Below are 56,585 nucleotides of genomic sequence, written 5' to 3'. Positions count from 1 at the left end.
GCTTGTCCAGTTCAGCCTTGGCTTCTTCTTCAGTGCCGTTTTCCAGCTGCGCGAATTCGAAGCGGCGTTCACCGTTGAGTTTGTACTTGATGACGTATTTGGTCGTTTGGGCCACGGTCATGCATTCCTTTCTGGTTGGACGGTGTGTCTCAGCTGAGTTTGCTGCTGGAGCGACGGATGATCTTGATCGAGTGAGTCAGCGTCGGCTTGCGGGTCACGCTGATCGCGCGGCGGTTGACGGTGTCGATGGTGATGTTCCAGAAACCGGTGCTCGGCGCGGTGATGCGGGCCGGGAAGGTGTCGAAGGCGCCGCCGTGGTAGGTGTGACGGCCGCCATTCTTGAAGCTGCGGAAGTTGGCGTCGTTCATCAGACGGATGTTGCACATTTGCGAGCATTGGATGACGACGATGTCGTCTTCGTTGAGGTGTTCGCGCTGGTGAATGAATTTCATGGGCGCCTCCAGAAGGGCTTTTTCTACAAAATCAAAACGATAGCTTGTAATTGTGCGCAGTTTATCAGCCCGCACGGGTTATTATCTGGCCGTCGGGCGCTGGTTTGACAATTTTGAACAGATATTCGCAATCGGATGCGGGTTAAATACAGAAGGCCCCGGAGAAAAACGGCATCTGTGCTGTCGGACGGTCTTTAACGGAGGTTTTGTATGAAGTGGGGTGTGGTGTGTCTGCCGTTGATTCTGGCTGTGGGTGGTTGTGCGAGTGTTTCCGAAATCAATGAAACGTTGCCGACCATGAGCGTGATCTCCGGCAAGAAACCCCATGAATATGCCCAATGCCTGGCCGACAAGCTGGCAAACAGCCGTGGCGCGCTGCAAATGCAGCCGCACAAGGACGGGGTTCGGGTCATCGTGCCGGGGAAATTGTCCACTGGTGCAGCGGCGGTATTTGATATTGAAGACCGCTCCGGCGGCAGCAGCATCAAACTGCACGAGCGCATGTCGAATGTGCCGGTGCGTCCGCGTGACGTGCAAACCGCCGCCAATGCGTGCATTTCCGGCTGATAGACTATTAGTCATCAGCACCGATGCCGTCGCAGTCATGCTGTGACGGCATTTTCATTTCTGGAGTTGCGATGAAGCGAGAGCAAGTACGGGAGCGCCACGTAGAGGGCCTGATCTCTGCCACCCACGTCATCCAGAACCCGGCAAATTCGGGGGAGTGGATCGTGTTTTTCAAGAAGAGCGCCGGCCGCAGTTACTTTCTGGTCGACGATAACGACGAAGTCGAATCCTTCAGCCGCCTCGACGATCTGATCGAAGTCGTGCGCGGATTGGGAATCAAATTCGCCGAAATTCATATGTAGGGTCTATTTGCAGACCACCACAACGCTGCGGTTCTTGTAGTTGCCGACATCGACGCCCAGGGTTTTCTCGCTTTCCTTGGGTTGAGGCGTGCCATCGGTACCAACAATGCGATAACCGGTGCCCGCGCAGGACGCATCGGCTTTTTCATAACAGGTCGCCCAGGAATTGGCTTCGCCGGAGCAATCGATCGACAACCCCTGTTCACCGTTGTTCAGGTAAGTGGGTTGGGAGGTGGCGCAACCGGCCAGTGCCAATACCGCAATCAGGGGCAGCCATTTTTTCAGGGTCATGTTCGTGGTCTTCAGCGAGGGGGACTAGACGCTCTGACAGCGCCGGTGTGAAAAGGTTATAGCGTTTGGCCACTTGTTTGTAAGTGCGCACAAAAAAGCCCTGCTCAAGGGCAGGGCTCAGGCGTATCGCAACTGATCAGTCTTGATCTTTGCCACGGCGTTTCGCCGATGCCGGCGTGTCCGTGAACACGGAAGCTACATCAGTCGCCATTTGTTCGCTGTCGAAAGGCCCGGCGATGTGTTCGCCATTGGTGGTGGTCAGCGTCCACTTGCCGTCTTTCTTGTCGATCACATACCCGTTGACGATTTTTACCGCAGCCATCTATCTGTCTCGTTCGCTGGTTCAAAGGCGCCATGATACCGGCAAATGCTCCCATCGGGGGGCGATGAGCGTATGGTGATTCAGTTTGTCGGCCGCTTTGAGCTACGCTGATCTGGCCGTGCCGGAATGTCGATGGAACTATCGGCGAGAATATTTCTCTATCTTGGCATCGGTTAGCCAGTGCGGGGCATTGTAAGGTGCACGCCGCCTGATTAGACTGCGCCGAAACTCGTACACACAGCCCTTTCAAGGACTTATATGATCAAGAAATGCTTGTTTCCAGCAGCCGGTTACGGTACTCGCTTCCTGCCAGCGACTAAAGCCATGCCTAAAGAAATGCTGCCGGTGGTAAACAAGCCACTGATCCAGTACGGCGTTGAAGAAGCTCTGGACGCTGGCTTGACGGAAATCTCCATCGTCACCGGTCGTGGCAAGCGTGCTCTGGAAGACCACTTCGACATCAGCTACGAGCTGGAAAACCAGATCAAGGGCACCGACAAAGAAAAATACCTGGTCGGTATCCGCAAACTGCTCGACGAGTGCTCGTTCTCCTATACCCGTCAGACCGAAATGAAAGGCCTGGGCCACGCGATCCTGACCGGTCGCCCGCTGATCGGTGACGAACCGTTCGCCGTAGTCCTGGCGGACGACCTGTGCGTCAACCTCGAAGGCGACGGCGTACTGACCCAGATGGTCAAGCTGTACAAGCAGTTCCGCTGCTCGATCATCGCCATCCAGGAAGTCGACCCGCAAGAAACCAGCAAGTACGGCGTTATTGCCGGCGAGATGATCCGCGACGACATCTACCGCGTGCACAGCATGGTCGAGAAGCCAAAGCCGGAAGATGCACCGTCGAACCTGGCGATCATTGGTCGCTACATCCTGACCCCGGACATCTTCGACCTGATCGAACAGACCGAGCCAGGCAAGGGCGGCGAAATCCAGATCACCGACGCCCTGATGAAACAAGCCCAGAACGGCTGCGTCATGGCCTACAAGTTCAAAGGCAAGCGTTTCGACTGCGGTGGCGCTGAAGGCTACATCGAAGCGACCAACTTCTGCTTCGAGAACTTCTACAAGACTGGCAAGGCTTACTAAGAGCGTTTGATCGGTCTGTAAGAAAAACCCGCTTCGGCGGGTTTTTTCATTTTGCGCCCCCATATGATTGGCAGTGCTTGCCCAATGGGCGGCTGCAGGTATGCTGATCCCCTGCCGAGGAGATAGAAATGGCCTACGATTTTGACCTTTATGTGATTGGTGCCGGTTCCGGCGGTGTCCGCGCTGCGCGTTTTGCCGCGGGTTTCGGTGCGAAAGTGGCGGTGGCGGAGAGCCGTTATCTGGGCGGGACCTGCGTTAACGTCGGCTGTGTGCCGAAAAAGTTGCTGGTGTACGGGGCGCATTTCGCCGAAGACTTTGAGCAGGCGTCCGGTTTTGGCTGGAGCCTGGGCGAAGCGAACTTCGATTGGGCGACACTGATCGCCAACAAGGATCGCGAGATCAATCGCCTCAACGGCATTTATCGCAATTTGCTGGTCAACAGCGGCGTGACCTTGCACGAGGCGCACGCGAAGATCGTTGGCCCGCATGAAGTTGAAGTGAACGGCCAGCGTTTCACGGCGAAAAACATTCTGATCGCCACCGGTGGCTGGCCGCAGATTCCGGAGATTCCGGGGCGCGAACACGCGATCGGTTCCAATGAGGCGTTCTTCCTCAAGGAGCTGCCAAAGCGTGTGCTGGTGGTGGGTGGCGGTTACATCGCGGTCGAGTTTGCCGGAATTTTCCACGGCCTCGGCGCGAACACCACGCTGCTGTATCGCGGCGATCTGTTCCTGCGCGGTTTTGACGGTTCGGTGCGCAAGCATTTGCAGGAAGAGCTGACCAAGCGTGGTCTGGATCTGCAATTCAATGCCGACATCGCGCGCATCGACAAGCAGGCTGACGGCAGTTTGAAAGCCACGCTCAAGGATGGTCGTGTGCTGGAAGCGGATTGCGTGTTCTACGCCACGGGCCGGCGTCCGATGCTCGACAATCTGGGTCTGGAAAACACCGATGTGCAGCTCACCGACAAAGGCTTCATCAAAGTTGATGAGCAGTACCAGACCAGCGAGCCATCGATTCTGGCGCTGGGCGATGTCATCGGTCGTGTACAACTGACACCGGTGGCGTTGGCCGAAGGCATGGCGGTGGCGCGGCGTCTGTTCAAGCCGGAGCAATACCGTCCAGTGGATTACAAGATGATCCCGACGGCGGTGTTCAGCCTGCCGAACATCGGCACGGTTGGTTTGACTGAAGAGGAGGCGCGCGAGGCTGGCCACGATGTGGTGATCTTCGAAAGCCGTTTCCGGCCGATGAAGCTGACGCTGACCGAGTGTCAGGAAAAGACCCTGATGAAGCTGGTGGTCGACGGCAAGACCGATAAAGTGCTCGGTTGCCACATGGTCGGCCCGGACGCTGGCGAGATCGTTCAGGGTTTGGCGATTGCCTTGAAGGCTGGCGCGACCAAGCGCGACTTCGACGACACGATCGGGGTGCACCCGACGGCCGCCGAAGAGTTCGTGACCATGCGTACGCCGGTCGGCGCTTAAGCGTCTTTCGGTTTGGCTGAATCTGGCGCTGTCGCAACGGCAGCCGCCAGACGCTGACTTTCTTCCAGGCTTGCTTGAGCCTTGGTCAATTCCTTTTCCAGTGACTGGTTGAGCGACGTCTGTTCCTCGACGTTCTGTTTGAGTGCCTGGCTTTCCAGCGTCGCGACGCGCAGACGTTCCTGGAGGAGGGTGCGTTCGCTGTCGACGCGGGTTGCTTGTTCCAGCAATTGATCCTGACGCTGATTGCTCTGCTTGAGCTGATCCTGCAGCAGGCTCAGTTCGCGTTGGGTGCCACGGTTTTCCGTGAGCAGACGTTCGTTGTCGCGGTGCAGTTGCGTGATCTCGTCCTGGCGGACCAACGCACTTTGCTGCGCCTGACGCAGTTCGGCCTGAATCTGCTGCACCTGTGCTTCATGGCGGCTTTGTTCCTGCTCGCGCTGCTCCTTGGTGGCGTTGCGGTAGTGCTCCAGTGCGTCACGAGCGTGCAGGTGTTTCTCTTCCAGCGAGCGGATCTGCTCGTCCTTGTCCTGCAAGCGCAATTCAAAGTCGGCCAAAGCCTGATTCAGCCCGGCGTTGCGGGTCTGCTCGGTCTGCAGCATCGAGCGCGTGTTGTTCAGTGCCTCGGATTCACGCGCTAGTGCTGCGCCTTGAATGTCGTGCTCGTGTTCGAGCTTTTCCAGTGCCTGACGCGCCTCTTTCAGCTCCGACTCCAGCGCTTCGCGCTGTTCCTCGAACTGCTCGCGAGCTTGTTCAATAGGCTCTTGCGCCTGTTCTTTCAGGCGCTGAGCGAGGCGAGAGACGAGGGCGGTCAACTCGTCATCGATGGGCTCAGCCGAGGCTTCTATGGGCTGAGCGCCGTCATCCAGCTCTTTCAGGTAGCGATGGATCGTGGTTTTCGAGCCGGTGTTGCCCATTTCAATGCGTACTGCATCGATGCTCGGGTGTTCGCCACGGGCGAGGATCGCTGTGCGCGCAATCTGCACCAGTGCTTTGGTAATGCCGCCACGGGCCATGTCAACTCCTACGGTTACGTACTGTGGTACATGCCACTAAAGTACGCAGTGTACCATCTCAAAAATAAAGATAAACCTTTGATGATATAGACGCGGGATATACTGGTATTACCCAGTGTCAGACGGCAAAATGCGTCTGCACATCCCTGCATCAGTAAGCCAGCGAGAAAACAGCCCATGAGCGATCTGGATCGCTACCTGCAAGCCGCCACCCGCGACAACACCCGCCGTAGCTATCGCGCGGCCATCGAGCATTTCGAAGTGAAGTGGGGCGGGTTCTTGCCGGCGACGGCCGATAGCGTTGCGCGGTATCTGGTGGCGCATGCCGAACAGCTGTCGATCAATACGCTGAAGCTGCGTTTGTCGGCACTGGCGCAATGGCACAACAGCCAAGGGTTTGCCGACCCGACCAAGGCGCCGGTGGTGCGCCAGGTTTTCAAAGGCATTCGCGCCTTGCACCCGGCGCAGGAGAAACAGGCCGAGCCGCTGCAGTTGCAGGATTTGCAGCGCGTCATCGACTGGCTGGAGCAAGAGGCACAAATCGCAAAAGAGCAGCAGAACCACCCGTCACTGCTCAAGGCTCACCGCGATCGCGCCCTGATTTTGCTGGGGTTCTGGCGTGGCTTTCGCAGCGATGAGCTGTGTCGCCTGCAGATCGAACACGTGCAGGCGCACGCTGGCAAAGGCATCACCCTATATCTACCGCGCAGCAAGGGTGATCGTGAGAACCTCGGACAGACCTATCAGGCGCCTGCACTGCTGAAGTTGTGCCCGGTGCAGGCCTATATCGACTGGATCACCGAAGCGGCGCTGGTGCGTGGCCCGGTTTTTCGCAGCATCGACCGCTGGGGCAATCTGAACGAGGAGGGGCTGCACGCCAACAGCATCATTCCTCTGCTGCGCCAGGCCTTGCAGCGTGCGGGTATTGCTGCTGAAAACTACACCAGCCATTCCCTGCGTCGCGGTTTCGCCACCTGGGCGCATCGAAGTGGCTGGGATCTGAAATCATTGATGAGTTACGTTGGCTGGAAGGATATGAAGTCGGCCATGCGCTATGTTGAAGTCAGCCCGTTTCAAGGAATGGCTCGGATTACGGATAAGCCGGCTTCGTCGTAGAGATCGTTTTCTTCTATTAATACAGTCAGCTAATAGCGAAAACAAATCAGCAGCATCAGGTTTGCCAATGAGCCATCCGTCGAGTGAGTGGGTAGGATTCACCCATCAACTTCATAACCCCTGACGGAGAGTCATCGATGCCTATCATCAACAGCCAAGTAAAACCGTTCAAAGCTACCGCGTTCAAAAACGGCGACTTCGTTCAAGTCTCGGACGCTGACCTGAAAGGCAAATGGTCGGTCGTGTTCTTCTACCCAGCCGACTTCACCTTCGTTTGCCCGACCGAGCTGGAAGACCTCGCTGACAACTACGCTGCTTTCCAGAAACTGGGCGTAGAAATCTATAGCGTTTCCACCGACACCCACTTTGCCCACGCTGCCTGGCACAACACTTCGCCAGCCATCGGCAAAATCGAATACACCATGATCGGTGACCCGACCCACGTCATCTCGCGCAACTTCGACGTGCTGATCGAAGAAGCAGGTCTGGCTGACCGTGGCACCTTCGTGATCAACCCTGAAGGCCAGATCAAAATCGTTGAACTGAACGATGGCGGCGTTGGCCGTGACGCTTCCGAGCTGCTGCGCAAGATCAAGGCTGCTCAGTACGTTGCTGCTCACCCAGGCGAAGTTTGCCCGGCCAAGTGGAAAGAAGGCGAGGCCACTCTGGCGCCGTCCCTGGACCTGGTCGGCAAGATCTAAGTCTGTGACACGCAACGCAGGGCGGTACGCCGCACCTTCTTAAGTACGCTGCACCGCCCCATAAAAATGCCCGGGCGAGATTCGCTCGGGCTTTTTTTCGCCTCAAATAAAGGAAATCGCCCGTATGTTGGACGCCAATCTTAAAGCCCAGTTGAAATCGTACCTGGAACGGGTCACCCAGCCGATCGAGATCGTAGCCTCCCTCGACGACGGTGCGAAATCCCGTGAAATGCTGGAACTGCTGAAAGACGTTGCCAGTCTTTCGAGCCAAATTACGTTGATCGACAGCGGTGACGATGCACGCAAGCCATCGTTCTCGATCAATCGCCCGGGCGCCGACATCAGTCTGCGTTTTGCTGGTATCCCGATGGGCCACGAGTTCACTTCGCTGGTGCTGGCCCTGCTGCAAGTCGGCGGCCACCCATCGAAGGCCAGTGTTGAAGTGATCGAGCAGATCCGCTCGCTCAAAGGTCAGTTCAGCTTCGAGACTTACTTCTCGCTGTCCTGCCAGAACTGCCCGGACGTGGTCCAGGCGCTGAACCTGATGGCCGTGCTCAACCCGAACATCCGCCACGTCGCCATCGACGGCGCGCTGTTCCAGGACGAAGTCAACGATCGCAAGATCATGGCGGTGCCGAGCATCTACCTCAACGGGGAAAACTTCGGTCAGGGCCGCATGGGCCTGGAAGAGATCCTCGCCAAGCTCGACACCGGCGCGATTGAGCGTCAGGCCGAGAAAATCAGTGCCAAGGAAGCCTTCGACGTGCTGGTTGTCGGCGGTGGCCCGGCCGGTGCTTCGGCAGCGATTTACGCTGCGCGTAAAGGCATCCGCACCGGTGTTGCGGCTGAGCGCTTCGGCGGTCAGGTCCTCGACACCATGGCCATCGAGAACTTCATTTCCGTACAGGAAACCGAAGGGTCGAAACTGGCCACGGCGCTGGAAGAACACGTCAAACAGTACGACGTCGACATCATGAACCTGCAGCGTGCCGACAAGCTGATCCCGGGCAAAAACGGCGAGTTGCACGAAGTCCGTTTCGCCAGCGGCGCGACCCTCAAAGCCAAGAGCGTGATTCTGGCGACCGGCGCGCGCTGGCGTGAAATGAACGTGCCGGGCGAGCAGGAATACCGCAACAAAGGCGTGGCGTACTGCCCGCACTGCGACGGTCCTCTGTTCAAAGGCAAGCGTGTCGCCGTGATCGGTGGCGGTAACTCCGGTGTGGAAGCCGCCATCGACCTGGCCGGTATCGTGTCACACGTGACCCTGCTGGAATTCGATGTACAACTGCGCGCCGACGCCGTATTGCAGCGCAAACTGCACAGCCTGCCGAACGTCACCGTGATCACCAGTGCGCAAACTACGGAAGTCACCGGTAATGGCGAGAAGGTCAACGGTCTGCGTTACAAGGATCGCAACACTGATGAGTTGCGCACTGTCGAGCTGGAAGGGATCTTTGTGCAGATCGGTTTGCTGCCAAACACCGACTGGCTCAAGGGCACCATCGAGCTGTCGCCCCGTGGCGAGATCATCGTCGACAACCGGGGTGAAACGTCGATCCCGGGCATCTTCGCTGCTGGCGACGTAACGACTGTGCCGTACAAGCAGATCGTGATTGCGGTGGGTGAGGGCGCCAAGGCTTCGCTGAGTGCGTTTGATCACCTGATCCGTACTTCGGCGCCGGCGTAAGCGTCAGGCCAGAAATAAAAAACCCGTGAGCGATCACGGGTTTTTTATGCGTGTGAAACGCTGCCCCTCACCCCAGCCCTCTCCCGAAGGAGAGGGAGCCGACCGAGGTGTCCGAAGTGGGGTGTCGATCTGTAAGAGCTAATCGATTATGGATTCAGCGCCATTCGTTCAAGTCGGCGTACTTCTCCAATATCCCCCAATCAGTTCCCTCTCCCTCCGGGAGAGGGTTAGGGTGAGGGGCTTTTCAGCTTTTACAGCGGCGCAGGCTGAATGATCTCGACCCAGTAACCGTCCGGATCCTTGATAAACGCCAGGCTCTTCATGCGGCCATCGGTCAGGCGCTTCTGGAAGTCGCAACCCAGCTCTTCGAAGCGTGCACAGGCCGCGACGATATCTGGTACCGAAATGCAGATATGACCAAAACCACGCGGATCGGTATTGCCGTTGTGGTAGGCGAAATCCGCGTCGTTTTCAGTGCCGTGGTTATGAGTCAACTCAAGGATGCCTGGAATCGACTTCATCCACTCGGTGCGAGCCGCTGCGTCAGCCGGAATCTGCGCTTTATCGACCAGTGCGAGAAAGTACAGGCTGAACTCGGCTTCCGGGAAGTCACGCTTCTCGACCAGCGAGAACCCTAGCACGCGGGTGTAGAAATCCAGGGATTTAGTGATGTCCTTGACGCGCAGCATGGTGTGGTTGAAGACGAAGTTTCGGGTTGCGCTGTCTGGCGTGGCGGTGACGCCGGGGAAAGTGTTGAGTTCGTGCAGGCTCATGGGCCCTCCAATAACTATGGGCGAGTGAATGGACGCAATGATACGCATGCCTGCCAGCATCGCCAAATGAAAGGGCAGGCTTGCCCTGCGTGCGAGCGAGCCTCAGACTTTACGGCTCAATCTGCGAGTGCGTCCGGCAATGATCCGACTGTTCAAATCCCTGTTTGTTGTTTCTGCTTTGTCGCTTGTGGCGGTCTGCGCGGTTGCGGATGAACCGAGCATTACCTGGCCGGCCGGTTGGAAAGTCGAGGCGCTGCCAGAGGCGACTGCGCAGGTTTCCCGTCAGCGTGCCGTCAAGAATGACGCCGATGGCAATCAGGTGATGGTCATGGAGTTGACCATGACTCATGTCGAGGCGGGGCACCAGGTCAATTTGCAGGGGGTGCTGCTGGAGATGCGCAAGTCGATCCAGAAGGACTTCTTCCAGGGCGGCTATCAGAGTGTCTGCAACAAAGTGCATCCGGCCACGCTGGGTACTTTATCGGCATTGGAAACCACTTGCACGATCACTGAAAACGGTCGACATGTGTTGTCGCAAACCTTGGTGGCGGCGGTCGACGCGGACAAGGCTTATGTTCTTTCCTACGCCGGACAGGCGGAGGTTTATAAGGCAAGCGCAGACGAGATAGTGGCGGTGAGAAACAGCTTGAAACTTTAAGTCGCTGTACTCTTCACACACGCGTTAGATACCCGAATGGATTAAGCACAAAGTTTAACATTTGCCCTTGTCGCAACATTGCGCAGCAAAATGTTTAGCCATCTGGCTCATCAACGTTACAGAAAATTCGCAACTTGTTCGATGAAAATCATTTCATTTGTTAGATATTGTCAATAAAAAAGCCCTGCGTTATGCAGGGCTTTGTTTTTGGCGTGAGATTAACCGCGCAACCAGGAATCAACGGTGGCTGCACCGTACTGTTCCTTCCAGGCTTTCAGGCCACGGTGGTTGCCGCCTTTGGTTTCGATGAGTTCACCAGTGTGCGGGTTCTGGTAAACCTTGACCACGCGAGCGCGGCGGGTTTTAGGTGCTGCAGTGGCCTGCAGGCCGGATTTTGCCGGGTTCGGATCGAGAATGGCGATGATGTCTTTCAGGCCTTTGCCGTAGTGTTTCATCAGCCCCTGGAGCTTTTCTTCGAATTCGATTTCTTTCTTGAGCCCGGCATCGTTCTTCAGCGATTCCAGCTGCTTGAGCTGTTCCTGAAGGGCCTTTTCAGCTGCACGAAATTCAGCGAGTCTGGACAATATCTTTACTCCAATAGTGTGTTCGGCTGATACCAACCGCAAACAAAGCTATAAGCCAAGAGCCTTGAAGCGACTCGGTGATAAATGGCTCACCTGCCAATCTGCTCAGGTTGAAAAAATTGTAGTAGTTAATGCGCCAAGAGTAAATCCTGATGTTGTCTTCATGTAACAACAGCGGTCTTTTGTATCAATTTGGTGCGCCTGGTCGGTACGTTCGTCTTAAACCGGCTTAGTTAATCGTGAGTTAATGCGCTGATGAAATCCGCGGCCGGCATCGGTTTGCCGAACAGGTAGCCTTGCAGGAAGTTGACGTTATGTGCGGTCAGATAATCGGCTTGCGCCTGCGTCTCGACACCTTCGGCAACAATACCCAAATCAAGCTTGGCCGACAGTTCGATAATGGTATCGAGAATGTGGCGGGACAGTGCATCGATGCCGATCATCGCGACGAAGCTCTGATCGATCTTGAGGAAGTCCACATTGAATTTGCGCAAGTAACCGAGGCTCGAGTGGCCGGTACCGAAGTCATCAATCGCGATCTTCACGCCCAGCCCGTGCAATTGCTCGAACAGTTGGCGGGTGATGTCGGTGGGTTCGATCAGTTCGCGCTCGGTCAGCTCCAGCACCAGGTTGATGCTGTCGGGGGCGAACGCGGCGAGAAACGTTTGACAATCTTCTACCAGTTCCAGGTCCTTGCAATGGCTCGCCGTAATATTGATGCCGATATGAAACGGTGCGGTGAACGTTGCTGACAGCGGCCCCAACAGCGCCGCGGTCTGTTGCATCAGGGCGCGGGTCATCGGCACGATCAGGCCAGAATGCTCGGCGAACGGAATAAACAGATCGGGGCGCACCAGCCCTTCTTTGGGGTGCCTCCAGCGCATCAACACTTCAGCCCCCGACCATTTCTTGCTGTCACCGTGCACCACGGGCTGGAAATACGGAATGAACTCGCCGGCTTCCAACGCTCGGAGCATCTCGTGGCTCGGTGAAGTAGAGCGCTTTTGCAAGACGTGGCCAATGGCACCCGAGACCACGCCAAAAAAGATCAACAGACTGAACAGCGGCGGATATTCATCGGCCATGTAGCGCCAGATTTCACCTTCGGGAAAACCTGCAGAGACCCTGAACGCATAACGCGAAGAGTCCAGCGTGTGTTGCGCTATAGGCAACGCAGGCAGGGCGCTAGTGTGTACTTTGCCATCGGCCGACAGCCAGTTATCGCCGACTTGCAGCACCAGCAACATGTGTCGACCGATCAGACGCAACATATTGCTTAGATGGTAACCGTCCAGTGTGGTCAGGGCGCCACCGCGACCTTCGCTGAGCCGATAGACCAACAGGGCGGTGTTGGGTGTGACCGGGTTGCCATTCATCAACCACAACTTGCCCTGGTTGTAATCGCCGGCGTTGACGGCTTCCTTGAAGTCGCCAAACAGCGAGCTGCAATAGAGATTGTCGTCCCACACCAGATTGGTCGAGCGCACAAACGGACGACGGGTTACTTGTTCGCGCAGGGCGAGTTTGACGTTTTCGCAGGTCTGACCGGCCAGGGGCAGCAATTCATGGGCCGCTTGGGCGGTGTTGTCGAGCATCAATTCGAACTGGCGCAGGGCTTCTTCTGCGGTCTGTCGTGAACCTTGTTCCAGCGTGCGTTCGGCCTGCACGTAAAGAATGACGCCACCCAGCAGCACCGGAAGCAGGCCGCTGAGCAGTGTGACGACGAGGCGGGTGCTGCGTTTGCGGCGGGGTCTGACGGTTAACGGCATGGGCGCATCCTGTCGCGTTGGAATGGGGCTCTCGACTGCAGGCCGCTTAACGGCGCGCCGCTGAAAAAACATCAGCCAGAAGGGAGGATAGATGGCAGAAGGTGCTTGCGCCGCTCATCAGTGCTGCATCCGCGTTGCCAGTTCGATAAAAGCCAGAGCAGCGGGCGACGCCTGGCGCTGATCGAGCACGGCGAGCCCGACCTGACGCTGCACAGCGGGCAACAACGGCTTTTTCACGTAGCGCGGCGTTGCTTCATCCGGCAAAGACCCTTCGGCGACAATCGTGATGCCATCGCCACGGCTGACCGTGTCGAGGGTGCTGAGCAGTTGCGAGCAGCGATAGCGGATATTCGGTTGCAGGCGCGCGGCCATGAACAGCCGCGACACCAGCTCCGAAGAACCCGCCTCGGTGAGCACGAACGGGGCGTCGCACAAGTCGTTGAGGCTCAACGCTGGTCGGGCTGCCAGTGGATGACCCACAGGGAGCAGGGCAACCATCTGGTCTTCGATCAGGGCAAATGTGTCGAAACGTTCTTCGGGCAGCACCACAAAACCGACGTCGATCCGCCGCTCTTCCAGCCATTGCGTCACTTGTCGATCCGGCCCTTCATCGATGTGCACTTCGATGCCCGGATGCGCTTCTCGATAACGCCGCAGAATCTTGGGCAACAGCTTGATCGACGAGGTGGGCCCGAACGAGCCAATGCGCAACGTTCCGCTTTTCATGCCGCGCGCATCGGCGGCTTCCTGGCGCAGGGTGTTGGCCAGACCTAGCATGGCGCGGGCGCGCAGCAACAGTTGCTCGCCGATGTCGCTGAGTTCCACGCTTGCCTGATGTCGACGCAGCAACTCCACACCCAGTTCCTGCTCCAGCGACTTCATCGCATGGGATACCGCCGACTGCGAAATCCCCAGTCGATGGGCGGCGAGGGTAAAGCCGCGCAGTTCGGCGACCAGCGAGAAGATCTCCAGTTGCGTGAGGGTCATGAGTGTTTGCTCATTTTACGATGATGGGGAATGAGGGGAATGATACGACATTCTTCAAGTTCTCAGGTCAGGAGCATCATGCGCAACGTCGAACATCTGCATACAACACCCTCGGACATTCCGGTCTACCTGACATTGGCGGCGGTCACCATGGTCTGGGGCGGGACGTTTGTGGCCGGACGGTTTCTGGCCGGCAGCCTTAACCCGATTTTCGCGGCCAGCCTGCGTTTCCTGCTGGCCAGTGTGGCGTTGCTCGGCTTCTTGTGGCTGGCACGCATCCCTCTGGCGCGGCCGACGCCACGGCAGTGGCTGCAACTGGCGCTGCTGGGGTTCTGCGGGATTTTCTTCTACAACCTGTGCTTCTTTTATGGTCTGCAATACATCAACGCGTCGCGGGCTTCGTTGATTGTCGCGCTGAATCCGGCAGTGATTGGCCTGGCTTCGTGGTGGCTGTTCAAGGAACGTCTGGGGCGGGCGAAAACCGCCGGCATCGCCACTTGCATTGTTGGCGCCGGGCTGGTGATCGTCAGTCGCAATCCGCAATTACTCGCCGCAACACCTGATGCATGGATCGGTGACCTGTTGATCCTCGGTTGCGTGCTGGGCTGGGGCGTTTACTCGCTGTTTTCCCGAGAACTGAACCAGACGCTGGGGCCGGTGCAGACGGTGACCTTTTCGATCCTGATAGGCACGCTGATGTTGTGGACCCTGGCGGCAGTACGCGGCGAACTGGGCTGGCAAGCGCTGAATGATCTGGGGCTGGCGCAATGGCTGAGCCTGATCTACCTCGGGGTTTTCGGTTCGGCGCTGGCCTACATCGGCTATTACCACGGCATCCGCAAAATCGGTGCGACGCGCAGCGGCGTGTTTATCGCCCTCAACCCGTTGACGGCGGTGGTCCTCGGTGCGTTGCTGCTCGGTGAGCAACTGACGCCGGCCATGTACCTCGGTGGCGGGTTGATCCTGAGCGGCATTTACCTGTGCAACAAAGCCCTTGCGCCGGCCGCCAAAAAGCGGATTTTATAGGGAGGGCAGACAAGCCTATTTACGCTGTGTAGAATCGGGTTACGCATACAATAATAATCGTCTTCTGGCAGCAGAAGCCTCGCCCGCAAGAGCCTTGGGTCGACAATGAAGATATTCGGGTTTCAACTGATCTATGGTGACTTCCTCGCCCGCAGTGTGCGTGGCATCTCCTGTGCGCCACCCACCGTCCTCGCATGACTGACAAATAACCCTGGTTAATTGATAAGAAATGATGAGGCGCCACCATGGCAGATTTATACGAAAACCCAATGGGCCTGATGGGCTTTGAATTCATCGAGCTCGCATCCCCGGTGCCGGGCACGCTGGAGCCGATCTTCGAGATCATGGGCTTCACCAAAGTCGCGACCCACCGCTCCAAGAATGTGCACCTGTACCGTCAGGGCGCGATCAACCTGATCCTCAACAACGAACCGAACAGCGTGGCGTCGTATTTCGCCGCCGAACACGGCCCGTCCGTGTGCGGCATGGCGTTCCGCGTCAAGGATTCGCAGAAAGCCTACAACCGCGCGCTGGAACTCGGCGCTCAGCCGATCCACATCGAAACCGGTCCGATGGAGCTGAACCTGCCGGCGATCAAAGGCATTGGCGGCGCGCCGCTGTACCTGATCGACCGTTTCGGCGAAGGCAGTTCGATCTATGACATCGACTTCGTGTTCCTCGAAGGCGTCGATCGCAACCCGGTCGGTGCCGGCCTGAAGATCATCGATCACCTGACGCACAACGTGTATCGCGGTCGCATGGCCTACTGGGCGAACTTCTACGAGAAGCTGTTCAACTTCCGCGAGATCCGTTACTTCGACATCAAGGGCGAATACACCGGCCTGACCTCGAAAGCGATGACCGCACCGGACGGCATGATCCGCATCCCGTTGAACGAAGAGTCGTCCAAAGGCGCGGGGCAGATCGAAGAGTTCCTGATGCAGTTTAACGGCGAGGGCATCCAGCATGTGGCGTTCCTCACCGACGACCTGATCAAGACCTGGGATCAGTTGAAGAAGATCGGCATGCGCTTCATGACCGCGCCGCCGGATACTTACTACGAAATGCTTGAAGGTCGTCTGCCGAACCACGGCGAGCCGGTTGATCAACTGCAATCGCGCGGCATCCTGCTCGACGGTGCCTCGGAGCAGGGCGACAAGCGCCTGCTGCTGCAGATCTTCTCGGAAACCCTGATGGGCCCGGTGTTCTTCGAGTTCATCCAGCGCAAAGGCGATGATGGTTTCGGCGAGGGCAACTTCAAGGCATTGTTCGAGTCGATCGAGCGCGATCAGGTGCGTCGTGGTGTACTCGCTACCGAGTAATCCGTTACACCGATAGACACTGTAGGAGTGAGCCTGCTCGCGATAGCGTTTTCAGATCCGGCAATGCTGGTGACTGAATGAACGCAATCGCGAGCAGGCTCACTCCTGCATTTTTTTTGTGTTTGGCTTAAGGGCGACGTTGGCGCGTCAGGTGTTTGAAACCTTCGAAGACCAGCACCACAACCGCCAGCCAGATCGGAATATACGTCAGCCACTCCCCGGACTTGATGCTCTCACCGAGCAGCAACGCCACGCCGAGCAACAGCACCGGCTCCACATAACTCAGCAAGCCGAACAGGCTGAACGGCAGCAAACGGCTGGCAATGATGTACACGACCAGCGCCGACGCACTGATCAAACCGAGCAACGGAATCAGCCACATCAACCCCGGGTACTGATCAAACACGCCAAAGCCTTGCTCGCCACCCTGCACAAACCAGTAGGCGACCGGCAACATCAACGTCATGTCGACCCACAAACCGCCGAGGTTGTCGGTCTTCAGGTATTTGCGCAGCACGAAGTACAGCGGATAGCCGACCACGACCACCAGCGTCGCCCAGGAAAATCCGCCGACCTGGTACAACTCGTTCAACACCCCCAGGATGGCGAAGAACACCGCGATCTTTTGCAGGTACGACAGGCTCTCGCCGTAGGCAATCCGCCCGGTCAGCACCATCGCCAATGGCAGCAGGAAGTAACCCAGCGACACGTCGAGGCTGTAGCCGTTGAGCGGCGCCCACATGAACAGCCACAGTTGCACGCCGAGCAGGGCAGAGGAGACGAGCAGTCCCGCGATCAGTTTCGGCTGTGCCGCCATCAACCGAACCAGCTCCAGCACTCGCCGCCATTCACCGGACACCAGCATGAAAACAGTCATGCACGGCACCGTCAGGAGCATCCGCCAGCCAAAGATCTCCACGCCGCTCAACGGTGTGAGCAACGAAGTGTAGTAATACATGACGGCAAACAGCACCGAGGCCGAAACCGATAAAGCGATACCTTTAGACAAACTGTCCTCGCGGGTGGGTGGTCAAACGGGGCGCGAAGGATACGTGGTTTTTGTGCTGAATATTGGGCAGATGCTCAATATTTCCCACATCCACGCCTATCTAACGCCAGCACAAGCGTAGTCAGTGTGAGTGAAATATTACTGACCCGCCTTCAACGGATTACCGAAGCGCTTGAGGTACATCTCGCCAAACTTGTAAGAAGCGTAATCGGTGACGTGACCAATATCACGATAGACCGGCAGGCCATCGACGGTGGTCATGCACGTGTCGTCTTTGCATTGCACGATCTTCGGGTCAATGACGATCAAGCCGGGATATTCGGCCTTGAGGTCATTGAAGAGTTTTTCCAGTATCGGCTCTTTAGTGCCTGACCATGGCGCGGTGGCGCAGAGGCTGCTTTGCTCGGCGCTGCCCATCAATCCGCGCAATTTGACTTGTTGCAGCAGGCAGGTGTTGATCCCCGGCGGCATGGGCAGCGTGTTTTCCAGAAAGACCGGCGTCGCACCGGATTCGACAATGAGATCCAGCGCCTTGCGGATCGCTGTGCCGAGGCGTTGTTGTGACAGTGCCGGGCTGCGAGGGTCGTCCGGTTTGGTGACGATGTCATCGTCGAGATAGGCCTCCCAGAACTGACCCACGATCACATACTTGAAATGTTGCTTCGCGATCATGTCGTAATAGCGTTGAGCGGCGTTGTGGCATTTTTGATACAGCCCGTTTGTGTATTTACGCTCGTCATAGAGGTAGATTTCGGGCAAGGCCAGGCATGCCGGATAACCCTGTGTGAGGACGGCAAGATCGGCATCCCTGGCCAGTGTTTCGACAAAGCCCCAGTAGTGATTCGAAAACGAATCGCCCATCAGCAATATTTGCGGGGCACCCTGCGCGGCACCTGATATGCAGCCAGGATCGGCGCCATCGCTGACCCCCAGGCATCCCTCGCGAGCGGCCGGAACAGACGCTTTCAAACCATTGAACACCTTGTTGTAGCCTTCGTTGAAGCGAGCCGGCCAGCCCTCTTGCCTGACGCTGGCAGCGTGCAACAGCGACAGCCCGATAGCAGGCAGGATCATCAACACGATCAGGGTTTTGGCAAAGCCGAGTCGGGCCTTTCGAAACCTGTTTTCGACCAGCACATAGCAGAGCCAGGCCGCGATGAAGGTGGATACGAAGTAAACGATCGTCATCGGCGGGGTGAGTGCGACGCCCATGTACGTCATCACCGCCAGAATCGGCCAGTGCCACAAGTACAATGAGTACGAAAGCGTGCCGATAAACACCAAAGGTTTGAACGCCAGCAGTTTCGAGGTGATGCTCGCATCGCCAATCCCCTTAAACAGCAACGCTGCAGTGGCGAGGCAAATGGCAATCGCAGAGAAATGCGGAAAGCCCGGCAAGATATCGTCCCGGGTCGCGCAATAAATGATTGTCGCCAGCGAAAGGGCACAGACCAGTGTGGCGTTCAGGCGATTGAGTCTGAATTTTTCCGAGCTGAAGATGACCGCACAGGAGCCGATCATCAATTCGAAAATTCGCGCGGTGAAGAAGTAGTAATTTTTTTCCGGAACGGCGTGAGACAGGTACAGCGCGAGTCCCATTGCGGCCAGGGTCAGGCCGAGCACCGCCGCTTTGAAAATGCTCTTCGTCAGGTAGCGGTTGAGCAGCCAGAGCCCCAGCGGCAGGGCCAGATACCACTGCCACTCGATAGCCAGCGACCAGGTGTGCAACAGCGGCAGAATGGCTGCATCCGGCGTGGCGTAACCCGTAGTCACTTTGGAAAAATACTGGTTGGAGATGATTAACGAGGTGTACTTTTCGCTTTTGAGGAAGTCGACATAGTCATCCGGCAAGTACAGCAGCGTCGTGACAATCAGGGTCGCGATCAGCAACGCGATCACGGCCGGCTGCAAGCGCCAGATGCGACGCGTATAGAACCCCGAAAAAGTGAATGTGCCGTTGTTCAGCGATTTCATGATGATCGCGGTCGTCAAATAACCCGAGATCACGAAGAAAATATCGACGCCAATAAACCCGGAGGGGAAAAACGCCAGCCCACCATGGAAAATCAACACCAGCAACACCGCAATTGCGCGCAGCCCGTCGATATCCGCACGGTATTCAATTGATGGTTTACGATCCCCGGCAGCGGCGGTCGCTAACGCTGAAGGAGACTCGCGCAGTTGATTATCGGCAAACAATTTGAACAGCCGCTCGCGCAAAGGCTTCCTGGATTCCTCAACGGGGCGGTTGAGCATTTATCAGTCCCTGTTATGTCGGCGCGATCAATCCACTCATTCCGTTTGATCGCGCTTGATTCAATGAAAAAACAGCCGATTGTATCGGCTGTTGAGGAGCGATGGAAAACTCTTACACCTGATGCGGTTTACGCCCCGGTACGAAATGTCGCATATCGTTGAACCCCGGCGTCGATGCGTGCCCCGGTGTCACCAGCGAATCGATAAACGCCTCGTCTTCTGCGTTGATCTTCACCGCCAGCGCCTTGATATACGCATCCCATTGCGTTTCCGTGCGCGGCCCGACAATCGCCGAGGTCACGGCACTGTTGTTCAACACCCAGGCAATCGCAAATTCCACCATGCCGACGCCGCGCTGCTCGGTGTACTGCTGAATCTGCTGAGCAATGCGCAGCGACTCGACGCGCCATTCGGTTTCCAGAATGCGTCTGTCCTGACGCCCGGCGCGGCTGTTGGCGTCTGGTGTGACATCCGGCGCGTACTTGCCGCTGAGCACGCCACGGGCCAGCGGGCTATAAGGCACCACACCGAGACCGTAGGTTTGCGCGGCGGTGATCTGCTCGGTCTCGGCCTGACGGTTGACGATGTTATACAGCGGCTGGCTGATCACCGGGCGATCAACGCCGAGTTTATCGGCGATGCGAATCACCTCGGCAATCCGCCAGCCGCGATAGTTCGACAAGCCCCAGTAGCGAATCTTGCCCTGACGGATCAGATCGCCAATCGCCGACACGCTGACTTCCAGCGGTGTGTTGTGGTCTTCGCGGTGCAGGTAATAGATGTCGAGATAGTCGGTGCCCAGGCGGGTCAGGCTGGCATCGATGCCGTTGAAAATGTGTTTGCGGCTCAGACCGCTACGGTTCGGCACGCCGTCCTCCGGGCCAAACCCGACCTTGGTCGCCAGCACCCACTCATGCCGATGACGGGCAATCGCTTCACCGACGATCTCTTCGGAACGGCCGTCGGTGTAGACGTCGGCGGTGTCAATGAAGTTGATCCCCTGATCCCAGGCCTTGTCGATGATGCGCAGCGAATCTTCTGCGCTGGTCTGCTCGCCAAACATCATCGTGCCAAGGGTGAGGGTAGACACCTGCAACCCCGAATGCCCGAGTGTGCGATAGCTCATGCCGAAATCCTTTTGTCGGTGGGAAAGCGCTAATCAAATACCAGAAGCGAGCGACTCGGCAAAGTGATTTATTGGCTCAACACAGCTCTCACCCTAACCCTCTCCCAGAGGGAGAGGGGACCGACCGCGGTGTTTGAGCGAGGTACGCCGACGTGCAATACCGAGTCGAACTCAGGTCTTGAAAAGCACAAAAATCGGTAACCTTCTCCCGAGTCGAACTCAGGTCTTGAAAAGCACCAAAATCGGCTCCCTTCTCCCGACTCGAACTCAAGTCTTGAAAAGCACGGCAATCGGCTCCCTTTCCCCCTCGCCCCCCTGGGGGAGAGGGCTGGGGTGAGGGGGGAAAGATCTCCAGGACACTACCAAAACCAATCTGACGCCCCAATAAAAACGGCCCTGAAAAGGGCCGTTTTTCCGTGCATCAAAACCTCAGGCGCGCAACGTCCGCGTCATGCGCAACGCCAGCAGACCCCCTCCCACAATCACCGCCGCCAGCAGATACAACGCCGCATCCGTCGAGCCTGTGCTGTCCTTGACCCAGCCCACCAGATACGGGCTAAGGAACCCGGCCATTTGCCCCATCGAGTTGATCAACGCCAGGCCACCGGCCGCAGTGCCCGCGCTCAACATCGCCGTCGGCACCGGCCAGAACATTGGCAGACCGGTCAGTGCGCCCATGGTGGCGATGGTCAGACCGAGAATTGCAATGGCCGGATTCGCCGCGAAATTCACCGCGATCAGCAAACCGACCGCGCCCATCAGCATCGGCACCACCAAATGCCAGCGACGTTCCTTGCGCAGGTCCGCCGAGCGTCCGACCACCAGCATGAACACCGCCGCCAGCAGGTACGGAATCGCACTCAGCCAACCGATCACCAGGTTATCGCTGAAGCCAAGATTCTTGATGATCGACGGCAGCCAGAAGTTGATCGCGTACACGCCGCTCTGGATGCAGAAGTAGATCAGACCAAAGGCCCAGATCGCCGGGTTCTTGAATACCGCCAGCAGCGAATCGGAAGTGGTTTTCGGCTTGTTCGCCAGGTCTTCGGCCTGGTCCGCCTCGAGCACCGCACGCTCATGCGGGCTCAGCCACTTGGCGTTGGCAAAGCTGTCGCTCAGCAGGAACCAGGCGAGGGCGCCGAGGATCACCGTCGGAATGCCTTGCAGCAGAAACATCCACTGCCACCCGGCCAGACCGCCCTGGCCCGCGGCGAAGTGATTGAGAATCCAGCCGGAGAACGGGCTGCCGAGCAAACCGGACACCGGGATCGCCGACATGAACAACGCCATGATCCGCCCACGGCGAAACGTCGGGAACCACTGCGAGAGGTACAGCACGACGCCCGGGAAGAACCCGGCTTCGGCGGCACCGGTGAACAGACGCAGGGTGTAGAACCCGGTCGGGGTGGTGACGAACAACAGGCAGGTCGACAGCGTGCCCCAGGTGATCATCATCAGCGCAATCCAGCGCCGTGGGCCGAACCGGGTCAATGCGAGGTTGCTCGGCACGCCGCACAGCACGTAGCCGATAAAGAAGATACCGGCACCGAGGCCGTACACGGTTTCGCTGAATTTCAGGGCATCGAGCATCTGCAGTTTGGCGAATCCAACGTTGACCCGGTCGAGGTAGTTGAACAAGTAGCAGATGAATATGAAGGGGATCAAACGCAGGGTGATGCGTTTGTAGACGACGTTTTTATCGTCATCGATGGTCTGGGTAGCTGCGGCGCTCTGCGACATAGCGGCTCTCTCTTTATTATGATTTTTTGCGATGCAAAGGGTAACGTTGATCGCCCCGAGAGTCTCGGTCACCTCTGACCGGATTGTCTTTGTGCCTGCGCACAGGGTTTGCCGCCAGACCCTGTGCGGGTGAACAACCGCCAGTGCCATCAATCAAGGATTGCCGCTGTTATGTTCGAACTCGATCACGACCTCGCCCAGGACATCGTCGACCGGGCCATGGCCATTTTGCCTTACAACGTCAACGTCATGGACAGCCAGGGGCTGATCCTCGGCAGCGGCGAACCGGAGCGCATCAACACCCGGCACGAAGGTGCGCAACTGGTATTGGCCAACGGTCGCGTGGTCGAGATCGACGCACAGACCGCCGTGCATTTGAAGGGCGTGCAACCGGGGATCAACCTGCCGCTGTTGCTCGATCAGCGCTTGATCGGTGTACTCGGCATCACTGGCGAACCGGAACAATTGCGCACCTATGCCGAACTGGTGCGCATGACCGCCGAAATGCTCGTCGGCCAGCGCAATCAGCAAGCCGAGCAGCAATGGCGGCGCCAGCGTTGTGATGATCTGCTGGCGCTGCTGCTGAGCGAGGCGGGGGACTCGCCGCGTCTGGTCGATGAGGCGCAGCAACTTGGGCTCAAGCCGCAATTGACGCGGGTGCCGTATCTGTTCGAACTGGGCCTGGAACATGGGCCGGGGCAAACCGTCGAGGCGTTGAGTGCCTGGCTGACGTCGCGTTATCCGGACAGTTGGTGCGTGAGTTCGGCGAAGTCATCACTGCTGTGGTGCCGGCCGGCGAGTCAAAATGTCGAGCATGATCGCTTGCTGGAAAAACTCGATGGCCTCGGCTGGAAGATTTTGCGCATTGCCGTGGGCGGGCAGGCCGATGGACTGGCCGGGCTGCGCCGGTGTTATCGGCGTGTGGGCGACTTGCTCGCCTATGGCCGCGAAGTGTTGCCGCATTCGCGCTTGCTGACGTTGAACCGCTATCGATTGCCGGTGATGTTGTGGCGGCACCGCAATGACGATGCGCTGGACGAATTGCTCAAACCCTTGCGCAAGGTGATCGCCAAGGACGGCAACGGCCAGTTGCTGGCGACGCTGCGCAGTTGGTGCGAGCACGATGGGCAAAGTCAGGCCTGCGCCGATGCGCTAGGGATTCATCGCAACAGTTTGCGTTATCGGATGGAGCGTATTGCCGAGTTGAGTGGGGTGGATCCGTTGAGGCTGGACGGGATGCTGGCGCTGTATCTGGGGGTGCAGTTGCTGCCGCAGACTGATCCAAATTGATCGTGCGCCTTCAAAGACGCCATCGCGAGCAGGCTCACTCCTACAATTGGAATGCATTCCCCTGTAGGAGTGAGCCTGCTCGCGATGGCGGCGGTACATTCACCGCGGAGCCCTTTTGTGAAAATGAACAATAAACGCCACCGCCACTTGTGCAGCGGACAGGCGTCAAGGCGCAGGCCGACTGGCAGCATGAGGGGCATTGCAAACGGAGAATTCCCATGAAGATCGTCATCGCCCCCGATTCGTTCAAGGACAGCCTCAGCGCCCAAGGCGTCGCCGAAGCCATCGCCCTCGGTCTGGCCCAGGTCTGGCCGCAGGCAACGATGATCAAGTGCCCGATGGCCGATGGCGGCGAAGGCACGGTCGAGTCGATCCTCGCGGCCTGCGAAGGCGAACTGCGCCGCACCCGCGTGCGTGGCCCGTTGGGTACGCCGATCGACGCGGCGTGGGGCTGGTTGCCGCACAATCACACGGCAATCATCGAAATGGCCGAGGCCAGCGGCCTGCAATTGGTGCCGCCGGGACAGCGCGATGCATGCATCAGCAGCACCTTCGGCACCGGCGAATTGATCCGCGCGGCGCTGGATGCCGGGGCGCAACGGGTGATTCTGGCGATTGGCGGCAGTGCAACCAACGATGGCGGCGCCGGGGCGATGCAGGCACTGGGCGTGAAGTTGCTCGATGCACAGAATCAAGCGCTGGTAGCCGGCGGCCTGGCACTGGCGCAATTGGCACAACTGGACCTGAGTGAGCTCGATCCGCGTCTGGCGCAGGTGCGTTTCGATATCGCCGCTGACGTGAACAACCCGCTGTGCGGCCCGCACGGCGCCTCGGCGATTTTCGGCCCGCAGAAAGGTGCATCGCCGGCGCAGGTTGAACAGCTCGATCAGGCATTGGGTCATTACGCCGAACTGTGCGCGCAGGCGTTGGGCAAAGACGTTCGTGACGAACCGGGCAGTGGCGCGGCGGGTGGTTTGGGGTTCGCAGCCAAGGCCTTTCTCGGTGCGCAATTTCAAGCCGGGGTGGAAGTGGTCGCCGAACTGGTTGGCCTCGCCGAAGCTGTCAAAGGCGCCAATCTGGTGATCACCGGGGAAGGGCGCTTCGACGCACAGACCTTGCGCGGCAAGACGCCGTTCGGTGTTGCGCGCATTGCCAGACAGCACGACGTCCCGGTGATCGTCATCGCCGGGACGTTAGGTGAGGGTTATCAGGAGCTTTACGGTCACGGCATCGATGCGGCATTCGCCGTGACCGGTGGCCCGATGACGCTGGAGCAGGCCTGCGCCGAAGCACCGCGCCTGTTGCGCGAACGCGCAACCGATATTGCTCGCGTCTGGCAAATGGCCAAACACAACGTGTGAAACGGGTTCACAGGGTGTTTCAATCTTGTAACACCCTGAAAAATAATTGCACTCACCCCGCAATCTTCCTCAAGCCTGGCCGATACAGCTAACAGGCGCGCACATAACTTTCTAAAACAGTGACGCCAGACTGAAGCCCGTCTCCTCGGGCCAGTGATGACGCATGGACGCTCGTCGTTTCTATCTTTCGAGAGCTCAACTATGTCCTTGCGTAACCTGAATATCGCGCCCCGTGCTTTCCTCGGTTTTGCCTTTATCGCCTTGCTGGTGATCGCGCTGGGCGTGTTCGCCGTCAGCCGCATGACGGTCATTCGTCAGGCTTCGATCGATATGGACTCGACGCAATTGCCCAGCGTCACTCACCTCAGTGTGGTAACGGAAAACGTCCTGCGCATGCGCATCCTGTCGTTCCGTGTACTGGTCAATCGCGAACCGGCCAGCCTGCAAGAAGCGCAAACGCGCATTGCCGTGCTGGTCGACAAGGTGCGCAAGGCTCAGGCCAGCTACGCCGCACTGCCCGCAGGCCCTGAGGAGCGCGAAATCTACCAGGCCTTCTCAACCACCCTGGACCACTACCTGCAAGCGCAGAACCAGATGATTGAGCTGTCGCGTCAGGACAAACTCGAAGAGATGCGCACCTTGATCAACACGCGCATCAAGGAAGGCACCGACCAGATGGGCGAGCAGCTCAACAAGCTGATTGCAATCAACACGGCCGATGCGAAAACAGCGGCCACCAAGGCCGGTGAACACTACGACAGCGCGGTGACCGGGATCATCATCGTTGCCGTGATCGCAGCGCTGGCCACCGTGCTACTGGCCTGGCTGCTGACTCGCAGCATCGTCACACCACTCAACCGCGCCGTGCAGGCCGCGCAAACCATCGCTGGGGGTAACCTGACGGAAGTGATCGAAATCGACGGCAAGGATGAACCGGCGCGCCTGCTCGAAGCACTCGCCGCGATGCAGGGCAATCTGCGCAAAACCATCGAACAGATCGCCGGTTCCGCCACACAACTGGGCGCCGCTGCCGAAGAACTCAGTGCGGTGACCGAAGAAGCCTCCCGTGGTCTGCAGCAGCAGAACAATGAAATCGAGCAAGCCGCCACTGCCGTCAATGAGATGACCGCCGCCGTCGAAGAAGTCGCGCGCAACGCGGTGTCGACCTCTGAAGCCTCGAACCAGTCGACCCACGCCGCCCGGGAAGGTCGTGATCAAGTGGTGAAAACCGTCGATGCGATCCAGACCATGACCCACGACGTGCAGAACACCGCACAGATGATCGAAGGTCTGGCAGCGCAGGGCCGGGATATCGGCAAAGTGCTCGACGTGATCCGCGCCATCGCCGAACAGACCAACCTGCTGGCACTCAACGCGGCGATCGAGGCGGCACGTGCCGGTGAGGCAGGGCGTGGTTTTGCTGTCGTGGCGGACGAAGTGCGGGCATTGGCCCATCGCACCGCACAGTCGACCCAGGAAATTGAAAAAATGGTCGCCGGCATCCAGAACGGCACCGGCGAAGCAGTGTCGTCGATGCAGCAAAGCAACCAGCGCACCCAGACCACCCTGGAAATGGCCCGCGCCGCCGGGGTGGCGTTGGAGCAGATCACTCAGTCAATCCACCAGATCAACGAGCGCAACCTGGTGATTGCCAGCGCCTCGGAAGAGCAGGCGCAGGTCTCGCGCGAGGTCGACCGCAACCTGGTCAACATCCGCGATCTGGCCACGCAATCGGCCGCCGGGGCCAACCAGACCAGCGCCGCGACCCACGAACTGTCGCGTCTGGCGGTGGATTTGAATGCGATGGTGGCGCGTTTCGTGATTTGAGAAATACGGAATTGTCTGAAGTGGGCTGAAACAGGTTATTGCTTCAGCCCGTTTTGACAAATCGCTGTTTCAAGAAAGGTTTACTTTAATACTTTCGTAAACTGAGAACGGTCCTTTATTTCCTGCACGATCTACAAGCCTGTAAAAAGCAAGTTTATCGCCGGAGCCATATGCACGGATAATTTCGCCACTCAGTTTGATAACAGTAGGTGAGCTCGAGTCATGCACCGTTGTAATGATGATAGGACTATTCGTAAGTGAGCCATAGTGAAATTCGATACTGTCGCAGGCTCGTTGCTGCAGATAGCGGGGAATGGTTACCAAAACTTCATCACCGTGTTCGTCTAGATACTTCTGTGTAATCCCGTCACTGATGACCTCTTGCGGAAACTGTACAATTTCTCCAGGGTTGCCGTAGTTTGGAGCTGTTACATCGATCGTAAAAGGAGTGCTCTCTGACGTCTCTGGATTCCCTGCTGTATTCACCATGTATGAAACCTGGTGTACGCCTTCCTTTTGCAGGTAGTGCTCGGGGATATGGGCTGCAAATGGGAAAAGCGCTGGATCAATAGGCGTCACGAAATTAAAGTTTGCCACTCTCTCCCCGTTTAAGAGCAGTATCAATATTACGGGTAAGTTTAGTGGATTATCTGAACCTGGCCATTTCTGAATCAATAATTGCAGGGGGGCTGCCAACGCACTCAATGGCAACAAATTAATTTGACTGTCAGGGAAGTTTGCTAACGCGGCGGGGATTGCCGGTGGGGCCAGTTCGTGAATTTCTTCATTAAGATTTGTCATCGTTTTAACGCTCCGTTGTTTCGATAAGAAAGGCCTGTAAATGTTTTCGTGGGTTAATTAAGGGGGTGTTCTTGAAATTGGTCTACTGTCAACTCTGACAGGTAGGCAACCGACCAGAAATCGAGCACTGTACTAAGTTTTTCTTCAAATCCATCTTGCGGACAAAACGGCTGGCGCGTTTCGTGATTTGAGATACGGTGAAGGCTGGAGACCGCGCCATCAGGAGACGTACATGCGCTATTCAGCCTTGACCCAACGAATCGCCGGGGAGGGAGCCGCTGCCTGGCAGATTCACGACCGAGCGCTGGCGTTGTGCGCCGAGGGTGTCGATATCCTGCTGCTGAGCGTGGGCGATCCGGATTTCGATACACCGCTGCCGATTGTCCACGGCGCGATCGACAGCTTGCTGGCAGGCGATACCCATTATTCCGACGTGCGTGGCCGTCTGGCGCTGCGCAAGCTGATCGCCGAACGCCATCGTCGACGCAGCGGCCAAGCCGTCGATGCCGATCACGTGATCGTCATGCCCGGCGCGCAATGCGCGGTGTATTCGGTGGCGCAATGTCTGCTCGATCCGGGCGATGAAGTGATCGTCGCCGAACCCATGTACGTTACCTACGAAGGCGTGTTCGGCGCTTGCGGCGCGACGGTGGTGCCGGTGCCGGTGCGCCCGGAGAACGGCTTTCGTGTCGACCCGCTCGATGTCGCCGCACGCATCACGGCGAAAACCCGCGCCATGCTGCTCAACAGTCCGAACAATCCCAGCGGCGCGAGCCTGTCATTGCTGATCTGGCAGGAATTGGCGGCGCTGTGTATCCGCCATGACTTGTGGTTGATCAGCGATGAGGTTTACAGCGATTTACTTTACGAAGGTCAGCACATCAGCCCGGCGAGTTTGCCGGGCATGGCCGAACGTACGGCGACGATCAACAGCCTGTCGAAATCCCATGCGATGACCGGATGGCGCATTGGCTGGATGATCGGGCCGAAGTCGTTGGCCGAGCATTTGGTCAATTTATCGCTGAGCATGCTGTTCGGGTTGCCGGATTTTGTGCAAAAAGCGGCGCAGATTGCGTTGGAAACCGATTTGCCGGAAGTGACGCAGATGCGCGAGGAATATCGTCTGCGCCGGGATCTGGTCTGCGAACGTTTGAGCGGTTGCCCGGGGTTGTACCCGATTTGCCCTGATGGCGGCATGTTCGTGATGGTCGATGTGCGCCAGACCGGTCTCGGCGCCCAGGCGTTTTCCGAGCGGTTGCTGGAGGGTTATGGCGTGTCGGTGTTGGCCGGGGAAGCGTTCGGGCCGAGTGCGGCGGGGCATATTCGCATCGGGCTGGTGTTGGATCGGGTGAAACTGGCGGATGCTTGTGCGCGGATTGCCTTGTGTGCGGCGCAGCTTCTACAGGCGCGCAGTGCCTGATGGTTTTGGGTTGCCTGTTCCGGCCTCCTCGCGAGCAGGCTCACTCCTACAAGGGATTAGGGTGAACACTGAATTTGTGTACACCTCAAATCATTGTAGGAGTGAGCCTGCTCGCGATAGCGATTTAACAGGCAATAAACACCTCAGCCCTGCCAGGCCGATGCATTCACCAGATTCGCCGGCTTCTCGCCCTTCAACGCCGCCAACAGATTCTCCACCGCACACCGTGCCATCGCCTCGCGCGTCTCATGCGTCGCCGAGCCCATATGCGGCGTCGCCACCACATTACTCAGCTGCAACAGCGGCGAATCATGATTCAGCGGCTCACGCTCAAACACATCCAGCCCCGCCGCACGAATCCGCTGATGACGCAGCGCCTCGATCATCGCCGCCTCATCGACCACCTTGCCCCGCGAGATGTTGATGAAGATGCTGTCAGGGCGCATCAGCGCAAACTGCTCGGCGCCGATCAAACCTTCGGTCTGCGCGGTCAACGGCAAGGTCAGGCAAATGAAATCGGCCTGCTGGAGCAGATCCTCCAGGCTTCGATATTGCGCATCGAATCGCGCCTCGACCGCCGGTTTGCGCGACTGGCTGTGGTAGATCACCGGCATGCCGAATCCGAAATGCCCACGCTGCGCCAGCGCTTCGCCGATACGGCCCATGCCGATAATGCCCAAGGTCTTGCCATGCACATCGGTGCCGAAATGCGCCGGGCCGATGTTGCGGCTCCATTGACCGCTGCGCACCATGTTCGCCAGTTCCACCACGCGCCGGGCGGCGGCGAGGATCAGCGCGAAACCGGTGTCGGCAGTGGTTTCGGTGAGCACATCCGGGGTGTTGCTCAAGAGGATCTTGCGCCGGCTCAGGTAATCGATGTCGTAGTTGTCGACGCCGACCGAAACGCTGGCGATGGCCTCCAATTGCGGTGCCAGATCCAGCAGCCCCGCATCGAGTTTGAGGCTGGCGCCGAGCAAACCTTGAGCGCGGGGCAGGGCATCGCGCAGTTGCATGAGACCGTCGGCGTCGAGGCTTTCGATCAGTGTCACTTCGCAGTGTTCTTGCAAACGGGCCATCAGCGCAGGCGAAAGTTTCTTGTACAGGACGACGTGTTTTTTCATGGCAAAAGTCTCTTCAGGAATGCGCCGGCACGGCACGCGTGGCGACGGCTTTGGCGACGACGCGATCACTGGCGCCGGGCTTGAGAAAAATCGTCAGCACCACCGACAGCAGCAATGCACCGCTCATCAGCAGGTACGAGGCACCGGGCGAGCCGGTGGAACTGTTCAGGTAACCGACCAGATACGAACCGCCGAACGAACCGAGCGCGCCCATGCTGTTGATCAGCGCCATGGCGCCACCGGCAACGTTGGCCGGAAGAATTTCGGGGACGATGGCAAAGAACGGCCCGTAAGGTGCGTACATGCAGGCGCCGGCAATCACCAGCAGCGTGTACGACAACCAGAAATGCTCAGCGCCCAGTGCGTAAGAACCGTAAAACGCGATGGACGCGATCAGCAGCGGCGGCCAGACGAAGCGTTTGCGCTTCTGCAACTTGTCCGAACCCCACGACACCACGAGCATGCCGATCACCGCTGCCAAGTACGGCAGCGCCGACAGCCAGCCGGCTTCGATCATGTCCATTTGCGCGCCGGCCTTGAGGATCGACGGCAGCCACAGCACAAAGCCATAAACGCCGATGCTCCAGCAGAAAAATTGCAGCGCCAGAATGATCACCTTCGGCGAACGGAAGGCCTCGGCGTAGTTCTTCACCGCTTTGATCCCGACCTGCTCGGCCGCCAGAGCACTTTCCAGATCCTGCTTTTCCTGCTCGTTGAGCCATTTGGCCTGTGCCGGACGATCATCGGCCAGACGCCACCAGATAAAAGCCCAGAGCACCGCCGGCAGGCCTTCGATGATGAACATCCAGCGCCAGCTGAAATGCTGCACCAGATAACCCGAGACCACCGACATCCACAGCATGGTCACCGGGTTGCCGAGGATCAGGAAGGTGTTGGCCCGCGACCGTTCGGCACGGGTGAACCAATGGCACAAATACACCAGCATCGCCGGCATCACTGCCGCTTCAACCACGCCGAGCATGAAGCGGATGACGATCAGCCAATAGGCGTTGGAGACCACGCCGGTCAACGTGGCAAGTCCGCCCCAGAGAATCAGGCTGACAAAAATCAGTTTTTTCACGCTGTGTTTTTGCGCGTAGATCGCACCGGGTACCTGGAAGAAAAAGTAACCGAGAAAGAACAGTGCACCGAGCAGCGACGACAGGCCCGGGGTGATCATCAGGTCGGCGGCCATGCCCGAAGCAGCGGCAAATCCATAGTTGGCGCGATCCAGATACGCCAGGCTGTAGGTGATGAACACGATGGGCATGATGTACCACCAGCGGCGGGTGGCGAGGGTTGCGGTTTTCATGGGTGTTGCTCCTGAGCTTGTTGTTTTTGTCGCAGCAGGTTCAATTAATTGCGGTGACTAGGCGGGCCTCTTCGCGAGCAGGCTCACTCCTACAGGGGAACGCATTTCAAATGTAGGAGTGAGCCTGCTCGCGATTGGCGTCTTCGAATTCGGTAAATAATTCAGCCCGGGTGGGAAGGCCTTCCATATCCCCGCGACTCTGCACCGCCCGACTGCCAATCCAGTTCGCGCGCTGCACCGCCTCGGCAAAACTCTGATGTTCAAGCAGGGCGCTGATCATCCCCACCGCAAAGCCGTCACCGGCACCGACCGTGTCGACGACATTGCTCACCGGCACACCGGCGACAAATCCCGACGCCAGATGCGTTCGGTAATAAGCGCCCTCCGGCCCGAGTTTGATCGCTACCGCTTCGGCGCCCTGATCGAGATAAAACGCGGCAATGTCCGCCGGGTCATCGAAACCAGTGAGCAAACGACCTTCGCTCAACCCCGGCAACACCCAATGGGCGAGGGCGGCGAGGCGGTTGATCTCGCTGATCATTTCGCGCTCGCTGGCCCACAGGCTCGGGCGCAGATTGGGGTCGAACGATACGCTGCGCCCGGCGTTGCGCATGCGCGTCATCAGCTCGAAGGACATCTCCCGCGCCGACGCCGAGAGCGCCGGAGGAATGCCCGTCGCATGCAGATGACGGGCGCTCAGCAAGCTGGCAGTGATCGACTGCGGCGACAAATGACTGGCCGCCGAACCGCGCCGGAAATACTCGACTTGCGGGTCGCTGCCGTCGTCATTGCGGGATTTGAACTGGAACCCGGTCGGGTGCTGTTTATCGACATCGACGTGGCTGCAGTCCAGACCTTCCTTGATCAGGGTCTCGACCACAAAACGCCCGAGCGAATCGTTGCCGACCCGGCTCAGCCACGCGACGTTGAAACCCAGGCGCGACAGCCCGATCGCAACATTGCTGTCGGCCCCGGCGATGCGCTTGTGGAAGTGCTCGACCGCCGCCAGATCACCGGTCTGCTCGGCGACCAGCATCGCCATGGTTTCGCCGAACGAAAGAATATCGATCTCAGACATGAGCAGGCTCCAGACGGGATTGGCCGAGGCGGGCGAGGGCGGCGACGTGCTCGGTGGTCAGTTGCACCAGATCATCGCCCTGCAGCGGATATTCGGCGGCGCGCATAACGCCTTGGGCCATGTGCCGCAGCAGTTGGTCCCATAGATGCAGGTCACTGACGGCGGGCGGCACGGCGACCAGTTTGCCGTCGGCACGACGGGCCACGGCTTTGCAATGCACATAGCCGACATGCCGACCGAGCAGACGGGCGGCGCTGGCGGCGGACTGGTCCTGCCACTGCCAGTTGCCAATGTCGAAGGTCATCCTGATCGGCAAGTTGTGCTGTTCGACGGCAGCGAAGAAGCGCTGAAACGGTTCGATGCGTCCGCCGTGCAAAGTCTGGTCGTTTTCCACCAGCAACTGCACCGGGCTGTGTTGCAGGCGTTCGGCCAAAGCTTGCAGATCGTTGGTGTCGGTGAAGTAGCCGAGAGAAACCTTCAACCATTTCGAACCGAACGCTTCGGCCTGTTGCAGCGCGGTGATCAGCTCGGGATTGGGCTGCGCCTGACCGGCCAGCCACAGTTCGGTGGGTGAGGAATAGATGCTGAGCAAGCCCTGCGCCTGGGTGGCCTGAGCCAGTTGCGCAGGGTCTTCGCGCGTCAGCAGTTCCTCGCGCCACTCAATGCGATTGGCCCCGGCCGCAGCCAGAACATCGATGAAAGCATCCTGCCCGCGCTGGCGCACAAGCTCGGCGCCGTAGCTGGACAGACTGATGGAAACGGCGGGTTTATTCATTGTTATCGACCTCTGAAACCGGTTTCATTTTTGTTCAAAAAAATATCAGTGAGTGGTGTGTTGTTTTTGCTGGCCTCTTCCCGAGCAAGCGCGGTCCCACGATGGAATGCGATCAACCTGTGGGAGCGGGCTTGCTCGCGAAGGCGTCAGACCAGACACCGCCTACTTCACGGGTTGACCCACGCTCAACCAGCACCGGCGCAAAATCCACCACCCGCGCCGGCTCATCATCCCCGCGCAAGCGCTTGAGCAAACATTCAAACGCCCGCGCGCCAATCTCTTGTGTCGGCTGAGCCAGCGCGGTAATCCCGCTGCCCACCAACGGATACCAATCCAGATCATCCAGGGCGATCAGTCCGACATCCTCGAACAACCGGCAACCCATCTGGCGCAACGCAGTGGTCGCGGCTAGCGCTGCCACACCATTGGCGCAAAACAGCGCTTTCGGGCCATTGCCGGGGGTGTTTAAAAAGGTTTGAAGTTGCGCGTCCAGACTATCGCCGGTTTCCAGCACCGAGCCGGACAGATTCGAGCGCTGAACAATCTGCGCCTGAAAACTACTGACCCGCTCGATCCGCGAACTGGTGCCGTCAAACGGCTCAGTGACCAACACCAGATCCCGATAGCCTCGTTGTTCCAGATGCGCGAGCGCCATCTCCACCGCTTGCGGGTTATTCAACCCGACCATGTCGCTGTCGAGTCCGTCGACCTTGCGATCCACCAGCACCAGCGGCATCTCGCGGCGCAACTCATGCAACTCGTCACGGTGATGGCCCAGGGTGTTCACGATCAGCCCTTCGATGTTGTACGAGCGCAGCAGCGCCAGATGTTGACGTTCCTGCTCGTCATCGCGGTCGGTGTTGCACACCACCAGGCTGTAGCCGTGCGCACGGCAGGCGGTTTCCACCCCGTGCATCACGGCAATCGAATAAGGGTTACGGATATCGGCCACCAGCATGCCGATCAGGCGCGTACGCCCGCGTTTCAGGCCGCGTGCCATTTGGTTGGGGCGGTAACCGAGTTCGCTGATGGCCTGCTCGATGCGCAGGGCAATGGCATCGGAGAGCAGGGCGCGATCATCGCCGATGAAGCGCGAGACACTGGCCTTGGACACGCCAGCAAGTTCGGCTACATCGAGCATCGTCACGCGGCTGCGCTGGGCGGCGGAGAAGTCGTTCACGGTCTGAAACCTTATTATTGGATTTATGGGTTTAGCGTCTGCAAGCAGCGCTGAAACCGGTTTCAGGAAACACCAAAAGCAAATCCTCCGTCAAGTGAATGATCATCTGACATCGACTGGCTGCCGACGGGCGGGAATCTCTTCAGCCGAACAAACCGGCAGCGATATTGATGGAGAAGCCCAGAATGGCGGTATTGAACACGAAACCGATCAGCGATTGCGCCAAGACGATTTTGCGGATATCGCGGGTTGCCACGCCGACATCTGCCGTCTGTACGGCCACGCCAATGGTGAAGGAGAAGTACAAGAAATCCCAATAGTTGGGGGTAGTCAGGCCTTCGGCGAAGCGCAGCGCCGGTTCCTTGCCATCCCAGGTGTAATACAACCTGGCGTAGTGCACGCAGAAAATCACCCCGATCAATAGCCATGAGCCGATCACGGTCAGGGCGGTAAAGCCGTAGTGCAGCAGTTTGCGCGTGGTTTCAAGGTCCTTGCTGCCGGCCAGTTCGAAGGTGATGGTGGCCAGACTGGCCAGCGCGGCGATGCACACCACGAACAGCACCAGCCCGGCATTTTCATCTTCGACTTCGGCAATGCGTTTGACGTCCGGTGCCTTGGCGCGCACGGTCAGCCAGAACATCAGGATCAGGTAAGTCCAGACACCGGCGTTCCAGCCGATGAGGATTTTGCTGACGATGGAGTCGGCGGGGGTCAACAGACCGGTGGCGAGGCCAAGCAGGGCGGCGGCAGAAAGGCGAGGGTGGGTGCGGGCGAGGAAGCGCATGGGGACTCGATGGGGCAGGATGGTTCAGACACCTTAGCCCAGCGATCGCAGGTGTGACCACTGGCTCGAGTTTAGAAAGATCCCTGTGGGAGCGAGCTTGCTCGCTCCCTCAGTCTGGATCAGTGGGGTTTGGTGAAGCGCTGTACGAGCTTCATGACCACGACGAAGAAGACGGGTACGAAGATCACCGCCAACGTAGCGGTGATCATCCCGCCGATCACCCCGGTGCCGATCGCCTGTTGGCTTGCGGAACTGGCGCCAGTGGCAATGGCCAACGGCACCACGCCGAGAATGAACGCCAGCGAAGTCATCACGATCGGCCGCAGACGCAAACGCGCCGCTTGCAACGTTGCATCGATCAGGTCGTGTCCCTCGTCATACAGGCTCTTGGCGAACTCGATGATCAGGATCGCGTTCTTCGCCGACAGACCGATGATGGTGATCAGGCCAACCTTGAAGAACACGTCGTTCGGCATGCCGCGCAACGTCACGGCCAACACTGCGCCGAGCACACCCAGTGGCACGACCAGCAGCACCGAGGTCGGAATCGACCAGCTCTCGTACAGCGCCGCCAGACACAGGAATACCACCAGCAACGACAGGCCGAGCAAGATCGGCGCCTGGTTGCCGGACAAGCGCTCCTGCAACGACAGGCCGGTCCATTCCTGGCCCAGGCCTTTCGGTCCCTGCGCCACCAGACGTTCAATTTCTGCCATGGCTTCACCGGTGCTGTGCCCCGGTGACGGTTCGCCGGAAATCGCAATCGCCGGATAGCCATTGTAGCGGGTCAACTGCGCCGGGCCCTGAATCCAGTTGGCCTGCACGAATGCTGACAGCGGCACCATATGCCCGGCATTGTTTCGCACGTGCATTTTCAGCAGGTCGGCCACCTGGCTGCGCTGATCACCTTCGGCTTGCACGACAACGCGCTGCATGCGCCCCTGATTGGGAAAGTCGTTGATGTAGCTGGAGCCGACGGCGGTGGACAGCACATTGCCGATATCGGCGAACGACACACCCAGAGCATTCGCCTGCTTGCGGTCGACGACCAATTGCACCTGCGGCGCTTCGGCCAGGGCACTTTCGCGCACGTTCATCAGCACCGGGCTTTTCTCGGCTGCCGTGAGCAGTTCGGTGCGCGCCTGCATCAAAGTCGCGTGGCCCAAACCACCGCGATCCTGCAGGCGGAACTCGAAACCGCTCGACGTGCCGAGACCATCCACGGGCGGAGGCAGTACCGAAAACGCCATCGCGTCTTTGATGTCACTCAGCGCGATGTTGGCGCGCTCGGCAATCGAGCTGGCGCCATCATCACTGCTGCGCTGCGACCAGTCCTTGAGTGTCGAGAACGCCAGGGCGGCGTTCTGGCCGCTACCGGAGAAGCTGAAACCGAGAATCACCACCGTGTCACTGATCCCCGGCTCGCCAGCGTTATGCGCCTCAAGCTGTTCAGCCACGGCCACCGTACGATTCTTGGTCGCACCGGGCGGCAGCTGAATATCAGTGATGGTGTAGCCCTGATCTTCCACCGGCAGGAACGAGGAGGGCAGACGCGCGAAGCACAGACCCAGTCCCACCAGCAGCACACCGTAGATCAGCAGGTAGCGGCCACTGCGTTTCAGTGCATAGCCGACCCAGCCCTGATAACGATCGGTCAGGCGTTCGAAGCGGCGGTTGAACCAGCCGAAAAACCCGGACTTCTCGTGATGTTCGCCTTTGGCAATCGGCTTGAGCAGCGTCGCGCACAATGCCGGCGTCAGTGTCAGGGCGAGAAAGGCCGAGAACAGGATCGAAGTCGCCATCGACAGCGAGAACTGCTGGTAAATCACCCCGACCGAGCCCTGCATGAACGCCATCGGAATAAACACCGCCACCAGCACCAGCGTGATACCGATGATCGCGCCAGTGATCTGCGTCATCGCCTTGCGGGTGGCTTCCTTGGGCGACAAGCCCTCGGTGGCCATGATCCGCTCGACGTTCTCCACCACGACAATGGCATCGTCCACCAGAATGCCGATGGCCAGCACCATGCCGAACATGGTCAGCACGTTGATCGAGAAGCCCAGCGCAAGCATGGTCGCGAACGTGCCCATCAATGCCACCGGCACCACCAGCGTCGGGATCAGCGTGTAGCGTACGTTCTGCAGGAACAGGAACATCACCGCGAACACCAGCAGCATCGCTTCGCCCAAGGTGTAAATCACCTTGGTGATCGAGACTTTTACGAACGGCGAAGTGTCGTACGGGATCTTGTATTCCACGCCCGCCGGGAAGTAGCGCGCCAGCTCATCCATCTTCGCCCGCACCAGGGTCGCGGTGTTCAGCGCGTTGGCGCCCGGCGACAGCTGCACGCCGACAGCGGTGGACGGTTTGCCGTTGAGCCGCGTGCCGAACTGGTATTCCTGACTGCCGATCTCGACGCGTGCGACGTCACCGATGCGCACGGTCGAGCCGTCGCGATTGGCCTTCAGCACGATGTCGGCGAATTCTTCAGGCGTCGACAACTGCCCCTTCACCAGAATGGTCGCCGTGATTTCCTGGCTGGACGGATTGGGCAGATCGCCGATGCTGCCGGCGGACACCTGGGCGTTCTGCGCGACGATGGCTTCATTGACGTCAGCCGGCGTCAGGTTGAACGCGATCAGCTTCTGCGGATCGATCCAGATGCGCATGGCCCGTTCGGCGCCATACAACTGTGCCTTGCCGACGCCCTCCAGGCGCTTGATTTCGTTCATCACGTTACGCGCCAGATAATCACTGAGCGCCACGTCATCGAGTTTGCCGTCGCTGGACGTCAGGCTGATCAGCAACAGAAAACCGGACGAGACTTTTTCCACTTGCAGGCCTTGCTGATTGACCGCTTGAGGCAGGCGCGACTCGACCACTTTCAGACGGTTTTGCACATCGACCTGCGCCAGCTCCGGGTTGGTGCCCGGCTGGAACGTGGCTTTGATCGTCGCGCTGCCGAGGCTGCTTTGCGATTCGAAGTACAGCAAGTGATCGGCGCCGTTAAGCTCTTCCTCGATCAGGCTGACCACGCTTTCATCCACGGTCTGCGCCGAGGCGCCAGGGTATACGGCGTAGATTTCGATCTGCGGCGGGGCGACGTCGGGGTACTGCGCCACCGGCAACTGCGGGATGGCCAGCGCACCGGCCAACAGGATGAACAACGCGACGACCCAGGCAAACACCGGGCGGTCGATAAAGAACTGCGGCATAGAAAAGCGTCCTGCTTACTGACCAGAGGTCTGGGCAAGTGGAAGAGGGGTGTCGTCGATCTGCACGGTTTCGCCGGGACGGGCGTGCTGCAGGCCTTCGATGACGATGCGGTCGCCGGGCTTGAGGCCACCGGTGACGATCCAGCGATTGTTCTGCACCGCACCGAGTTGTACGGGTTGCTCGGCGACGCGCATCTGCTCATCGACAGTCAGCACCTGGGCTATGCCGGCGCTGTCACGCTGCACGGCGCGCTGCGGCACGGTGATGCCGTTCTGGATCGTTGCCTGCTCCAGCCGCACGCGGATGAAACTGCCCGGCAGCAAATCCAGATCCGGATTGGGGAATTCGCTGCGCAGGATGATCTGGCCGGTGCCCGGGTCGACGGTGATGTCGCTGAACAACAGTTTGCCCGGCAATGGATACAGGCTGCCGTCATCCTGAATCAGCGTGGCCTTGACCTGATCCTGGCCAACCTCCTGCAACTGCCCGGAGCGAAACGCGCGGCGCAACTCGTTGAGTTCACGGGTCGACTGGGTGAGATCGGCGTGGATCGGGTCGAGCTGTTGAATCCGTGCCAGTGGCGTCGTTTCGTTCTGCCCGACCAGTGCGCCTTCGGTGACCAGTGCACGGCCGACACGACCGGAAATCGGCGCGGTGACGGTGGCATAACCGAGGTTGAGCTTTGCGCGTTCGACGGCAGCCTTGCTGGCCGCAACGTCAGCGGCAGTTTGCCGGGCACTGGCACGGGCATTGTCATAGTCCTGAGCGCTGATGGCCTTGTCGTCGATCAACTGGGCATAGCGCTGTTCTTGCAGTTTCGCTTGAAATGCATTGGCTTCTGCCTTGCGCAGGGCGGCTTCGGCGCTATCGAGGTCAGCCTTGAACGGCGCCGGGTCGATGCGGAACAGCACATCGCCCTTTTTCACGTCGCTGCCTTCGCGGAAGGTGCGCTGCAAGACCACCCCGGCCACCCGTGCGCGCACTTCGGCGATGCGTGGCGCGGCGATGCGGCCGCTGAGTTCGCTGCTGATTGTCAGGGGGTGTGCTTTGATCGTCTCGATACGCACCGTCGCCGGTGGCGCCTGATCCTCGGTGTTCGAGGATGAATCACAGGCGCTCAGCATCAGCGCCATCGCGATCAGGCCGAGCCCGGCCAGCAGTTTCTTCGACATGTACAACCCCCAATATTGATGCCCGCATCCTACGGGCAGACGCCGAGATTAGCGGTGAAGCTTTGTAGGCGCTGTGTGAAATTGTGTAAGGGTTTTACTCAGGGATGGGTGAGGGCGTATATCCTTCAGGTCTTGAATTCTTTTGTGACGGTTAAACCGCTTTCGCGAGCAAGCTCGCTCCCACATGGGTTTTGTGAACTGTGCAAAACCACTGTGGGAGCGAGCTTGCTCGCGAAAGCGGTCTGACCTCCACCACAGCAATATCTGGATCACCCCATGCCCAACATCCTCCTGGTCGAAGACGACACCGCCCTCGCCGAACTGATTTCCAGCTACCTGGAGCGCAACGGTTATTCCGTCAGCGTGATCGGCCGTGGCGACCACGTGCGCGAGCGGGCGCGGGCCAATCCGCCGGATCTGGTGATCCTCGACCTGATGCTGCCGGGGCTTGATGGCCTGCAAGTCTGCCGTCTGTTGCGCGCCGACTCGGCAACGCTGCCGATCCTGATGCTGACGGCCCGCGACGACAGCCACGATCAGGTGCTGGGCCTGGAAATGGGCGCCGACGATTACGTCACCAAACCTTGTGAGCCTCGGGTCCTGCTGGCGCGGGTGCGCACCTTGTTGCGCCGCAGCAGCCTCGGCGAACCGCTGACCGCCAATGACCGCATTCTCATGGGCAATCTGTGCATCGACCTGTCCGAACGCACCGTGACCTGGCGCGATCAACCGGTCGAGTTGTCCAGCGGCGAGTACAACTTGCTCGTGGTGCTGGCTCGCCATGCCGGCGAGGTACTGAGCCGCGACCAGATCCTGCAACGCCTGCGCGGTATCGAATTCAACGGTACCGATCGCTCGGTAGACGTGGCGATCTCCAAGCTGCGCCGCAAGTTCGACGACCATGCCGGCGAGGCGCGCAAGATCAAGACCGTGTGGGGCAAGGGCTACCTGTTCAGCCGCTCCGAGTGGGAATGCTGAACTGATGTTTCGCATTCTGTTTCGCCTGTATCTGGTGACGATCGTTTCCTACAGCGCGGCGATCTATCTGGTGCCGGATCTGGTGGTCATGGCGTTCCGCGATCGCTTCGTCACTTACAACCTCGATTATTCGCGCGGTCTGCAATCGCTGATCACTCGCCAGTTTCGTGCCGTGCCGCACGAGCAGTGGCCGGCGCTGGCGGCGTCGATGGACAAGGATTTCCAGCCGCTGCACATCGTCCTAGCGCGGATCGACGATGCCAAGTTCACCGCCATCGAGCAGGCGCGCCTGCGTCGCGGTGAAAACGTCGTGCGTATCGGCGATTGGGGCTGGCGCACGCTGGCAGTGACGCCGCTGGACGACACCACCGCTGTGCAAATGGTCGTGCCGCCGGATCCGCTGGACGTCAATCTGTTGTACTGGAGCATCAACGTGCTGATCGGCGCGACACTGCTCGCCTGCCTGTTGATGTGGCTGCGCCCGCACTGGCGTGATCTGGAGCGGCTCAAAGGTACCGCCGAACGCTTCGGTAAAGGTCACTTGAGCGAGCGTACGAAAATCGCCCCGAGTTCCAACATCGGCAGCCTTGCCAACGTCTTCGACACCATGGCGGGCGATATCGAAAACCTGCTCAATCAGCAACGTGATCTGCTGAACGCCGTGTCCCATGAATTGCGTACACCGCTGACGCGTCTGGATTTCGGCCTGGCGCTGGCGCTCTCGGACGATTTGCCGACTGCCAGTCGCGAGCGCTTGCTGGGACTGGTCGCGCATATCCGTGAACTCGATGAGCTGGTCCTGGAGTTGCTGTCCTACAGCCGCTTGCAGAACCCGGCGCAACTGCCGGAGCAGGTCGAGGTGTCGCTGGATGAGTTCATCGACAGCATTCTGGGCAGTGTCGATGAAGAGCTGGAGTCGCCGGAGATCGTCATTGATGTGTTGCTGCACGGTCAGCTTGAACGCTTCTCGCTCGATCCACGCCTGACCGCGCGGGCAATCCAGAACCTGCTGCGCAACGCCATGCGCTATTGCGAGAAACGCATCCAGATTGGCGTGCAGGTGAATGCCGAGGGCTGCGAGATCTGGGTCGATGACGACGGCATCGGGATTCCCGACGACGAGCGTGAGCGGATATTCGAGCCGTTCTATCGACTCGACCGCAGCCGTGATCGCGCCACCGGTGGGTTTGGTCTGGGCCTGGCGATCAGCCGCCGGGCACTGGAAGCGCAGGGTGGCACGTTGACCGTGGAGTCTTCACCGTTGGGCGGGGCACGCTTTCGGCTGTGGTTGCCCACTAACGTCTGAGGTCCATGTCTCTGAGTATTGACCTGAGGGAGCGAGCTGCTCGCGAAGGCGTCGGGTCGGTCAACGCATATTCAGCTGATATACCGTCATCGCGAGCAGGCGCGCTCCCACAGTGGGATTGCGTTTTCCGACCAATGGAAACGTTTTGCACCGGTTTTATAGGGGGTACCTGTCAGGTTTGACAGTAGGCAACCGCAGCCGATGGGTGTCTCATGCGCAGGACATGCCCCTTCGCCACCCCTCGCATCGGATCCCGATTGGAAAAGGATGACCACTATGAACGCCAAAACCCTTGAAAAACCACGAATCCCTGGCATGAGTCAGCCGGTTCCCGGACCGGAAAATGCAGACGCCGGGCTGCCTCTGGCACTCACTTATCTGTACCCGGAGGGGGTGAAGGTGCTCATCGAACCCGCCACTACCGCGCAGGGCGATGACACCTATGTCGTGCGTTTGAACGGAGGGCGGGTTGCCGAGAAAACCATCGCCATCGGCGAGACGACTCAACGGGTAATCGTTTATGTGGCTGCGGATAAATGGAAGAGTCCGCTGAACGTTCTCGAGTACGGGCTGGAGCGAGGAGGCATGGAGCTCGAAACTTCGGCGCCTTTGACGGTTATTTATCACGACAGGCGTCCGGGTAACGTGGACCGTTTTCCTGAGGAGGCAGGCCATTCCGAATTGGTGCTTGAAGTGGATCAGGATGCGGTGGATGAAGGTGTCGACGCTGAGCGTGCGCTTGCAGGTGTAAGCGTCAGGGTGACCTACCCGCTGATGAGAGCGTTCGACACCATCGTGTTGTATTGCAATGGTAAAACCTTGCGCCACCCGGTCAGTGAGGAAGAAGCGGATCGACAGCAGCCCATCCAGATGATCATCGATGAGGCAACCTTCGACGAGGCGGGTGACAGTCCGCGCTTCGAAGTGCGTTACACGGTACTTGATCGCGTGGGCAACAGTCCGGATGTCAACAGCCCTGCCTCGGCCAGCCAGTACCTCTATGTCAATCGGAAGGGCAATTGGTATGACCCGCCGATCCTCAGCGAGAAGCCCGATGATCCTGACGATGACGTCAGCATCATCGACCTGAACAAGCTGGCTGGTGAACCGGCGATTGCACAAATCTATGTATCGCGCAGTTGGCTCAGAGACGATGAAATCCTTTTGACGGGGCGCTTCTACGCTGAGGACAGAACGTTACTGGACCATTTGACGCTAAGCGAAAAAGTGAAGAATGCGCCGTTTTCCTACTCGATCCCTGTGCCTTACGCTGCGTTTGCTGCCGCCGCGAAGGGCCATGCAGTGTTTACCTATAGGCGCGTCAGCCAGGGGGCCGAACTTGATCGGTCCTACGCCCTGAAAGCGAGCATCACCGGCGAACCCGCTGCGACCCTTTTGCCACCTGCGCTGGTGGGCTCCGGTTACCTGATCGATCCTCTGGATCTGCCCAACGGTGTGACAGCCCGAGTCGAGTATCTGGAGGATCGAACCGGTGACAAAGCGCGACTGTTGATTCAGGGCGTAGCTGGGCCGGGCTCGCCGGTTTTTGCTCCAAAAGCCTTCAACGAGAACCACCGGGCCAACTTTCTGATCGAGTCTGCAACTCTGGCGGCCAGTCATGGCAAGACAATCCAGTTGTCGTGGGAGTTGCTGCGTGGTGCAGCCCCTCAACCCTCCGCGCACCGTGACGTGGTGTTCAAGCGGATCGAGGATCGGGATCGACGGCTGCCGACACCCGGTATCCCTCAGGCCCGCAACGGGATACTCGATCTGGCTGATTTTATCGGTGGCGCGCAGGCGCAATGTGTAGTGTGGCCATCGATGGCGGTGGGGCAGTTACGTTGGTTCCGCTTGTACGGTACTGATATCAACGGTGACGATTACACGATTGTCATTGCCGAGGCTGCTCCAGTGACAGCACCGGAAAAAGACAGCGGGCTGGATAATGCGTTGCCTCGCAGCGAGCTTATGAAGCTCAAACCGGGAACGTCCTTGCGCATGGAGTTGAAAGTCGCCTATGACGGGCTCAATGATGAATCCACGGCAGTGGAGTTCAATGCGCCGACATTTACCGTGCTGAATTCTCCAGCGACGTTAATGGAGGATTTCACCGGGGTACCGAATCAGACGGCACGACAGGGCGCAATCATGGAAACGCCCGCTATGCAGATCACGTTCAAATCCGGTGACGGCGAATGCGCGATCATGCCTCGTTCCGAGATTGGCGAATCCTTTCCCGGCCAGATCGAAGGTCAGGTACTGAGCATCGGTCGCGACGCGTTTGGCCAGGCGGCGCAAGTCGTAGAAATAAAACTGAAGAATGCCTGCTCGCGAATCAGCTTCTTTCATTTGAGCGTGAACTTTGAGGACAGCACCGTGGCTTACTTCGCCAGCAACGGGACGCTCCTGGGGCGTCGGACGTTAGGCACCTCGTACGGCAAACCGGTCAATGTTGCCTTTGATGCACCGGGGATCGCACGACTGGAGTTCCATATGCCGACGCCGGACTGGTTTTCCCTCGATACCTTCAAAGTGGATGCCTGATTCCCTCAGGGCACTAACCGATGAATCGCGATTTCAGCAGCGTTGCCATCTGCTCGAGTGCGGCGGCCGGACGGTGTCCGATCAACATCCAGGCATGTTCTTGTTCAGTCCAGAACACCACGTTCATCTCGTGTCGACGTTCATGCTCAAGCGGCCGGCTACCGTGGTTCGCCCGCGTGACGCATAACGCCAGAGGGCCATGCCTGGCATCAAGGTAAACGATCTGTGCGATCGGTACACCGTCGTGCTCAAGCACTTGTGCGCGTTTGAATTCGGCCTCCGGCAGTTTCAATCCTGACGGTGACAGATTCAGGCCAAGACGCGCATCGATCGTGCGTAGTTGCGCCCGTTGGGAGGCTTCGTCGGTGGGCAAATGATCAAGCGTCTGCGGCCCGTACAGCGCCATGTAATCGGCCACCAGTCCACGCCAGGTGTTCGATTGCGCGGCACGCCAGGCGAGGAATAACCGGTCGGCCAACACGCCACCGGCCAACAGCGCAGCGGCGGCGCCGCCGAGAAACCATCGTCGGTTGAAGCCCGGACGTTGCGGCGCCGCAATGGCATCCAGCCGTGCTTGCAAGCGATCGAGCGGCGCCTGTTGCGCCAGTTCGTCATAAGCATTCTTGTAGGGCAGATTGCTGCGACTGAGCCATTGCACGCGCAAGCTTAGCAACGAGTCTTCGGCGATGGCATTGTCGAGTTGGTGGCGATAGTCGCGATCGATTTCGTCGTCGAGGTAGGCGACCAGTTGCTCATCCGAAGGGGTGTTCATGACCGGTCTCCTTCGGTGGATTTGGGTACCGCTTGCAGCGGCGGGTATTCGGCGAGTTTCAGGCGGGCGGTGGCCAGACGGCTCATGACCGTGCCGATCGGCACTTGCAGGATTTCAGCGACTTCGCGGTAGGACAAGCCTTCGACGTAGGCGAGGTAGACCGTTTCGCGCTGGGTCTCGGGCAGCGCGTCGACGCGCCGAATCACTTGCGCGGCCATCACATGTGTCTGCGCGGTGCACTCACCATCGATCGCCCATTGGCCCTCGGCATTGACCTGACCCGCACCCTGACGCACGCGCCGAGCGCGGAATTCATTGAGCCAGATCGAATGCAGAATGCTCAGCAGCCAGCGATCCATGCGCGTGCCGGCGACGTACTGACTGGCGCGCTCCAGCGCACGCAAGCACGTGGCTTGCACCAGGTCCTCGGCCACATGCCGATTGCGCGACAGCAACAAACCGTAGCGCCACAGGCGCGCCAGATGCTGTCCGAGTTCTGCTCTGAAGGCCTGATCGCTGACGATGATGGCTGCCCTTTTTAAATGCTCAGGTTTCGATGAATCGTTGATGGTAACCGCGATAGTTGAGGGCTTTGGCGGTGTTCGGCTGTTTCAGTGTATCGAGTGGCGCCAGGGCCTCTTCGTAGCGACCGGCCTTGGCGAGGCGATAGGCGTAAACGCTACGGTCGGCGTCTGGCAGCAGGCTGCTGGTCTGCAGCACGCAACTTTGCGTTTTGCTGTCCCAGACCTGGCCTTTCGGGCATTCAGGTTTCTGGACGGGGTCTTTTTCGTCACCACTGGCCAGGGCCAATTGGCTGGACATCGCCGCGACCAGCAGCAACGGGGCGGCGAACATAACGGAACGGATAGTCATGGGCAAGGCTCCACAGAAGGTTATGTTTCACTTTGAACATCACAGGGTGAATTTTTATTCATTGCTTTATCAGTGACTGTTCAAGTCCAGCGGAAATTCAAGCGCTATGCTCGGAGCGTCTGCCGTCGATCCGATGTTTTTGCCGAAAGGAGCATTGTCATGAACGATCAGGTCCATCACTCAGCCGCTGCCGGCTACAAAAGCGCTGCCGACACCTACGTCAAAGGACGGCCGGACTATCCGCCGCAGGTCAGTCAATGGTTGACCGCAACATTGGGCCTGGACGGGCATAAAACCGTCATTGATCTGGGCGCTGGAACTGGCAAGTTCACTGGACGGCTGCTGGCGACCGGCGCGCAAGTCATCGCCGTTGAGCCCGTTGCGCAAATGCTGGAAAAACTCTCTGACGCATGGCCCCAGGTCTTGGCGGTGAGCGGCACCGCAACCGACCTGCCGTTGCCGGACGCTTCAGTGGATGTGGTGATTTGCGCGCAAGCGTTTCACTGGTTCGCCAGCGCCGAAGCGCTGAGCGAGATCGCCCGGGTGCTCAAGCCAGGTGGCAAGTTGGGGCTGATCTGGAACCTGCGCGACACCCAAGTCAGCTGGGTGCCGAAACTGGATGCCATCGTCAATGCGCTGGAAGGTGACACGCCGCGCTATTACACCGGCGTCTGGCGAGAAGCGTTTCCGCACCCGGCATTCGCGCCTCTGCAGGTCGAACGGTTTCGCCATGGCCATACCGGATCGCCGGAAGACGTGATCTTCAACCGCGTGCGCTCCACCAGTTTCATCGCCGCGCTGCCGGAGGCGCAGCGGGCGCAGGTCGAAGAGCAGATTCGCGCGTTGATTGCCGCAGAGCCGGAGCTGCGCGGCAGGGACGTGGTGACAGTGCCTTATGAAACCGCCGCATTCGTCGCCGTAAAAAAGGGCTGAATCCCATGATATTCCAGTGTAGGCGCGAGCAGGCTCACTCCTACAGGGCTTTCAGGTGTTCACCTGGCTGCACTTTTCCACCGCCTTGCGCCGTTCGCGAACCCCACGCACCACCAGATACAACAACGGCCCGACTGAAACAAAAACCGCCGTCAGCAACAAATAAGGCAGTACTGACCAGACCGACTGCCCCCGCGATCGGGCGTCCTTGACCATCCACACGCCCGCCAGCGTGGCCAGCAGGTACAGATCAATCACCACCTGCGCGGTATCGGGCCGCGACATCAGGCTGATGCCGAAGTCGATCAACGACTGTTCAGCCTGGAGCATCACCGAAACGGTGTAACCGCTAAAAGCGAGCAGAGCCGTGAGGGGCAGGGCGATAGACATCATGCAGTCCTTCCTTGGTGTGATGAGAGAGTCGCCAGACTAACGCCGCCGCCAAGAATTGGCCATTGACTTGCCAGCACCGCGCAGGCTAATTTCCTGTCCATGACTTCGACTGTATCGCGCTGCCAGCCAATGATTATTACCGCCATTCCTCATTTGGCGGGCTAGCTCACGACTGCAGCACCCAACCCGCCCTAGAGGCGGGTTTTTACTTTCTGTCTCCGGGGTTTTGAAAAAATGTCAGGAGACGACCATGCCGCACAGCCCCGATCAGCAAACCCTGCTTGAACACTATGTGAAAAAGATCCTCGCCGCGCCGGTGTACGACCTCGCGGTGCGCACGCCTTTGCAAGCGGCGCCGGCGCTGTCGGAGGCGCTGGGCAACCGGATTCTGCTCAAGCGTGAAGACCTGCAACCGACGTTCTCCTTCAAGATCCGTGGCGCTTACAACAAACTCGTGCAACTCACCGAGGAGCAAAAGGCACGTGGGGTAATCACCGCATCGGCTGGCAATCACGCGCAAGGCGTGGCGCTGGCAGCACGCGAATTGGGGATCGCGGCGACCATCGTCATGCCGGCGACAACGCCGGAATTGAAAGTGCTGGGTGTGCGCAGTCGTGGCGCTGAAGCGTTGCTGCACGGCGAGAGTTTCCCGTTCGCGCTGGCGCATGCGCTGCAACTGGCGGAACAGAGCGGGCGCACCTTCGTGTCTCCGTTCGATGACCCGGAAGTGATTGCCGGACAGGGCACCGTGGCCATGGAAATCCTCCGTCAGCACCAAGGTTCGCTGGATGCGATTTTTGTTCCGGTGGGGGGTGGTGGACTGATCGCGGGCATTGCGGCCTATGTCAAATACCTGCGCCCGGAAGTGCGGATCATCGGCGTCGAATCCGAACACTCAGCGTGCCTGAAGGCCGCGCTGGAAGCCGATCAGCGCGTCGTGCTACCTAATGTCGGCACCTTCGCCGATGGTGTGGCGGTAGCGCAGATCGGCGCGTTCGGGTTTGAGGTTTGCCGCTTTTGCGTCGACGAGGTGATCACCGTCAGCAACGACGATCTCTGCGCGGCGATCAAGAATATCTACGACGATACCCGCTCGATCACCGAACCTTCCGGCGCCCTGGCCGTGGCTGGGATCAAGCAATACGTAGCGCGAACCGGGGTGAAAGAGCAGACATTCGTGGCGATCGATTCGGGCGCCAATATCAACTTCGACAGCCTGCGCCATGTCGCCGAGCGCGCCGCGGTGTGCGGCGTCTCGGCGTGAAGATGTTTACGGCAGCAAGGGGCGCAGGAAGCTGCGCTCGTAGCTGACGATAAACTTCTTCTCGACCAGACTGGCCACCAGTGCGGTGCTTTCCGGGTCAGTCATCGCGATGTGCCGATAGCTTTCGTAATCCGCCAGCGACGGAAAACTGAACAGGCAATAAGCGATGTTGCTCGCGCCTTCGGACGGCAAAAAGTAGCCGTGATGCGTGCCGCCCAAGCGCTCGACGATGCCGAGCCAGGCCTTGGCGTAGGCCTCGAACTCGGGCAATTGGTACGGATCAATGACATATCGGACGTGGCAGGTAATCAAACGACGCACTCCTTGTTCGGGTTATTCCTGCAGCGCTGTACCAACTTTGTCCGACGCCGACCAGATGCGATAACGCACTTCGACGTCCGACGGCGCATACACCACGACCGGCAACTTGCTGTTGTAACGCAACATGAAACCATCACCGACGACCGGCACGAATGCACGTTTCTTCTGGCTGCCGGGCGGGCAGGCCATCATCGTGCTCATCGGCCCAATGACCTTTTCCAGTCGATAGAACGGATAACCCCAGCCTTCAAGATTCTTTTCATCGAGAACGCCGCCCAAACGCTGGCGATTGCAGTCCACCTCCAAAGTTTTGCCGGCGAGGATTTCCACCTGGAAGTTCTCTTCCTGCTCTTGCTTGGGCAGGTGAATGACCTGGCGGGTGAACCCGGCCTCAGCCTTCGGATACGGCGCGACGTCCTCAAGCTTGGCGGCGTGGGCGAGGGTGGACAGGCTGGCGATAAACAAGCCGGTGGTCGCGTAGACGCGTAAAGAACCCATGGAAGCCTCCGTGCGGGTGTAGGGTAGATGTCGGCATTCTTACCGTCATGCGCCTTGATTGCAAACAGGCGCGGAATTGCAAAATGCAGTGCCTGCAGACGCCGTTCATGCATTTTGCAAATAGCCAAATACTGGCACCGTCGCCAAGTGCTTGATTTCATGAGGGTGAAAATGAACCGATGAAAGGCACGCTTTATGCGTCTTTTCAGTGCGGCGCACCGGACTTGGGCGCCTACACTCCAATGGGCATTTCGCAGTACCACCGCTTGTCGCACCCAGGGAAACAGCGGGGACACACCCGTGCAGGGGCCGCAACGGTCAGCGTGAATACTTGATTGGCATCTCACAGTAAGGAGAGGGTTTCGCCATGTTTCTGTCTGCCTTGGAACTACGCAATATCATTGAAAGCAGTTTTCTGCCGAAACGCTGCCAGTGCACGCTGTCGCCGGACTTGTCGATGACCGTCAAGGTCTTTGGCGATCACCAGACCGATCAGGTCGATCTGCTGGTCAGTGGCATCGACGCCAGCCACCTCAATGGCTGTCGTGAAATCAACGAACTGATCGCCGGGCTGCGATCGGATCTGAACAAGCAAACTGTGCAGCATCACTACAGCCCACGCTCCAGAGCCGTTTAACGCACCGTTTCACCCAGTTCGACCGTCACGCGCCGGGCCTGCACAAAACCAAGGCCCAGCGCGAACTCGACCAGCACCGCGAGCAGAATCCCGGGGCCGGCATGACCGTTCAGCCATTCCGCGAAACCCAGCACCGCCAAACCAAAACAACCGACGATAAAGCCGTTGCTCAGCGCATTGCGCCCCAGCGACGGGGGTGCGTTGCGCACCAGATAAAACATCACCCCCAGCGCCGCAAACAGCACCGCACCGCGCCGCGCGACAAACCCGGCAGCGTCGGAATACTCGATACTCCAGATCGCCAGCAGCCGGTCCGGGAAAACGCCCCAGGCCAGCGCCAGCAGAAAGCATAATGAAGAAGTGAGACCCGACAACGTGCGAAACGACAACTGCATGGCCAATCCTTGCGGCAGTGAGAAGGGTTTCGAGAATAACCGCCGAAACACTTCACGCCTACCGCAAACCCGCAAATCAGACGTTTCTGTCAGTTCTGGAAGTTGCACGCGTCAGATAATTTCCGATAGCTGATTTCCTCAGGTCTACCGGCGTTGTCGATGTACTTCATGTCGGCCGTAACCACCTTGCATAGTTGAGTTGGCGGCTCGGTCAACGACACCACTTTGGCCACATGCAGCGGCATACCGTACTCATACGGCACGGCTTTGGACGTGGCAGAGGTGTCATTGGCCTGGGCCATCCCGGCAAAAGCGGTGCAGGCGAGGGCGGCAGTGAGCAATAAAGGACGAATGTTCATGAAGGGACTCCCGTGTGGCGGTTCTACAGTTCGGCGAGATTCAGCCGAACCTGCCGCACCGGGCGACAGCCAGAATGGCTGAGGGCGTGCGGTTCAGTAGAGTTTTTGACCTCGGCGTTAAGAGATGGTTAACCGAGCTGAACGCCGGCTGTCAGGGAGTGGGTAGTTTTCTTAGGGATGTTTGGCGAATTCCTACAAAGGCTGGTGCCTTGTCTGCTTTCGGCGGCTGGAGCGGGGCGGTTATTGTCGGTTGCCGCTGCAAAATCAGTGGTTCGGGTTTGGTCACCTGACAACTTCCCTTATTGCAGATGTGCCATCATTTGCGCTGCGGACATCTATCTCCGTGCGGTGCATTGCTGTGGCGGCTGTGTGCAGGACGCCTTCGGGCGAGCTGAGTTGGGGTTGTTCTCGGTTGACCAAGCCTGCACACAGTCCGCCTCCCACTGTTTGGTCACAGTGCTGGCGGTTACTTTCGCCCCAATTGAGTAATCACCGATGCCAATAATCAAACTGCTACAAAACCGCTATCTCCCCCTAAGCAGCAACGTCACCGAAACCCCGACACTGCTCATCGACACCCAGGCCAACCCGAAAGACATCCTCGAAGCCGCCGTCCAGCGCATCCGCGCCGCCGCCGACCTGCTCGAAACCCTGCATTGCCTGTGCTTCAAACACGCCGACGTGCAAGACATTCCACACATCACCCATGCGCTGTACCTGCTGACGCAGGATGGCAATGATTTGCTGCAGGTGGCGCAGCAGCAGATGTTGAGTTGGAAGGCGCCGGTGTGAGTTCAACGTAACAGGATGGAAGGGGAGTCTGACGACTCCCTCCACTGTGCAGGCATTGATTAACATAATGTTCGTATCAAGCCATGCTCGTATTTCTTGCCGAAGGAATCTGCGCCAAACGTACCGACTCCTGATTTTCTTTGTGTTCCGCCCACCGGTCAATGTGGGTCTGCAGGTCAGCAAGCGCGGTGCAATCGCCATAGATCTCAGCCAGCGTGAGTTTCGTCGTACTCAGGCGGGTGATGGTCCGAAGCGTCTCTTCAAGGGCTTCCAGTTCTTTCTCGTTATGCTTCACCGCTTGCCTGATAGCTCTTTGCCGATCCTGAAGGTCAGACATTGTCGAGCGCCGTTGTGATGCGGTAGAGCGATCTTGTGGCCGGCTTTCAATGGTGCCGCCGGGAAACTCTGCATCGGCTCTGCTCTGCCATTGCTTGAGTTGAATACGATAAGTTTCGACTTCAAGCTTCAATCGATCAGATTCCGTGGTACTGATGATATAGCCACCGGTTTTCAGGGTGTCCTGCCACCGGCGCAGGGATGCCCAACATGCCGGAATATAACCGTCGAGCATTTTGTGATCGCCGCCGTTGGCCGCCTGCACCAGGAATTGCTTGCGATCAGGTGTGTCATTGTTTTTCAACTGCGCAATGCAGCGTGTCATGGCGGCTTCTTCATAACCTTCGCAGTTGGGCGTCCACAACACAGAAGAGACACCTTGACCAGGTAGTCGTAATGGCATGAAGTAGCGTTGCTCACCGTGGTGCCAATAAGGCTTGCCACCGAAACGCGTCATGCCTGCGGCAAAGACCAACCCACCAGCGGCAGGTGTTAGAACACCCGATACCGTCGCCGCAAGACCGGTGATCCAGATCGGCTTTTTGGTATCCATCCAACCGGCGGGTACGCTCGGCACAGGGTCGTTCTGGTTGACGATCCGGTGATGAACCAGACCGCTCGCGGACTCGACAAAGTCTTTGTCGCCAGCACGCGGTGAGCCGAAGGTGTAAAGGATGACGTCGCTGGTAATCTCACGATGGAGCCATTCCGAAAGCAGCAAGGAAATGGCGCCGCCCAGACTATGGCCGCAGACGATGATCTTTTGATTGGTGCGAAAGCGAAGAATGTAGCGGTCTATAAATGGCCGCAACGCCATGAATGCTTCATAAAAGCCTTGATGCGCCTTGCCGGTTCCGCCCTCAATCGACACCTGCTTGGCATCGGCATCTCGCCAGCCGTCCCAACCTTCGGCCGTACCCCGTACACCGATAAGGATGATCCGGTCATCGTGGGTGGCATAGGCCTGGGTGTCGGTATTTTTCCAGTCCGTTGCACCTTGTCTCAAATCATTGAAAAAATGCACGTCTGAGGGGGTTTCCAGTTCTTCACCAGAGGATGGATCATTCTGAGGGTAAAGTTCTGGATCGAAGGGTACGATTTCCAGGCGCTTGGAGTAAGGCACATCTTCTACGAGTGGAAACGATGGCTTCTTGGAATCCGCGTAACTCGACGGCTCCTCGAAACACGCGAGGCAAGTATTCAATACATGACCAATGGTGCCGCGCGAGGGATAGGTGAACGCAAAATCTTTTTTCGGGGTCGCGTCAGCTTTCTCGGGTGTCTGACCGAAAGCACCGTAACTGAGCGTGGCCAGCAGCGACAGTTGATAAAGGTTCAACGCACTGAATGCTGGCGCCAGCGACAGAAGCGGTCTGAATGCGCGCAAGGCGCGAACTTCGAGGACATAGTGTTTTTCTGGTAGCAGGCCTACACCAAAACTCGGAACTTTGTCCCCGGCGAAATCACGGGCGAGTTTGGCGCAACCTGCTGGTACAGGATTGGAAAGCTTTGCAGCAGGGGGCAAATGGCTACTGAGCTCGACAAGGTCACGAACTTCAACGTTGTGAAAATCGCCTTTCTCCGCCGAGGCACGGTATGCGCCGGTTTTGCTGGTGCTCCCGATGGGACGACGTAAAGTTTGTTCAGCAGCGACTTGTAAGTCTGTCAGCGGAATAGGATACGTCTTGCGGTCACTAATCTCCTCGTACCAAGGGATTCCACCAGAATACTTTTTAGCTAATGTAAGTATCAGTGGGCCGCTATAGTTTCCTTCAATTTTTGCGTATCCTTCTGCGTCAAGCGAACCAGATTGCTTTGTGCCCTCGCAATCCGTAACTTCATATTCTAAGCTTGCGTATGGTTTTCCTTCCCCAAACTCATCTACAAGTCGGAAACTAACCCACCCTCCTTTTAGGGGGCATGATCTTGTTTGATCGTTTAGCAGGCGCTTTTCTTGAGTCTGCATTCGCTTATGTCCTTATTCACTGCAGGTAGGGTAAATACTGCATTCTCTTCCATTCATCTTGAAACTTCTAAAGATGGGAGGAGCTCCGCAGCGAACAGACTCAGCGGTCTCTTGGCAAGGCTTCCAGCCTAGGTTTGTCTTTATCCAGCGGTTGTCTTTCGAAGGTTCTTCAATTTCAGAGAAGTGGAATACAACGTTAACTGTTTTTTTGTTGAGTTTGTCTCTGGCTATAGCTCCTCCGGGCTTTTTTCTCTTCGAATAATCATCAGGAACGTTCCATTTTTGATCGGCGGCGCTGCACGACAATATCTTTTCAATATTGTCTTTTTTTGCCTTTGCTGTGCTGATTTGAAAAAGCCAACTGCAAGTTCCACGTTGCTCAATAACATTTGCAGGAGCTTGATCCTGGGTGCCTCTAGTGTCTGTTACGGTTAGACCGCCGGCGAGTTCCAAGTCGCGATCCCTCGTACCTGCTCCGTATGAGGCGCTTACCTCATAACTAACGCGGGTAAGTTCCATGGAGCAGTCAGCGATGTTATATTCCAGCGGAATGTCCGTAGACACTGTTTGTTCAGCGTTTTTCGCGTCAGTCGTATTAGATTTTTGTTGTTGGCGTATCACATTTCCACCAAGACCAGGACTGTAGACTTCGCATTTTTTACCTTTCTTAGGCGAGTACTTGGCTTTCGATGTAAAACCAAAATTCGCAGGAATGGTTGCAGCTAATGTGAAGTGGTCACTGCTGTAGTTGCTCGTAACACCTTCTACTGAGTCCTTCGCCATCTGGCCGGCAAAACTGCATGCGCCTATCAATGGCAGAACAAGGAAAGACACAGTTCGGAGACTGTGTGAAAAATTTCGCTCACTCATTAACTACTCCCTGTTCTGCGCAATTGGGATAGACGGTACATACACGATCATTCATTTTGAATTTTTTGAAAGTAGGAGGAGTTTGGCACCTGTTTGATGTTGCGCTGCCCTGACAAGGCTTCCAACCCTTCGTAGTTTTAACCCAGCGATTGTTCATGCTGGGTTCTTCGTCTTTTGATAGACGGAAGGTAAACTTTACGTTTTTACCGCTAATATTTGATCGTTCGATTGAACCACCCGGTTTGCTGCGTTCAAAATAGTCAGGTGACACGTCCCAATCGGTATTTGCCGCGCTGCAGGATAATATTTTGGAAATCCCGTTTTTTTCGATTCTTGCTACGCTGAGTTGAAACATCCAGGTACACAAGCCTCTAAATTCAGGGTTCTCCGCCAAAGGCGGCGCTGAATATCCAATAGCGGTGCTGCCTATTACAGAAATTCCTCCGATATCCCCGCCGATATCCAATGAAGATGTGCCATAGCGGCCGTCAACGGCCATGTCTACGCGAGTCAGCTCCATCTCGCATCCGGCTATGCGATAACTGAGAGGAATATTGAAGCGGGCGGTTTGTTCTATATCTTTTACATCAATCTGATCAGTTTTCTGATGTCGTCGGGTTACCTCGCCTCCCAAACCCGCTGAATAGGTCCTGCAATCCTGACCAGCCAGTGGTGTATATTGTGATTTTGCCGTCAAACCAAAGTTGGCTGGTGTAGTCGCTACCAGGGTAAATGAATCGGGCCCATAGTGGCTGGTAATGTCTTCAATGCTGCTTTGAGCAATTTGGCCGGCAGAGGTGCAGGCACCGATTAAAGGAAGCGTCAGAAGTAATAGTGACTTCAAATTTAATGAAAGTGATGGTTTACTCATTTGTTGCTTCCTGAGAAAACGTTAAAACATAACTAAACTAGATTGATAAACTCAACTGAATACTCGTTTGCATCTAGCAAAATGCTCCTGAGGTGTTTCTCCTGGCAAAGGCTCCCAGACTATATCTTGCATACATTGCTCTGACAGTCGGCGGCTCAACATCAACTCCCTTTGCTCTGGTAGTTGCCAAGCCCAGGCATCAAGCAAATCCAGTTGCTCCTCAAGCCATTCACTGACCACTCGAGTCTCAGCCAGGGTGGCAGCTGCCTCTACGTGATAGGTCAATAACCATCGTTTTAGGTTTTCGCGCAGGATGCTGCGAGCCTGTTCACCAGACTCCGGATTACGCAACCACGGCTGTGGAATCGGTACCGGATACATTCCAGCTCTGCTGTTATCCGCGCTTTGCCATTGATCCTGATTCCAATACAACACGCTGCTGATGGGGCCGAGAAGTAGTGGCCATTCGGTTTCTTTCATGTTGCCGAGGCAGCGGGCGAGAACGCGGTTGTCCTGAAAGCGGAATAGCGAGCGTTCGCCGTCTTCGTCGATGACCATGCGAGCGATCCAGTGCTGGGTGAGGCTGTCGAGGTCAGCCTTGTCCATGCTGCCGATCCAGCCCCAGTTACGCTGGGGGTCATCGACCAGTTTGCGGAACGCTTCGTTGCCTGGGTTATGCAACTCGGTCAACCACGGGCTGATGGCGGCAAACTGGGCGAACTCGGTGCGGCGATAGAGTTGCACCGAGCGTTGCATGACACCGGCGCTGTACAGGGACGTGACCGGGTTAGGTTCGGCGAGGCTGTCCAGTGCCAGAATCAGCACGCGATTGAGTCTGGACTGTTCGCCTA

Annotated in this window: 53 protein-coding genes and 2 pseudogenes (2 of these 55 cut by a window edge); 21 read left to right on the top strand and 34 right to left on the bottom strand. The window is 58.1% G+C overall.

The genetic code is table 11. The features are described from left to right. Positions 1–121, bottom strand: partial view of a hypothetical protein gene (locus tag ACM6IV_RS09330; RefSeq protein WP_414869708.1) — the 5' portion only. Its footprint begins 53 nt before the window's first position; only the first 121 of its 174 coding nucleotides appear in the window; the start codon lies at positions 119–121; its stop codon lies off the left edge, out of view. A 28-nt stretch (positions 122–149) separates the two neighbouring features. Then, on the bottom strand, positions 150–452 hold the full coding sequence (locus tag ACM6IV_RS09325) for a DUF1883 domain-containing protein (RefSeq protein ID WP_057400164.1): 303 nt from the start codon (positions 450–452) through the stop codon (positions 150–152). A 210-nt stretch (positions 453–662) separates the two neighbouring features. Between ACM6IV_RS09325 and ACM6IV_RS09320 the strand changes: the two genes are divergently transcribed. Together ACM6IV_RS09320 and ACM6IV_RS09315 are read left to right on the top strand one after the other, a co-directional pair. Beyond that, entirely contained in the window at positions 663–1,019 is a 357-nt protein-coding gene (locus tag ACM6IV_RS09320; protein WP_414869707.1) for a hypothetical protein, read from the top strand. Positions 1,020–1,090: 71 nt separating this feature from the next. Continuing rightward, positions 1,091–1,321, top strand: a complete 231-nt coding sequence (locus ACM6IV_RS09315; RefSeq protein WP_414869706.1) for a hypothetical protein — start codon at positions 1,091–1,093, stop codon at positions 1,319–1,321. A gap of 3 nt (positions 1,322–1,324) precedes the next feature. Here ACM6IV_RS09315 and ACM6IV_RS09310 read toward each other — a convergent pair whose 3' ends face one another. Next, the gene (locus ACM6IV_RS09310; RefSeq protein WP_414869705.1) at positions 1,325–1,612 is read right to left on the bottom strand and encodes a hypothetical protein; all 288 of its coding nucleotides are present in this window, start codon (positions 1,610–1,612) and stop codon (positions 1,325–1,327) included. Between the two features lie 136 nt (positions 1,613–1,748). Continuing rightward, on the bottom strand, positions 1,749–1,934 hold the full coding sequence (locus ACM6IV_RS09305) for a hypothetical protein (RefSeq protein ID WP_008082671.1): 186 nt from the start codon (positions 1,932–1,934) through the stop codon (positions 1,749–1,751). Positions 1,935–2,192: 258 nt separating this feature from the next. On the opposite strand from ACM6IV_RS09305, the gene galU reads away from it, so the two are divergent. Then, complete coding sequence (galU, locus tag ACM6IV_RS09300; RefSeq protein ID WP_007912230.1) at positions 2,193–3,032, top strand: UTP--glucose-1-phosphate uridylyltransferase GalU; 840 nt, start codon at positions 2,193–2,195, stop codon at positions 3,030–3,032. Positions 3,033–3,160: 128 nt separating this feature from the next. Further along, a complete protein-coding gene (gene gorA / locus ACM6IV_RS09295) occupies positions 3,161–4,519 on the top strand; it encodes a glutathione-disulfide reductase (protein ID WP_414869704.1) in 1,359 nt (452 codons plus the stop codon). On the opposite strand, the gene ACM6IV_RS09290 is transcribed toward gorA, so the two are convergent. Continuing rightward, a complete protein-coding gene (locus tag ACM6IV_RS09290; protein ID WP_414869703.1) occupies positions 4,516–5,532 on the bottom strand; it encodes a DNA-binding protein in 1,017 nt (338 codons plus the stop codon). The two genes, gorA and ACM6IV_RS09290, sit on opposite strands and share 4 nt — an antisense overlap. Before the next feature lie 177 nt (positions 5,533–5,709). On the opposite strand from ACM6IV_RS09290, the gene ACM6IV_RS09285 reads away from it, so the two are divergent. From ACM6IV_RS09285 to ahpF, 3 genes are all read left to right on the top strand, one after another. Beyond that, complete coding sequence (locus ACM6IV_RS09285) at positions 5,710–6,648, top strand: site-specific integrase (RefSeq protein ID WP_414869702.1); 939 nt, start codon at positions 5,710–5,712, stop codon at positions 6,646–6,648. 137 nt (positions 6,649–6,785) lie between these two features. After that, a complete protein-coding gene (gene ahpC / locus ACM6IV_RS09280) occupies positions 6,786–7,349 on the top strand; it encodes an alkyl hydroperoxide reductase subunit C (RefSeq protein ID WP_003224621.1) in 564 nt (187 codons plus the stop codon). 124 nt (positions 7,350–7,473) lie between these two features. Continuing rightward, the gene (gene ahpF, locus ACM6IV_RS09275; RefSeq protein ID WP_414869701.1) at positions 7,474–9,036 is read left to right on the top strand and encodes an alkyl hydroperoxide reductase subunit F; all 1,563 of its coding nucleotides are present in this window, start codon (positions 7,474–7,476) and stop codon (positions 9,034–9,036) included. Positions 9,037–9,287: 251 nt separating this feature from the next. On the opposite strand, the gene gloA is transcribed toward ahpF, so the two are convergent. Then, positions 9,288–9,809: a lactoylglutathione lyase gene (gloA, locus tag ACM6IV_RS09270; protein WP_007963339.1), complete on the bottom strand. Its 522-nt coding sequence runs from the start codon at positions 9,807–9,809 to the stop codon at positions 9,288–9,290. A 139-nt stretch (positions 9,810–9,948) separates the two neighbouring features. Here gloA and ACM6IV_RS09265 point away from each other — a divergent pair, with 139 nt between their 5' ends. Continuing rightward, on the top strand, positions 9,949–10,467 hold the full coding sequence (locus ACM6IV_RS09265; RefSeq protein ID WP_414869700.1) for a DUF4946 domain-containing protein: 519 nt from the start codon (positions 9,949–9,951) through the stop codon (positions 10,465–10,467). A gap of 218 nt (positions 10,468–10,685) precedes the next feature. Here ACM6IV_RS09265 and ACM6IV_RS09260 read toward each other — a convergent pair whose 3' ends face one another. The 3 genes from ACM6IV_RS09260 to ACM6IV_RS09250 form a co-directional block, all read right to left on the bottom strand. Beyond that, on the bottom strand, positions 10,686–11,051 hold the full coding sequence (locus ACM6IV_RS09260; RefSeq protein WP_414869699.1) for a histone-like nucleoid-structuring protein, MvaT/MvaU family: 366 nt from the start codon (positions 11,049–11,051) through the stop codon (positions 10,686–10,688). Between the two features lie 233 nt (positions 11,052–11,284). Next, positions 11,285–12,820 carry an EAL domain-containing protein gene (locus tag ACM6IV_RS09255; protein WP_414869698.1) on the bottom strand — a complete coding sequence of 512 codons (1,536 nt, stop codon included), beginning with the start codon at positions 12,818–12,820 and terminating at the stop codon, positions 11,285–11,287. Positions 12,821–12,937: 117 nt separating this feature from the next. Next, positions 12,938–13,807, bottom strand: coding sequence for a LysR family transcriptional regulator (locus tag ACM6IV_RS09250; protein ID WP_414869697.1), 870 nt, complete (start codon positions 13,805–13,807; stop codon positions 12,938–12,940). Between the two features lie 78 nt (positions 13,808–13,885). Between ACM6IV_RS09250 and ACM6IV_RS09245 the strand changes: the two genes are divergently transcribed. Both ACM6IV_RS09245 and hppD read left to right on the top strand, forming a co-directional pair. Beyond that, on the top strand, positions 13,886–14,833 hold the full coding sequence (locus tag ACM6IV_RS09245) for a DMT family transporter (protein ID WP_414869696.1): 948 nt from the start codon (positions 13,886–13,888) through the stop codon (positions 14,831–14,833). 245 nt (positions 14,834–15,078) lie between these two features. Next, on the top strand, positions 15,079–16,155 hold the full coding sequence (gene hppD / locus ACM6IV_RS09240) for a 4-hydroxyphenylpyruvate dioxygenase (RefSeq protein WP_093431113.1): 1,077 nt from the start codon (positions 15,079–15,081) through the stop codon (positions 16,153–16,155). Between the two features lie 127 nt (positions 16,156–16,282). Here the strand turns inward: hppD and rarD are convergent, their stop codons facing one another. From rarD to ACM6IV_RS09220, 4 genes are all read right to left on the bottom strand, one after another. After that, the gene (gene rarD / locus ACM6IV_RS09235) at positions 16,283–17,164 is read right to left on the bottom strand and encodes an EamA family transporter RarD (RefSeq protein WP_414869695.1); all 882 of its coding nucleotides are present in this window, start codon (positions 17,162–17,164) and stop codon (positions 16,283–16,285) included. A 138-nt stretch (positions 17,165–17,302) separates the two neighbouring features. Next, positions 17,303–19,420, bottom strand: coding sequence for an acyltransferase family protein (locus ACM6IV_RS09230; RefSeq protein ID WP_414869694.1), 2,118 nt, complete (start codon positions 19,418–19,420; stop codon positions 17,303–17,305). Between the two features lie 112 nt (positions 19,421–19,532). Continuing rightward, positions 19,533–20,546 (bottom strand): aldo/keto reductase, encoded by a 1,014-nt coding sequence (locus ACM6IV_RS09225; RefSeq protein WP_414869693.1) that lies wholly within the window; start codon positions 20,544–20,546, stop codon positions 19,533–19,535. Between the two features lie 429 nt (positions 20,547–20,975). After that, positions 20,976–22,286 carry an MFS transporter gene (locus ACM6IV_RS09220; protein WP_414869692.1) on the bottom strand — a complete coding sequence of 437 codons (1,311 nt, stop codon included), beginning with the start codon at positions 22,284–22,286 and terminating at the stop codon, positions 20,976–20,978. A 171-nt stretch (positions 22,287–22,457) separates the two neighbouring features. Here ACM6IV_RS09220 and ACM6IV_RS09215 point away from each other — a divergent pair, with 171 nt between their 5' ends. The 3 genes from ACM6IV_RS09215 to ACM6IV_RS09205 all read left to right on the top strand — a co-directional run bounded on the left by ACM6IV_RS09215 (position 22,458) and on the right by ACM6IV_RS09205 (position 26,764). Further along, positions 22,458–23,576: a sugar diacid recognition domain-containing protein gene (locus tag ACM6IV_RS09215; protein WP_414869691.1), complete on the top strand. Its 1,119-nt coding sequence runs from the start codon at positions 22,458–22,460 to the stop codon at positions 23,574–23,576. Between the two features lie 218 nt (positions 23,577–23,794). Next, a complete protein-coding gene (locus tag ACM6IV_RS09210; RefSeq protein WP_414869690.1) occupies positions 23,795–24,937 on the top strand; it encodes a glycerate kinase in 1,143 nt (380 codons plus the stop codon). 201 nt (positions 24,938–25,138) lie between these two features. Continuing rightward, entirely contained in the window at positions 25,139–26,764 is a 1,626-nt protein-coding gene (locus ACM6IV_RS09205) for a methyl-accepting chemotaxis protein (protein WP_414869689.1), read from the top strand. A 69-nt stretch (positions 26,765–26,833) separates the two neighbouring features. Here the strand turns inward: ACM6IV_RS09205 and ACM6IV_RS09200 are convergent, their stop codons facing one another. Further along, on the bottom strand, positions 26,834–27,565 hold the full coding sequence (locus ACM6IV_RS09200; RefSeq protein WP_414869688.1) for a hypothetical protein: 732 nt from the start codon (positions 27,563–27,565) through the stop codon (positions 26,834–26,836). A gap of 232 nt (positions 27,566–27,797) precedes the next feature. Here ACM6IV_RS09200 and ACM6IV_RS09195 point away from each other — a divergent pair, with 232 nt between their 5' ends. Beyond that, positions 27,798–28,985: a pyridoxal phosphate-dependent aminotransferase gene (locus ACM6IV_RS09195; protein ID WP_414869687.1), complete on the top strand. Its 1,188-nt coding sequence runs from the start codon at positions 27,798–27,800 to the stop codon at positions 28,983–28,985. A 143-nt stretch (positions 28,986–29,128) separates the two neighbouring features. Here the strand turns inward: ACM6IV_RS09195 and ACM6IV_RS09190 are convergent, their stop codons facing one another. From ACM6IV_RS09190 to ACM6IV_RS09155, 8 genes are all read right to left on the bottom strand, one after another. Further along, entirely contained in the window at positions 29,129–30,106 is a 978-nt protein-coding gene (locus ACM6IV_RS09190; RefSeq protein ID WP_414869686.1) for a 2-hydroxyacid dehydrogenase, read from the bottom strand. Positions 30,107–30,119: 13 nt separating this feature from the next. Continuing rightward, positions 30,120–31,418, bottom strand: coding sequence for an MFS transporter (locus tag ACM6IV_RS09185; protein ID WP_414869685.1), 1,299 nt, complete (start codon positions 31,416–31,418; stop codon positions 30,120–30,122). Positions 31,419–31,524: 106 nt separating this feature from the next. Then, on the bottom strand, positions 31,525–32,496 hold the full coding sequence (locus ACM6IV_RS09180) for a sugar kinase (RefSeq protein WP_414869684.1): 972 nt from the start codon (positions 32,494–32,496) through the stop codon (positions 31,525–31,527). After that, positions 32,489–33,271, bottom strand: a complete 783-nt coding sequence (locus ACM6IV_RS09175; RefSeq protein WP_414869683.1) for a sugar phosphate isomerase/epimerase family protein — start codon at positions 33,269–33,271, stop codon at positions 32,489–32,491. The genes ACM6IV_RS09180 and ACM6IV_RS09175 overlap by 8 nt, the downstream gene beginning before the upstream one ends. Before the next feature lie 112 nt (positions 33,272–33,383). Beyond that, positions 33,384–34,451, bottom strand: coding sequence for a LacI family DNA-binding transcriptional regulator (locus ACM6IV_RS09170; RefSeq protein WP_414869682.1), 1,068 nt, complete (start codon positions 34,449–34,451; stop codon positions 33,384–33,386). A 142-nt stretch (positions 34,452–34,593) separates the two neighbouring features. Next, positions 34,594–35,235: a DUF1345 domain-containing protein gene (locus ACM6IV_RS09165; protein ID WP_414869681.1), complete on the bottom strand. Its 642-nt coding sequence runs from the start codon at positions 35,233–35,235 to the stop codon at positions 34,594–34,596. A 119-nt stretch (positions 35,236–35,354) separates the two neighbouring features. Beyond that, positions 35,355–38,453, bottom strand: a complete 3,099-nt coding sequence (locus tag ACM6IV_RS09160; protein WP_414869680.1) for a multidrug efflux RND transporter permease subunit — start codon at positions 38,451–38,453, stop codon at positions 35,355–35,357. 15 nt (positions 38,454–38,468) lie between these two features. Further along, complete coding sequence (locus ACM6IV_RS09155; RefSeq protein WP_414869679.1) at positions 38,469–39,626, bottom strand: efflux RND transporter periplasmic adaptor subunit; 1,158 nt, start codon at positions 39,624–39,626, stop codon at positions 38,469–38,471. 276 nt (positions 39,627–39,902) lie between these two features. Here ACM6IV_RS09155 and ACM6IV_RS09150 point away from each other — a divergent pair, with 276 nt between their 5' ends. The 3 genes from ACM6IV_RS09150 (at position 39,903) to ACM6IV_RS09140 (ending at position 44,454) form a co-directional block, all read left to right on the top strand. Next, positions 39,903–40,604: a response regulator gene (locus ACM6IV_RS09150; RefSeq protein ID WP_414869678.1), complete on the top strand. Its 702-nt coding sequence runs from the start codon at positions 39,903–39,905 to the stop codon at positions 40,602–40,604. A gap of 4 nt (positions 40,605–40,608) precedes the next feature. Next, positions 40,609–41,910 carry an ATP-binding protein gene (locus ACM6IV_RS09145; protein WP_414869677.1) on the top strand — a complete coding sequence of 434 codons (1,302 nt, stop codon included), beginning with the start codon at positions 40,609–40,611 and terminating at the stop codon, positions 41,908–41,910. Between the two features lie 276 nt (positions 41,911–42,186). Beyond that, on the top strand, positions 42,187–44,454 hold the full coding sequence (locus ACM6IV_RS09140; RefSeq protein ID WP_414869676.1) for a hypothetical protein: 2,268 nt from the start codon (positions 42,187–42,189) through the stop codon (positions 44,452–44,454). 13 nt (positions 44,455–44,467) lie between these two features. Here ACM6IV_RS09140 and ACM6IV_RS09135 read toward each other — a convergent pair whose 3' ends face one another. The 3 genes and pseudogenes from ACM6IV_RS09135 to ACM6IV_RS09125 form a co-directional block, all read right to left on the bottom strand. Further along, on the bottom strand, positions 44,468–45,226 hold the full coding sequence (locus ACM6IV_RS09135; RefSeq protein ID WP_414869675.1) for a transcriptional regulator: 759 nt from the start codon (positions 45,224–45,226) through the stop codon (positions 44,468–44,470). Next, entirely contained in the window at positions 45,223–45,750 is a 528-nt protein-coding gene (locus ACM6IV_RS09130) for an RNA polymerase sigma factor (protein WP_414870244.1), read from the bottom strand. The genes ACM6IV_RS09135 and ACM6IV_RS09130 overlap by 4 nt, the downstream gene beginning before the upstream one ends. Before the next feature lie 37 nt (positions 45,751–45,787). After that, a pseudogene (locus ACM6IV_RS09125) lies at positions 45,788–46,099 on the bottom strand (hypothetical protein); the annotation flags it as partial. A 159-nt stretch (positions 46,100–46,258) separates the two neighbouring features. On the opposite strand from ACM6IV_RS09125, the gene ACM6IV_RS09120 reads away from it, so the two are divergent. Next, the gene (locus ACM6IV_RS09120) at positions 46,259–47,032 is read left to right on the top strand and encodes a class I SAM-dependent methyltransferase (protein WP_414869674.1); all 774 of its coding nucleotides are present in this window, start codon (positions 46,259–46,261) and stop codon (positions 47,030–47,032) included. Between the two features lie 51 nt (positions 47,033–47,083). On the opposite strand, the gene ACM6IV_RS09115 is transcribed toward ACM6IV_RS09120, so the two are convergent. Beyond that, positions 47,084–47,425: a DUF2834 domain-containing protein gene (locus ACM6IV_RS09115; protein ID WP_414869673.1), complete on the bottom strand. Its 342-nt coding sequence runs from the start codon at positions 47,423–47,425 to the stop codon at positions 47,084–47,086. 250 nt (positions 47,426–47,675) lie between these two features. On the opposite strand from ACM6IV_RS09115, the pseudogene ilvA reads away from it, so the two are divergent. Then, positions 47,676–48,665 (top strand): annotated as a pseudogene (ilvA, locus tag ACM6IV_RS09110) (threonine ammonia-lyase, biosynthetic); the annotation flags it as partial. Between the two features lie 30 nt (positions 48,666–48,695). Here the strand turns inward: ilvA and ACM6IV_RS09105 are convergent. Together ACM6IV_RS09105 and eco are read right to left on the bottom strand one after the other, a co-directional pair. After that, positions 48,696–49,001: an NIPSNAP family protein gene (locus ACM6IV_RS09105; protein ID WP_064362707.1), complete on the bottom strand. Its 306-nt coding sequence runs from the start codon at positions 48,999–49,001 to the stop codon at positions 48,696–48,698. Positions 49,002–49,022: 21 nt separating this feature from the next. Next, positions 49,023–49,508 (bottom strand): serine protease inhibitor ecotin, encoded by a 486-nt coding sequence (eco, locus tag ACM6IV_RS09100; protein ID WP_110719216.1) that lies wholly within the window; start codon positions 49,506–49,508, stop codon positions 49,023–49,025. Between the two features lie 367 nt (positions 49,509–49,875). Between eco and ACM6IV_RS09095 the strand changes: the two genes are divergently transcribed. Then, complete coding sequence (locus tag ACM6IV_RS09095) at positions 49,876–50,145, top strand: DUF1652 domain-containing protein (RefSeq protein WP_277762016.1); 270 nt, start codon at positions 49,876–49,878, stop codon at positions 50,143–50,145. Here ACM6IV_RS09095 and ACM6IV_RS09090 read toward each other — a convergent pair. Continuing rightward, the gene (locus tag ACM6IV_RS09090) at positions 50,142–50,540 is read right to left on the bottom strand and encodes a hypothetical protein (RefSeq protein WP_414869672.1); all 399 of its coding nucleotides are present in this window, start codon (positions 50,538–50,540) and stop codon (positions 50,142–50,144) included. The two genes, ACM6IV_RS09095 and ACM6IV_RS09090, sit on opposite strands and share 4 nt — an antisense overlap. Before the next feature lie 89 nt (positions 50,541–50,629). Further along, on the bottom strand, positions 50,630–50,899 hold the full coding sequence (locus tag ACM6IV_RS09085; protein ID WP_414869671.1) for a DUF2790 domain-containing protein: 270 nt from the start codon (positions 50,897–50,899) through the stop codon (positions 50,630–50,632). 495 nt (positions 50,900–51,394) lie between these two features. Here ACM6IV_RS09085 and ACM6IV_RS09080 point away from each other — a divergent pair, with 495 nt between their 5' ends. Further along, positions 51,395–51,691 (top strand): hypothetical protein, encoded by a 297-nt coding sequence (locus tag ACM6IV_RS09080; protein WP_007912147.1) that lies wholly within the window; start codon positions 51,395–51,397, stop codon positions 51,689–51,691. Between the two features lie 76 nt (positions 51,692–51,767). Here the strand turns inward: ACM6IV_RS09080 and ACM6IV_RS09075 are convergent, their stop codons facing one another. The 4 genes in view from ACM6IV_RS09075 to ACM6IV_RS09060 are tightly spaced (at most 51 nt apart) and all read right to left on the bottom strand, a layout consistent with a single transcriptional unit that may run on beyond the window. After that, positions 51,768–53,993: a lipase family protein gene (locus ACM6IV_RS09075; protein ID WP_414869670.1), complete on the bottom strand. Its 2,226-nt coding sequence runs from the start codon at positions 53,991–53,993 to the stop codon at positions 51,768–51,770. Between the two features lie 12 nt (positions 53,994–54,005). Next, positions 54,006–54,863 carry a hypothetical protein gene (locus tag ACM6IV_RS09070; protein ID WP_414869669.1) on the bottom strand — a complete coding sequence of 286 codons (858 nt, stop codon included), beginning with the start codon at positions 54,861–54,863 and terminating at the stop codon, positions 54,006–54,008. Beyond that, positions 54,856–55,734, bottom strand: a complete 879-nt coding sequence (locus tag ACM6IV_RS09065; protein WP_414869668.1) for a hypothetical protein — start codon at positions 55,732–55,734, stop codon at positions 54,856–54,858. Before ACM6IV_RS09065 ends, ACM6IV_RS09070 begins: the two co-directional genes overlap by 8 nt. 51 nt (positions 55,735–55,785) lie before the next feature. Continuing rightward, positions 55,786–56,585 carry the 3' portion of a DUF4123 domain-containing protein gene (locus tag ACM6IV_RS09060; protein WP_414869667.1) on the bottom strand. It continues 25 nt past the right edge of the window, so 800 of the gene's 825 nt are visible here — the last part of the coding sequence; the start codon falls outside the window, past its right edge; it ends in the stop codon at positions 55,786–55,788.

Source organism: Pseudomonas sp. IT-347P (assembly GCF_949768005.1).
Lineage (GTDB): Bacteria > Pseudomonadota > Gammaproteobacteria > Pseudomonadales > Pseudomonadaceae > Aquipseudomonas.
Note: the sequence above shows the minus strand (reverse complement) of the source record. Positions and strands in the feature narration are given on the sequence as shown.

Bases quoted from the DNA above. Each gene is read 5' to 3' on its own strand.
- ACM6IV_RS09325 (WP_057400164.1), bottom strand. From the start codon at position 452: ATGAAATTCATTCACCAGCGCGAACACCTCAACGAAGACGACATCGTC.
- ACM6IV_RS09190 (WP_414869686.1), bottom strand. From the start codon at position 30,106: ATGAAAAAACACGTCGTCCTGTACAAGAAACTTTCGCCTGCGCTGATG.
- ACM6IV_RS09195 (WP_414869687.1), top strand. From the start codon at position 27,798: ATGCGCTATTCAGCCTTGACCCAACGAATCGCCGGGGAGGGAGCCGCT.
- ACM6IV_RS09155 (WP_414869679.1), bottom strand. From the start codon at position 39,626: ATGTCGAAGAAACTGCTGGCCGGGCTCGGCCTGATCGCGATGGCGCTG.
- ACM6IV_RS09265 (WP_414869700.1), top strand. From the start codon at position 9,949: ATGATCCGACTGTTCAAATCCCTGTTTGTTGTTTCTGCTTTGTCGCTT.
- ACM6IV_RS09200 (WP_414869688.1), bottom strand. From the start codon at position 27,565: ATGACAAATCTTAATGAAGAAATTCACGAACTGGCCCCACCGGCAATC.
- galU (WP_007912230.1), top strand. From the start codon at position 2,193: ATGATCAAGAAATGCTTGTTTCCAGCAGCCGGTTACGGTACTCGCTTC.
- ACM6IV_RS09175 (WP_414869683.1), bottom strand. From the start codon at position 33,271: ATGAATAAACCCGCCGTTTCCATCAGTCTGTCCAGCTACGGCGCCGAG.
- hppD (WP_093431113.1), top strand. From the start codon at position 15,079: ATGGCAGATTTATACGAAAACCCAATGGGCCTGATGGGCTTTGAATTC.
- ACM6IV_RS09080 (WP_007912147.1), top strand. From the start codon at position 51,395: ATGCCAATAATCAAACTGCTACAAAACCGCTATCTCCCCCTAAGCAGC.
- ACM6IV_RS09320 (WP_414869707.1), top strand. From the start codon at position 663: ATGAAGTGGGGTGTGGTGTGTCTGCCGTTGATTCTGGCTGTGGGTGGT.
- ACM6IV_RS09070 (WP_414869669.1), bottom strand. From the start codon at position 54,863: ATGAGTGAGCGAAATTTTTCACACAGTCTCCGAACTGTGTCTTTCCTT.
- ACM6IV_RS09215 (WP_414869691.1), top strand. From the start codon at position 22,458: ATGTTCGAACTCGATCACGACCTCGCCCAGGACATCGTCGACCGGGCC.
- ACM6IV_RS09120 (WP_414869674.1), top strand. From the start codon at position 46,259: ATGAACGATCAGGTCCATCACTCAGCCGCTGCCGGCTACAAAAGCGCT.
- ACM6IV_RS09185 (WP_414869685.1), bottom strand. From the start codon at position 31,418: ATGAAAACCGCAACCCTCGCCACCCGCCGCTGGTGGTACATCATGCCC.
- ACM6IV_RS09095 (WP_277762016.1), top strand. From the start codon at position 49,876: ATGTTTCTGTCTGCCTTGGAACTACGCAATATCATTGAAAGCAGTTTT.
- ACM6IV_RS09225 (WP_414869693.1), bottom strand. From the start codon at position 20,546: ATGAGCTATCGCACACTCGGGCATTCGGGGTTGCAGGTGTCTACCCTC.
- ACM6IV_RS09310 (WP_414869705.1), bottom strand. From the start codon at position 1,612: ATGACCCTGAAAAAATGGCTGCCCCTGATTGCGGTATTGGCACTGGCC.
- ACM6IV_RS09255 (WP_414869698.1), bottom strand. From the start codon at position 12,820: ATGCCGTTAACCGTCAGACCCCGCCGCAAACGCAGCACCCGCCTCGTC.
- ACM6IV_RS09160 (WP_414869680.1), bottom strand. From the start codon at position 38,453: ATGCCGCAGTTCTTTATCGACCGCCCGGTGTTTGCCTGGGTCGTCGCG.
- ACM6IV_RS09290 (WP_414869703.1), bottom strand. From the start codon at position 5,532: ATGGCCCGTGGCGGCATTACCAAAGCACTGGTGCAGATTGCGCGCACA.
- ACM6IV_RS09145 (WP_414869677.1), top strand. From the start codon at position 40,609: ATGTTTCGCATTCTGTTTCGCCTGTATCTGGTGACGATCGTTTCCTAC.
- ACM6IV_RS09135 (WP_414869675.1), bottom strand. From the start codon at position 45,226: ATGAACACCCCTTCGGATGAGCAACTGGTCGCCTACCTCGACGACGAA.
- ahpF (WP_414869701.1), top strand. From the start codon at position 7,474: ATGTTGGACGCCAATCTTAAAGCCCAGTTGAAATCGTACCTGGAACGG.
- ACM6IV_RS09085 (WP_414869671.1), bottom strand. From the start codon at position 50,899: ATGAACATTCGTCCTTTATTGCTCACTGCCGCCCTCGCCTGCACCGCT.
- ACM6IV_RS09245 (WP_414869696.1), top strand. From the start codon at position 13,886: ATGCGCAACGTCGAACATCTGCATACAACACCCTCGGACATTCCGGTC.
- ACM6IV_RS09305 (WP_008082671.1), bottom strand. From the start codon at position 1,934: ATGGCTGCGGTAAAAATCGTCAACGGGTATGTGATCGACAAGAAAGAC.
- ACM6IV_RS09285 (WP_414869702.1), top strand. From the start codon at position 5,710: ATGAGCGATCTGGATCGCTACCTGCAAGCCGCCACCCGCGACAACACC.
- ahpC (WP_003224621.1), top strand. From the start codon at position 6,786: ATGCCTATCATCAACAGCCAAGTAAAACCGTTCAAAGCTACCGCGTTC.
- ACM6IV_RS09220 (WP_414869692.1), bottom strand. From the start codon at position 22,286: ATGTCGCAGAGCGCCGCAGCTACCCAGACCATCGATGACGATAAAAAC.
- ACM6IV_RS09315 (WP_414869706.1), top strand. From the start codon at position 1,091: ATGAAGCGAGAGCAAGTACGGGAGCGCCACGTAGAGGGCCTGATCTCT.
- ACM6IV_RS09115 (WP_414869673.1), bottom strand. From the start codon at position 47,425: ATGATGTCTATCGCCCTGCCCCTCACGGCTCTGCTCGCTTTTAGCGGT.
- gloA (WP_007963339.1), bottom strand. From the start codon at position 9,809: ATGAGCCTGCACGAACTCAACACTTTCCCCGGCGTCACCGCCACGCCA.
- ACM6IV_RS09230 (WP_414869694.1), bottom strand. From the start codon at position 19,420: ATGCTCAACCGCCCCGTTGAGGAATCCAGGAAGCCTTTGCGCGAGCGG.
- ACM6IV_RS09075 (WP_414869670.1), bottom strand. From the start codon at position 53,993: ATGCAGACTCAAGAAAAGCGCCTGCTAAACGATCAAACAAGATCATGC.
- ACM6IV_RS09250 (WP_414869697.1), bottom strand. From the start codon at position 13,807: ATGACCCTCACGCAACTGGAGATCTTCTCGCTGGTCGCCGAACTGCGC.
- ACM6IV_RS09180 (WP_414869684.1), bottom strand. From the start codon at position 32,496: ATGTCTGAGATCGATATTCTTTCGTTCGGCGAAACCATGGCGATGCTG.
- gorA (WP_414869704.1), top strand. From the start codon at position 3,161: ATGGCCTACGATTTTGACCTTTATGTGATTGGTGCCGGTTCCGGCGGT.
- ACM6IV_RS09205 (WP_414869689.1), top strand. From the start codon at position 25,139: ATGTCCTTGCGTAACCTGAATATCGCGCCCCGTGCTTTCCTCGGTTTT.
- ACM6IV_RS09065 (WP_414869668.1), bottom strand. From the start codon at position 55,734: ATGAGTAAACCATCACTTTCATTAAATTTGAAGTCACTATTACTTCTG.
- ACM6IV_RS09210 (WP_414869690.1), top strand. From the start codon at position 23,795: ATGAAGATCGTCATCGCCCCCGATTCGTTCAAGGACAGCCTCAGCGCC.
- ACM6IV_RS09150 (WP_414869678.1), top strand. From the start codon at position 39,903: ATGCCCAACATCCTCCTGGTCGAAGACGACACCGCCCTCGCCGAACTG.
- ACM6IV_RS09090 (WP_414869672.1), bottom strand. From the start codon at position 50,540: ATGCAGTTGTCGTTTCGCACGTTGTCGGGTCTCACTTCTTCATTATGC.
- eco (WP_110719216.1), bottom strand. From the start codon at position 49,508: ATGGGTTCTTTACGCGTCTACGCGACCACCGGCTTGTTTATCGCCAGC.
- ACM6IV_RS09140 (WP_414869676.1), top strand. From the start codon at position 42,187: ATGAACGCCAAAACCCTTGAAAAACCACGAATCCCTGGCATGAGTCAG.
- ACM6IV_RS09165 (WP_414869681.1), bottom strand. From the start codon at position 35,235: ATGCGCTTCCTCGCCCGCACCCACCCTCGCCTTTCTGCCGCCGCCCTG.